Origin of the sequence: Leptothrix discophora, from assembly GCF_030705305.1 — a bacterium.
In the GTDB taxonomy this organism is placed as follows: Bacteria; Pseudomonadota; Gammaproteobacteria; order Burkholderiales; family Burkholderiaceae_C; genus Sphaerotilus; species Sphaerotilus discophorus.
The window spans coordinates 223,753-281,423 of the sequence record NZ_JAUZEE010000006.1; the positions used below are offsets into that span (position 1 = coordinate 223,753).

At 70.0% G+C, this 57,671-nt stretch carries 43 protein-coding genes and 1 tRNA gene (2 of these 44 only partly in view); 23 read left to right on the forward strand and 21 right to left on the reverse strand.

The genetic code is table 11. The features are described 5' to 3' along the window. Both Q8X39_RS13015 and Q8X39_RS13020 read right to left on the reverse strand, forming a co-directional pair. Positions 1 to 1,956 carry the 5' portion of a putative bifunctional diguanylate cyclase/phosphodiesterase gene (locus tag Q8X39_RS13015; protein WP_305750109.1) on the reverse strand. Its footprint begins 669 nt before the window's first position, so only the first 1,956 of its 2,625 coding nucleotides appear in the window; it begins with the start codon at positions 1,954 to 1,956; the stop codon falls past the left edge of the window. A 131-nt stretch (positions 1,957 to 2,087) separates the two neighbouring features. Continuing rightward, positions 2,088 to 3,023, reverse strand: a complete 936-nt coding sequence (locus Q8X39_RS13020; RefSeq protein ID WP_305750110.1) for a LysR substrate-binding domain-containing protein — start codon at positions 3,021 to 3,023, stop codon at positions 2,088 to 2,090. A 276-nt stretch (positions 3,024 to 3,299) separates the two neighbouring features. Here Q8X39_RS13020 and Q8X39_RS13025 point away from each other — a divergent pair, with 276 nt between their 5' ends. From Q8X39_RS13025 to Q8X39_RS13060, 8 genes are all read left to right on the forward strand, one after another. Beyond that, positions 3,300 to 3,980 carry a c-type cytochrome gene (locus Q8X39_RS13025; protein WP_305750111.1) on the forward strand — a complete coding sequence of 227 codons (681 nt, stop codon included), beginning with the start codon at positions 3,300 to 3,302 and terminating at the stop codon, positions 3,978 to 3,980. Positions 3,981 to 4,198: 218 nt separating this feature from the next. Continuing rightward, a complete protein-coding gene (locus tag Q8X39_RS13030) occupies positions 4,199 to 5,485 on the forward strand; it encodes an HD-GYP domain-containing protein (RefSeq protein ID WP_305750112.1) in 1,287 nt (428 codons plus the stop codon). A 121-nt stretch (positions 5,486 to 5,606) separates the two neighbouring features. Further along, positions 5,607 to 6,755 (forward strand): flagellar biosynthesis protein FlhB, encoded by a 1,149-nt coding sequence (flhB, locus tag Q8X39_RS13035; RefSeq protein ID WP_305750113.1) that lies wholly within the window; start codon positions 5,607 to 5,609, stop codon positions 6,753 to 6,755. A 77-nt stretch (positions 6,756 to 6,832) separates the two neighbouring features. Further along, positions 6,833 to 8,863 (forward strand): flagellar biosynthesis protein FlhA, encoded by a 2,031-nt coding sequence (gene flhA, locus Q8X39_RS13040; RefSeq protein WP_305750192.1) that lies wholly within the window; start codon positions 6,833 to 6,835, stop codon positions 8,861 to 8,863. Positions 8,864 to 8,939: 76 nt separating this feature from the next. Next, positions 8,940 to 10,673 (forward strand): flagellar biosynthesis GTPase FlhF, encoded by a 1,734-nt coding sequence (gene flhF, locus Q8X39_RS13045; RefSeq protein ID WP_305750114.1) that lies wholly within the window; start codon positions 8,940 to 8,942, stop codon positions 10,671 to 10,673. Positions 10,674 to 10,735: 62 nt separating this feature from the next. Then, positions 10,736 to 11,593: a flagellar biosynthesis protein gene (locus Q8X39_RS13050; RefSeq protein ID WP_305750115.1), complete on the forward strand. Its 858-nt coding sequence runs from the start codon at positions 10,736 to 10,738 to the stop codon at positions 11,591 to 11,593. Between the two features lie 14 nt (positions 11,594 to 11,607). Next, positions 11,608 to 12,321 (forward strand): RNA polymerase sigma factor FliA, encoded by a 714-nt coding sequence (locus tag Q8X39_RS13055; protein WP_305750116.1) that lies wholly within the window; start codon positions 11,608 to 11,610, stop codon positions 12,319 to 12,321. Between the two features lie 52 nt (positions 12,322 to 12,373). Continuing rightward, positions 12,374 to 13,747 carry a methyl-accepting chemotaxis protein gene (locus Q8X39_RS13060; protein ID WP_305750117.1) on the forward strand — a complete coding sequence of 458 codons (1,374 nt, stop codon included), beginning with the start codon at positions 12,374 to 12,376 and terminating at the stop codon, positions 13,745 to 13,747. Positions 13,748 to 13,775: 28 nt separating this feature from the next. On the opposite strand, the gene Q8X39_RS13065 is transcribed toward Q8X39_RS13060, so the two are convergent. The 5 genes from Q8X39_RS13065 to Q8X39_RS13085 form a co-directional block, all read right to left on the reverse strand. Next, the gene (locus tag Q8X39_RS13065) at positions 13,776 to 14,060 is read right to left on the reverse strand and encodes a hypothetical protein (protein ID WP_305750118.1); all 285 of its coding nucleotides are present in this window, start codon (positions 14,058 to 14,060) and stop codon (positions 13,776 to 13,778) included. Positions 14,061 to 14,203: 143 nt separating this feature from the next. Next, entirely contained in the window at positions 14,204 to 14,692 is a 489-nt protein-coding gene (locus Q8X39_RS13070) for a hemerythrin domain-containing protein (protein WP_305750119.1), read from the reverse strand. Positions 14,693 to 14,827: 135 nt separating this feature from the next. Then, positions 14,828 to 16,117 (reverse strand): Glu/Leu/Phe/Val family dehydrogenase, encoded by a 1,290-nt coding sequence (locus Q8X39_RS13075; protein ID WP_305750120.1) that lies wholly within the window; start codon positions 16,115 to 16,117, stop codon positions 14,828 to 14,830. Between the two features lie 138 nt (positions 16,118 to 16,255). Next, entirely contained in the window at positions 16,256 to 17,089 is an 834-nt protein-coding gene (gene proC, locus Q8X39_RS13080; protein WP_305750121.1) for a pyrroline-5-carboxylate reductase, read from the reverse strand. A gap of 41 nt (positions 17,090 to 17,130) precedes the next feature. Then, on the reverse strand, positions 17,131 to 20,295 hold the full coding sequence (locus Q8X39_RS13085; RefSeq protein ID WP_305750122.1) for an L-glutamate gamma-semialdehyde dehydrogenase: 3,165 nt from the start codon (positions 20,293 to 20,295) through the stop codon (positions 17,131 to 17,133). A 110-nt stretch (positions 20,296 to 20,405) separates the two neighbouring features. Between Q8X39_RS13085 and Q8X39_RS13090 the strand changes: the two genes are divergently transcribed. Further along, the gene (locus Q8X39_RS13090) at positions 20,406 to 20,876 is read left to right on the forward strand and encodes an Lrp/AsnC ligand binding domain-containing protein (protein ID WP_305750123.1); all 471 of its coding nucleotides are present in this window, start codon (positions 20,406 to 20,408) and stop codon (positions 20,874 to 20,876) included. A 22-nt stretch (positions 20,877 to 20,898) separates the two neighbouring features. Here Q8X39_RS13090 and Q8X39_RS13095 read toward each other — a convergent pair whose 3' ends face one another. After that, positions 20,899 to 21,591: a YggS family pyridoxal phosphate-dependent enzyme gene (locus Q8X39_RS13095; protein ID WP_305750124.1), complete on the reverse strand. Its 693-nt coding sequence runs from the start codon at positions 21,589 to 21,591 to the stop codon at positions 20,899 to 20,901. A gap of 66 nt (positions 21,592 to 21,657) precedes the next feature. Between Q8X39_RS13095 and Q8X39_RS13100 the strand changes: the two genes are divergently transcribed. The 4 genes from Q8X39_RS13100 (at position 21,658) to Q8X39_RS13115 (ending at position 27,087) form a co-directional block, all read left to right on the forward strand. After that, positions 21,658 to 22,701 (forward strand): type IV pilus twitching motility protein PilT, encoded by a 1,044-nt coding sequence (locus tag Q8X39_RS13100; RefSeq protein ID WP_305750125.1) that lies wholly within the window; start codon positions 21,658 to 21,660, stop codon positions 22,699 to 22,701. 12 nt (positions 22,702 to 22,713) lie between these two features. After that, entirely contained in the window at positions 22,714 to 23,850 is a 1,137-nt protein-coding gene (locus Q8X39_RS13105; protein ID WP_305750126.1) for a PilT/PilU family type 4a pilus ATPase, read from the forward strand. A gap of 43 nt (positions 23,851 to 23,893) precedes the next feature. Continuing rightward, positions 23,894 to 26,077 carry an NACHT domain-containing protein gene (locus Q8X39_RS13110; RefSeq protein WP_305750127.1) on the forward strand — a complete coding sequence of 728 codons (2,184 nt, stop codon included), beginning with the start codon at positions 23,894 to 23,896 and terminating at the stop codon, positions 26,075 to 26,077. A 116-nt stretch (positions 26,078 to 26,193) separates the two neighbouring features. Beyond that, entirely contained in the window at positions 26,194 to 27,087 is an 894-nt protein-coding gene (locus tag Q8X39_RS13115; RefSeq protein WP_305750128.1) for an NAD(P)-dependent oxidoreductase, read from the forward strand. 105 nt (positions 27,088 to 27,192) lie between these two features. Here Q8X39_RS13115 and Q8X39_RS13120 read toward each other — a convergent pair whose 3' ends face one another. The 3 genes from Q8X39_RS13120 to Q8X39_RS13130 all read right to left on the reverse strand — a co-directional run bounded on the left by Q8X39_RS13120 (position 27,193) and on the right by Q8X39_RS13130 (position 28,954). Next, positions 27,193 to 27,828: a BON domain-containing protein gene (locus Q8X39_RS13120; RefSeq protein WP_305750129.1), complete on the reverse strand. Its 636-nt coding sequence runs from the start codon at positions 27,826 to 27,828 to the stop codon at positions 27,193 to 27,195. Beyond that, a complete protein-coding gene (locus Q8X39_RS13125; protein ID WP_305750130.1) occupies positions 27,825 to 28,418 on the reverse strand; it encodes a phosphoheptose isomerase in 594 nt (197 codons plus the stop codon). The genes Q8X39_RS13120 and Q8X39_RS13125 overlap by 4 nt, the downstream gene beginning before the upstream one ends. An 86-nt stretch (positions 28,419 to 28,504) precedes the next feature. Continuing rightward, entirely contained in the window at positions 28,505 to 28,954 is a 450-nt protein-coding gene (locus Q8X39_RS13130; protein ID WP_407068008.1) for a YraN family protein, read from the reverse strand. Positions 28,955 to 28,991: 37 nt separating this feature from the next. On the opposite strand from Q8X39_RS13130, the gene rsmI reads away from it, so the two are divergent. The 3 genes from rsmI to Q8X39_RS13145 all read left to right on the forward strand — a co-directional run bounded on the left by rsmI (position 28,992) and on the right by Q8X39_RS13145 (position 33,402). Beyond that, entirely contained in the window at positions 28,992 to 29,966 is a 975-nt protein-coding gene (gene rsmI / locus Q8X39_RS13135; protein WP_305750194.1) for a 16S rRNA (cytidine(1402)-2'-O)-methyltransferase, read from the forward strand. A gap of 101 nt (positions 29,967 to 30,067) precedes the next feature. Then, positions 30,068 to 31,018, forward strand: a complete 951-nt coding sequence (locus Q8X39_RS13140; protein WP_305750131.1) for a transporter substrate-binding domain-containing protein — start codon at positions 30,068 to 30,070, stop codon at positions 31,016 to 31,018. Further along, positions 31,015 to 33,402, forward strand: a complete 2,388-nt coding sequence (locus tag Q8X39_RS13145) for a diguanylate cyclase domain-containing protein (protein WP_305750132.1) — start codon at positions 31,015 to 31,017, stop codon at positions 33,400 to 33,402. The genes Q8X39_RS13140 and Q8X39_RS13145 overlap by 4 nt, the downstream gene beginning before the upstream one ends. Before the next feature lie 21 nt (positions 33,403 to 33,423). Here Q8X39_RS13145 and Q8X39_RS13150 read toward each other — a convergent pair whose 3' ends face one another. Together Q8X39_RS13150 and exaC are read right to left on the reverse strand one after the other, a co-directional pair. Next, entirely contained in the window at positions 33,424 to 35,490 is a 2,067-nt protein-coding gene (locus Q8X39_RS13150; protein ID WP_305750195.1) for a M3 family metallopeptidase, read from the reverse strand. Between the two features lie 236 nt (positions 35,491 to 35,726). Further along, a complete protein-coding gene (gene exaC, locus Q8X39_RS13155; RefSeq protein ID WP_305750133.1) occupies positions 35,727 to 37,247 on the reverse strand; it encodes an acetaldehyde dehydrogenase ExaC in 1,521 nt (506 codons plus the stop codon). Positions 37,248 to 37,531: 284 nt separating this feature from the next. On the opposite strand from exaC, the gene Q8X39_RS13160 reads away from it, so the two are divergent. Beyond that, complete coding sequence (locus Q8X39_RS13160; RefSeq protein WP_305750134.1) at positions 37,532 to 39,523, forward strand: sigma-54-dependent Fis family transcriptional regulator; 1,992 nt, start codon at positions 37,532 to 37,534, stop codon at positions 39,521 to 39,523. Positions 39,524 to 39,529: 6 nt separating this feature from the next. Here Q8X39_RS13160 and folD read toward each other — a convergent pair whose 3' ends face one another. From folD to Q8X39_RS13175, 3 genes are all read right to left on the reverse strand, one after another. After that, positions 39,530 to 40,378, reverse strand: coding sequence for a bifunctional methylenetetrahydrofolate dehydrogenase/methenyltetrahydrofolate cyclohydrolase FolD (gene folD, locus Q8X39_RS13165; protein ID WP_305750135.1), 849 nt, complete (start codon positions 40,376 to 40,378; stop codon positions 39,530 to 39,532). A gap of 103 nt (positions 40,379 to 40,481) precedes the next feature. After that, a complete protein-coding gene (locus Q8X39_RS13170; RefSeq protein ID WP_130480508.1) occupies positions 40,482 to 41,105 on the reverse strand; it encodes a response regulator transcription factor in 624 nt (207 codons plus the stop codon). Further along, on the reverse strand, positions 41,102 to 43,609 hold the full coding sequence (locus Q8X39_RS13175; RefSeq protein WP_305750136.1) for a PAS domain S-box protein: 2,508 nt from the start codon (positions 43,607 to 43,609) through the stop codon (positions 41,102 to 41,104). Before Q8X39_RS13175 ends, Q8X39_RS13170 begins: the two co-directional genes overlap by 4 nt. A 257-nt stretch (positions 43,610 to 43,866) precedes the next feature. Here Q8X39_RS13175 and aceE point away from each other — a divergent pair, with 257 nt between their 5' ends. Genes aceE through lpdA form a run of 3 tightly spaced genes read left to right on the forward strand, consistent with a single transcriptional unit; the run spans position 43,867 to position 50,110 of the window. Then, entirely contained in the window at positions 43,867 to 46,575 is a 2,709-nt protein-coding gene (gene aceE / locus Q8X39_RS13180; RefSeq protein WP_305750137.1) for a pyruvate dehydrogenase (acetyl-transferring), homodimeric type, read from the forward strand. Between the two features lie 21 nt (positions 46,576 to 46,596). After that, positions 46,597 to 48,273 carry a dihydrolipoyllysine-residue acetyltransferase gene (gene aceF / locus Q8X39_RS13185; protein WP_305750138.1) on the forward strand — a complete coding sequence of 559 codons (1,677 nt, stop codon included), beginning with the start codon at positions 46,597 to 46,599 and terminating at the stop codon, positions 48,271 to 48,273. Positions 48,274 to 48,286: 13 nt separating this feature from the next. Beyond that, on the forward strand, positions 48,287 to 50,110 hold the full coding sequence (lpdA, locus tag Q8X39_RS13190; protein ID WP_305750139.1) for a dihydrolipoyl dehydrogenase: 1,824 nt from the start codon (positions 48,287 to 48,289) through the stop codon (positions 50,108 to 50,110). 75 nt (positions 50,111 to 50,185) lie between these two features. Here the strand turns inward: lpdA and Q8X39_RS13195 are convergent, their stop codons facing one another. Next, entirely contained in the window at positions 50,186 to 51,205 is a 1,020-nt protein-coding gene (locus tag Q8X39_RS13195) for an MBL fold metallo-hydrolase (RefSeq protein ID WP_305750140.1), read from the reverse strand. Between the two features lie 128 nt (positions 51,206 to 51,333). Here Q8X39_RS13195 and Q8X39_RS13200 point away from each other — a divergent pair, with 128 nt between their 5' ends. Then, the gene (locus Q8X39_RS13200) at positions 51,334 to 51,981 is read left to right on the forward strand and encodes a glutaredoxin family protein (protein WP_305750141.1); all 648 of its coding nucleotides are present in this window, start codon (positions 51,334 to 51,336) and stop codon (positions 51,979 to 51,981) included. Between the two features lie 99 nt (positions 51,982 to 52,080). Here the strand turns inward: Q8X39_RS13200 and Q8X39_RS13205 are convergent, their stop codons facing one another. Next, entirely contained in the window at positions 52,081 to 52,314 is a 234-nt protein-coding gene (locus tag Q8X39_RS13205) for a cold shock domain-containing protein (RefSeq protein WP_305750142.1), read from the reverse strand. Between the two features lie 194 nt (positions 52,315 to 52,508). On the opposite strand from Q8X39_RS13205, the gene clpS reads away from it, so the two are divergent. Both clpS and clpA read left to right on the forward strand, forming a co-directional pair. Continuing rightward, entirely contained in the window at positions 52,509 to 52,856 is a 348-nt protein-coding gene (gene clpS / locus Q8X39_RS13210; RefSeq protein WP_305750143.1) for an ATP-dependent Clp protease adapter ClpS, read from the forward strand. Next, positions 52,853 to 55,174, forward strand: coding sequence for an ATP-dependent Clp protease ATP-binding subunit ClpA (gene clpA, locus Q8X39_RS13215; RefSeq protein ID WP_305750144.1), 2,322 nt, complete (start codon positions 52,853 to 52,855; stop codon positions 55,172 to 55,174). Before clpS ends, clpA begins: the two co-directional genes overlap by 4 nt. A 54-nt stretch (positions 55,175 to 55,228) precedes the next feature. Here the strand turns inward: clpA and Q8X39_RS13220 are convergent. The 3 genes from Q8X39_RS13220 to Q8X39_RS13230 form a co-directional block, all read right to left on the reverse strand. Then, positions 55,229 to 55,324 (reverse strand) — tRNA-Sec (locus tag Q8X39_RS13220). A 29-nt stretch (positions 55,325 to 55,353) separates the two neighbouring features. After that, a complete protein-coding gene (gene selB / locus Q8X39_RS13225; protein WP_305750145.1) occupies positions 55,354 to 57,354 on the reverse strand; it encodes a selenocysteine-specific translation elongation factor in 2,001 nt (666 codons plus the stop codon). 55 nt (positions 57,355 to 57,409) lie between these two features. Beyond that, on the reverse strand, positions 57,410 to 57,671 hold the 3' portion of the coding sequence (locus tag Q8X39_RS13230; protein ID WP_305750146.1) for a transglutaminase-like domain-containing protein. It continues 869 nt past the right edge of the window; only the last 262 of its 1,131 coding nucleotides appear in the window; its start codon lies beyond the right edge, outside the window — the gene reads right to left on this strand; the stop codon is at positions 57,410 to 57,412.

Sequence of the window (57,671 nt, forward strand, 5' to 3'; positions counted from 1 at the left end):
CAGCGACAGCTCGGCCGGCCAGCGCGCGGCGCAGCGGCAAGCCTCCTGCAGCGCCCATTCGCCCAGCGTCGTGATCAGGCCGCAGTCCTCGGCGATCGGGATGAACTCGACCGGCGGGATGTTGCCGTGCACCGGATGACGCCAGCGCATCAGCGCCTCGAAGCCGGTGACGCGCCAGCCCTTGAGCTCGATCTTGGGCTGGAAGGCGAGCGAGAGCTGGCCCTGCTCGATCGCGTCACGCAGGTCGCGTTCCATGATCTGGCGCCGCCGCACCTGCTCGCCCAGGCGCTGGACGTAGAAGCGGGCGGTGCCCGGCGCATGCGACTTGGCGTCGTAGAGCGCCAGGTCGGCGTTCTGCAGCAGCTCATCGACCGCCAGGCCGTCGGCCGGGTAGCGCGAGATGCCGATGCTCATGCGCACCGGCAGCTGGGCGGCCTGCGCCGACACCGGCTCGGCCAGCGCGTCGAGCAGGCGCTGGGTCAGCTCGGCGATCGATGCGGTCTCGGTCAGGCCCTCGATCAGCACGGCGAACTCGTCGCCGCCGAGGCGCGCGACCACCGCCTCGCGCGGCAGGCAGTGGCGCAGGCGCTGGCCGACCTCGGCCAGCAGCGCGTCGCCGGCCGGGTGGCCGAAGGTGTCGTTGATGGTCTTGAAGTTGTCCAGGTCCATGCACAGGACGGCACCACCCTGTGTTCCCCGGCCGCCGGCGCTGCCGGGCCGCAGCCGCTGGATCGACGCCTCCAGCAGGACCCGGAAATGGGCCCGGTTGGTCAGCCCGGTGAGGGTATCGAAATGGGCCAGCCAGGACAGCCGGCGGTCGGCCAGGCGGGCCTGCGTGACGTCGCGGGCAACCCCTCGCCAGCCCATCGCGGTGCCGTCCTCGTCGGTCAGCGGCTTGGCGGTCAGCGACCACCAGCAGGCCTGGCCGCGGATCATCAGCGGCACCAGCAGGTCGCGGAACGGCCGGCCTTCGGTCAGGCAGCGTTGCAGCAGGCCGCGCGATTCGCGCTCGCCGTCGGGCAGGTCGCGCTGCAGCTGCTGGATCACCGCCAGCAGCGGCCGGCGGTTGAGTTCGCTCGTCGGCAGGCCGATCGCGCCGGCCAGGCGACGCGTGACGCGCTGCAGGCGGCCGGCGGCGTCGATCTCCCACAGCACATCGGCGCCCTGGTCCTCGAAGTCGCGCAGCAGCAGGCTGATCAGCTCGCCCTGCTGCTGTGACAGGTGCTCGGCGCGCACGCGGGCCGCCAGGCTCTGCGCGGTCCAGCGCACCGCGCTGGCCAGCACGGCGATGCAGCCGCCCCACAGCAGCAGGCCGATGCCGTCGAATGCGCCGGGATAGAGGCCCTGGGTCACCAGCAGCGCCGCGCTCAGGCCGCCCAGGAAGGCGTAGGCGGCATTCGGCACGCTGGCCAGCGTCACCGAACCGATGGCGCACAGGCCGATCAGCCCGGCCGTGACCAGGCTGCGGTCGCCGCCGGACTGCGCCAGCATCCAGCCCGGCATCAGTCCCCAGACCACGCCGAACAGGCCGGCGCCGGCGGTCAGGCGACGCAACAGCGGCGCGCCGACCTTGCGGCGTGGCTCGCGGCGTCCGTTCCACCAGAACTGCGCCAGCGCCAGCTCCATGGCCGTCACCAGCAGGGCCCAGAGCCAGACGCTCGGATCGATCGCCGCACGCGGCCCGAAGGCGGCCAGCAGCAGCGTGATCACCAGGCTGGCGCCGAGGGCGGCCGGCAGGTGGCGCTGCAGCGCGTCGGCCTGGCGCAGGCGCATCAGGTCGGCGCTGGCGCGCTGGTCGGCATCGGGACGCGGCGATCTCGGCGGTCGGTCGTCCGCCCGGCGGGTCTGGCGACGTCGCTCGGAGGCGGCCGGGCGCGACGCCGGTCCGGCGGCGCGGCTGGACGAGGGACGGGGCGGCGGGCGGGACGCGGGGGACGTGGGCGTGGGCTCTGGCATGCGGTCTCGACGCCGCCAGGGAGAGCGGTCGGTCGTGATCGCTGTTTCGGCCGCCCGATCCGGCACTTGAGGCCCGGTTCTGCCGACTCCGGCGCGGGCGTGATGCCTTGCCGGTTGGTGCGCTCAGGCCGTCAGTCGGTCAGCCGCTTCGCGCCGGCCAGCTCGCAGGCGTAGATCGCGTTGCGCAGCGCGGCGATGGCCTCGTAGCGGGTGAAGGTGCGGCGCCAGGCCAGCACGACCCGGCGGGTCGGCACCGGTTCGGTGAAGGGCACGTAGCGCACCAGCGGCGGGCTGTCGCTGTGGCCGCTGCGCGGCATCGACAGGCGCGGCACCACGGTGATGCCCATGCCCGAGGCGACCATGTGCTTGATGGTCTCCAGCGACGAGCCCTCGAAGCTCTTGCGGATGCCCTCGGCATCGCTGGCGAAGCGGGCGAACTCGGGGCAGACCTCCAGCACGTGGTCACGGAAGCAGTGGCCGGTGCCCAGCAGCAGCATGGTCTCCTGCTTCAGCTCGGTCGAGCTGATCGATTCGCGCGTGGCCAGCGGGTGCTTCTCGGGCATCGCGACGACGAAGGGCTCGTCGTACAGCGGCGCGATCGCCAGGCCGGTGTCGGGGAAGGGCTCGGCCAGGATGGCGCAGTCCAGTTCGCCGGTGCGCAGCATCTCCAGCAGGCGGACGGTGAAGTTTTCCTGCAGCATCAGCGGCATCTGCGGCACCCGCTCGATGGCCTTGCGCACCAGGTCGGGCAGCAGGTAGGGGCCGATGGTGTAGATCACGCCCAGCCGCAAGGGGCCGGCCAGCGGGTCCTTGCCGCGCCGGGCGATCTCCTTGATCGACGCGGCGTTCTCCAGCGTGGCCTGGGCCTGCCGGACGATCTCCTCGCCCAGCGGGGTCACGCTGACCTCGCTGCCGCCGCGCTCGAACAGCTTGACCTCGAGTTCCTCTTCCAGCTTCTTGATCGCCACCGACAGCGTCGGCTGCGAGACGAAACAGGCCTCGGCGGCGCGGCCGAAATGGCGCTCGCGGGCGACGGCGACGATGTAGCGCAGTTCGGTGAGGGTCATCTCGTTCGTGCCGGTCGTGGGGAGGTCCGAAGCCGGATGCATGGACGGACCGCACCCGATCGATGGCGACGATTGTGCTGAAAAACGGTGCCTGCCGAGGCGCCGTCGCGCGTCTTTCAGGCACCCGGATCTACCCGGGGAGCCGGTCCGGTCGACCGGTCCAGTGTGGTGCCATGGCATCGCCCGATGCCGGCCCGACGTGGGCCGGAGGTGACGGCCCGTAACGGCTTCCTATAATTGCGGGTTGGTATCAATGACCGGCATCAAGATAACCCCATGAAGAAATTGCACTCTGCGCACGCTGTCCTGCGGGCGGTGACCTTCGCGACGCTGACCCTGGTCGGCGGTGTCTCGACCGTTCAGGCCCAGGAAGTCAAGGGTGACGTGGCTGCCGGCAAGACCAAGGCGGCCATGTGCATCGGCTGCCACGGCATCCCTGGCTACCGCGCCAGCTTCCCCGAGGTCTACCAGGTGCCGATGATCTCGGGCCAGGGCGCCGGCTACATCGTGTCGTCCCTGACCGCCTACCAGAAGGGCGATCGCAAGCACCCGACGATGCGCGGCATCGCCGGTTCGCTGACCGATCAGGACAAGGCCGATCTGGCCGCCTACTACGCCTCGCACGGCGAGGGCGTGACGGCCGCCCCGGCGGCCCAGCCGACCGGCCCGGTGGCCGAGCTGCTGACCAAGGGCGCCTGCGCCGGCTGCCACGGCGACAGCTACAGCAAGCCGGCCGATCCGGCGTCGATCCCGAAGCTGGGTGGCCAGCCGGCCGACTACCTGTACGTCGCGCTGCGCGCCTACAAGATCGAGGGCAACCAGAACGTCGGCCGCGCCAACGCGATCATGGGCGGCCAGGTCAAGCAGTTCACCGACGCCGAGCTGAAGGCCATCGCCAAGTACATCGCCTCGCTGCCCAGCGAGCTGTCGATCAAGCAGAACGCCAAGTTCCGCTGACCCGACACCGTCTCGGGCGCTGCGGACCGGCATCCGGTTCGAACGGCAACTGAACAAGCCCGGCCCCGGCCGGGCTTTTTCACGCCCGCGTTCTGGCGATCCTTTGATTTCCGTGCAGTTCGGCGGGGCTGGCGCGCTCAGTTCGCAGGGCCATCGGCCGATACTGGGAAGACGGCGACCCGAGCCTGCAGTCGGCCGTCCGCAGCCCCTCACCTTCGATGCTCAAGCGTATTCCCGTCGACCAGCTCCGGCTGGGCATGTTCCTCCATGAGCTGTGTGGCTCCTGGATGGACCATCCCTTCTGGCGCAAGAAGTTCCTGCTCCAGGATCCCGATGACCTGCGGCGCGTGCGCGAGTGCGGCATCGCCGAGGTCTGGATCGACATCTCGCGTGGCCACGACGTCGAGGGCGGCCTGACCGAGCAGGAGGTCGCCGTGCAGGTCGAGCGCGAGCTGGAAGAGGTCGCCGACCAGTCCCTGTCGACCGCTACGCCCGCTACGCCCGCTACGCCCGCACCCCTGCGCCACGCGCCGGTCGCGCCCGGCAACTTCGCGGCCTGCCGCGCGGTCGATGAATATGGCCGCGCCGCGCGCATCGTCGACCTGGCCAAGCAGCAGGTCTCCAGCCTCTATGCCGATGCCCGCATGGGCCGCGTGCTGCAGGTCGACGGCTGCATGCCGCTGGTCGACGACATCATCGGATCGGTCACGCGCAACCAGGGCGCGCTGGCCAGCCTGGTGCGGCTCAAGACTCAGGACGAGTACACCTACCTGCACTCGGTCGCCGTCTGCACGCTGATGGTCGCGCTGTCGCGCACGCTCAAGCTGTCCGACGACGAGGTCCGCATCGCCGGCCTGTCCGGCCTGCTGCACGACATGGGCAAGGCCCGCATCCCGCTGGCCATCCTGAACAAGAACGGTCGCCTGACCGACGACGAGTTCCGCATCATGAAGATGCACCCGGTCTGGGGCCACGAGATGCTGGTCGCTGCCGGGGCACCGCCGTCGATGGTGCTCGACGTCTGCCTGCACCACCACGAGAAGGTCGACGGCGCGGGCTACCCGAAGGGGCTGAAGGCCGAACAGATCAGCATCCACGCCCGCATGGGCGCGGTCTGCGACGTCTACGACGCGGTCACCTCGGTGCGGCCCTACAAGGGTGCCTGGGACCCGGGCGAGGCGGTCCGCCAGATGGCGCAGTGGAAGGGCCATTTCGACCCGGCGATCTTCCAGGCGTTCGTCAAGACCGTGGGCATCTACCCGGTCGGCACGGTGGTGAAGCTGGAATCGGGCCGCATCGGCGTGGTGCTCGAACAGAGCGAGGGATCGCTGCTGACGCCGCGCGTCAAGGTCTTCTTCTCGAGCCGCTCGGAACTGCCGATCGCGCCCGAGACGGTCGACCTCGCGCGCGGGGCCGACCGCATCGTCGGCGTCGAGCCGGCCGAGCGCTGGAAGGCCGAACTGATCAACGACCTGTGGATCGACGGCGCGCTGCCGCGTCGCTGATGGGCCGCTGATCGGCCATTGACCGCCCCGAGGCGGTAAAGCGCGGTTTTCCCGGCGCTTATCGCGCTCAAGTTCCGGCGCGGGCTGCGAACAATCGGACGGTACCCGGAGTGGACCGTTCATGGCCGACAGCGCACAAGAGAAACAGTTGCCCCCCACCGAGCGGCGCCTCAAGCAGGCCCGCGAGGATGGCCAGGTCGCGCGTTCGCGTGACCTGGGGCACTTCGCCGTCATCGCCGGCGGCCTGGGCCTGGTGCTGATGGCCGCACCGTCGGTGACGCAATGGCTGCGCGACCTGATGGGCGCGGGCCTGCGCTTCGACGTCCACGCGGTCACCGAGCCGCGCCTGATGCAGGAACGCCTGGGCCAGCTGATCGCGCCGGCCCTGCTGATCGGGCTGGGCCTGGGCATCGTCACCGGGCTGGTGGCGCTGGCCGCGGCGGTGATCTCGGGCGGCTGGAACTTCACCCTCAAGCCGCTGGCGCCCAAGTTCTCCAAGCTCAACCCGCTGGCCGGCCTGGGCCGCATCGTCTCCAAGCAGCAGATCGTCGAGACGCTCAAGGCCTGCCTGCTGGCGCTGCTGCTGGGCGCCATTGGCGCGGCCTACCTGTGGAACCACCTCGGCGACTTCGCGCTGACCCAGTCGATGCCGCTGCCGGCGGCCTTCGCGGCGGCGGGCGATCGCATCGCCTCGGGCCTCTGGCTGCTGCTGATCGTGCTGGCGCTGTTCGCCGCGGTCGACGTGCCGCTGCAGCGCTTCATGCACACCTCGCAGCTCAAGATGAGCCTCCAGGAGATCAAGGAAGAGCACAAGCAGCAAGAAGGCAGCCCGGAGCTGAAGGGCCGCCTGCGCCAACGCATGCGCGAGGCCTCGCGCCGCCGCATGCTGGCGGCCGTGCCCAGCGCCGACCTGGTCGTGATGAACCCGACCCACTACGCCGTGGCGCTGAAGTACGAGGACGGCAAGCAGTCCGCGCCGCGCGTCGTCGCCAAGGGTGCCGACCTGCTGGCCATGAAGATCCGCGACGTCGCCCGCGAGGCCAAGGTGCCGGTGCTGCAGGCCCCGCCGCTGGCGCGGGCGCTGTACGCGCACGGCGAGATCGACCGCGAGATTCCGTACGCGCTCTACAGCGCCGTGGCCCAGGTGCTGGCCCACGTGTTCCAGCTGCGTGCCGCGCTGGCCGGGCGTGCGCCCTGGCCGGCCGACCTGCCGGCGATCCCGGTGCCGCCGGAACTCGATCCCCATAACGTCAAGACCGCCCAAGCGTGATGAAGCTCGACAACGCCCTGCCGTTCCTGGCCCCGCTGCAACGGGCCTTTGGCGCCAACACCGCCGCCATCAAGGGCATGGCCGCGCCGCTGCTGATCATCCTCGTGCTGGCGATGATGGTGCTGCCGCTGCCGGCCTTCGCGCTCGACCTGTTCTTCACCTTCAACATCGCCACCGCGCTGATGGTGATGCTGGTGGCGTCCTACATGATCAAGCCGCTGGACTTCGCGGCCTTCCCGACGGTGCTGCTGCTGACCACGCTGCTGCGGCTGTCGCTGAACGTGGCCTCCAGCCGCGTCGTGCTGATGGAAGGCCACACCGGCCCGGGCGCGGCCGGCGCGGTGATCGAGAGCTTCGGCCACTTCCTGATCGGCGGCAACTTCGCGGTCGGCCTGATCGTGTTCGCGATCCTGGTGGTCATCAACTTCGTCGTCATCACCAAGGGTGCCGAGCGCATCGCCGAGGTCGGCGCCCGCTTCACGCTGGACGCGATGCCCGGCAAGCAGATGGCGATCGACGCCGACCTGAACGCCGGCAACATCGACGAGAAGGAGGCCAAGCGCCGCCGCGTCGAGGTCCAGGAAGAGGCCGAGTTCTTCGGCTCCATGGACGGTGCCAGCAAGTTCGTGCGTGGCGATGCCATCGCCGGCATCCTGATCCTGTTCATCAACATCATCGGCGGCTTCATCATCGGCATGGCCCAGCACGGCCTGGGCGCCGGCGAGGCGGCCAGCAGCTACATCCTGCTGGCGGTCGGCGATGCGCTGGTCGCGCAGATCCCGGCGCTGCTGATCTCGGTCGCCTCGGCAATGGTCGTCTCCCGCGTGGGCAAGGACCAGGACGTCGGCACCCAGATCGTCGGCCAGATGTTCCGCTCGCCGCACTCAGTGGCGATCGTGGCCGGCGTGATCGGCCTGCTGGGCGTGATCCCGGGCATGCCGCACATCGTCTTCCTGCTGATCGCCGGGGGCCTGGGCGCGCTGGCGCGCTGGATGTTCAAGGAGGCCGAGCGCAAGAAGTCCGCGCCGCCGCCGGCCGAGGCCGCGCCGCCACCGGTCAATCCGAATGCCGAGGCCAGCTGGGACGACCTGCAGCCGGTCGACACGCTGGGCATGGAGGTCGGCTACCGCCTGATCGCGCTGGTCGACAAGGGCCGTGGCGGCGACCTGCTCAACCGCATCCGCGGCGTGCGCAAGAAGTTCGCCCAGGAGGTCGGCTTCCTGCCGCCGGCGGTCCACATCCGCGACAACCTCGAACTCAAGCCCAGCATGTACCGCATCACGCTGCGCGGCGCCGTGATCGGCGAGGGCGAGGCCTTCCCCGGCATGCACCTGGCGATCAATCCCGGCCACGCCACGCTGGCGCTCCAGGGCGCGACGACCACCGATCCGGCCTTCGGCCTGCCGGCCACCTGGATCGACGACCGGCAGCGCGAAAGCGCCCAAATGGCGGGGTACACGGTGGTTGATTCCTCGACCGTCGTGGCGACCCATCTCTCACACTTGATGCAAATGCACGCGGCCCGTCTGCTGGGCCGCATCGAGACCCAGGCCCTGGTCGAACATGTGACCAAGCTGGCACCCAAGCTGATCGAAGACGTGGTTCCCAAGATGATCGCCATCGCACCCCTGCAAAAAGTCCTCCAGCTGCTGCTGGAAGAGGGCGTGCACATCCGCGACATGCGCTCGATCATCGAGGCCCTCGCCGAGCACGCCGGCCAGCTGGCCGACCCGGCCGAGCTGGCCCGCCGCCTGCGCATCGCGCTGGCCCCGGCCATCGTCCAGCAGATCTACGGCAGCCAGCGCGAGCTGGACGTCATCGCGATCGAGCCCGAGCTGGAACGCCTGCTGTCGCAGGCCCTCAACTCGCCGCACGGCGCGGTGCTCGACCCCGGCGTGGCCGATCACCTCTCGCGTGGCGCGGCCGATGCCGCCCGCCGCCAGGAAGACCTCGGCCACCCGGCCTGCCTGCTGGTGCCGGACTCGATCCGCGCGCCGGTTGCCCGGCTGCTCAAGCGGGCCTCGCCCCGTCTGCGCGTGCTGGGCCACAGCGAGATCCCAGACACCCACTCGATCCGCATCGGCTCGATCATCGGAGCGAACGCATGACCCCCCACGCGCACATTTGTCGGCGTACCCCCCGGGTCGGCTTCGCCACCCCTGAGACGGCTCCGCAGGAGGCAGCATGAACGTCAAGCGTTTCGTCGGTCGCAACTCTCGCGAGGCGATGCAGAAGGTCCGTCAGGCCTTCGGTGACAACGCCGTGGTGCTGTCGACCAAGCCCTGCAGCGAAGGCGTCGAGGTGCTGGCCATGCCGCCCGAGAGCGTCGAGCAGATCGAGCGTTTCGGTGAAGGCGTCGCCGCCGGCGTGACCCGTCCGGCCCCGCTCGCCCCGCGCGGCGCGATGCCCGCGCCGTCGGCGTCCCAAGGCCGCAGCAACCTGCGCGACCGTGCCGCCGAGCAGGTCCCGCAGGCCCGTGCGGAACAGCCGGTGCAGGACGACGTCGGCCAGCTGGCGATGAGCACGCTGTCCTTCCAGGACTATGTGCGCGAGCGCATGCTCAAGAAGCGCCAGGCCGAGATGCGCGCCCAGGCCATGAAGCCGGTGCCCGCGTCGCCCGAGGCGATCGAGCAGCGCCTGGCCCAGCGCAGCGCGCCGGCCGAACACCTGCCGACCTATGCCGAACTGGTCTCGCCGCAGTCCGGCGGCCAGGGCCAGGGCGTGATGCATGAAGGCCTGCTGCAGGCCGAGCGCAAGGCCCGTGCGGCCGCGCCGGCCACCGCGCGCCGCAGCAGCTCGCACGCCAGCCGTCCGGCCGTGCCGCTGCAGGACACCGACCTCGGCAGCGGCCTGACCACGCCGGCCGAACTCGACGCGCTGCACGGCAGCGAGCGCCGTGGCCACGCCGGCAGCAGCCGCAGCGGCAGCGCCGACCAGGCCATGATGAGCGAGCTGCGCGCGATGAAGGGCCTGATCGAGGAACGCTTCGGCGCGCTGGCCTTCATGGAGCGCCTGCAGAAGAGCCCGAAGCAGGCCCAGCTGACCGCCAAGCTGATCGACTGCGGCTTCTCGCCGGCCCTGATCCGAAAGCTGGTCGACGGCATCGGCGACGAGGTCACCGACGAGACCGCCTGGGCCACCGACATCCTCGAACGCAACCTGGTCACCGGCGAGGCCGATCCGGCCATCGAGGACCAGGGCGGCGTGTTCGCGCTGGTCGGCTCGACCGGCGTGGGCAAGACCACCTCGACGGCCAAGCTGGCCGCCGCCTTCGCGACCCGCCACGGTGCGGCCAACCTGGGCCTGATCACGCTGGATGCCTATCGTCTCGGCGCCCACGAGCAGCTGCGCGCCTACGGCCGCATCCTCGGCGTGCCGGTCCACACCGCGCACGACCGCGTCGCGCTGGAAGACCTGCTGGACCTGCTGTCGTCCAAGAAGATGGTGCTGATCGACACCGCCGGCCTGGCCCAGCGCGACTCGCGCACCCGCGAGCTGATGGAGATGCTGTCGCACCGCTCGATCAAGCGCCTGCTGGTGGTCAACGCCGCCGCGCAGGGCGAGACCATCGAGGACGTGCTGATCGCCTACAAGGCCACCCAGGCCAAGGGCATCGTGCTGTCCAAGGTCGACGAGGCCGTCAAGCTCGGCCCGGCGCTGGACGCGCTGATCCGCCACCGCCTCAAGGTCGTCGCCGTGGCCAACGGCCAGCGCGTGCCTGAAGACTGGCACCGCCTGACCGCCCACGCGCTGATGCAGCGTGCGCTGCGCAACAGCGGCACGCAGGCCTGGCGGCTCGATGCCAACGACGTGAACCTGCTGTTCGCGACCCCGCCGGCACCGCCGTCGCCGCGCCGCAGCAGCCGCCCGGCCGCCGCCGCGCCGGCCAGCGGTCGCAGCGGCCGGGGCGAAGCCTGAACCCCGCCCGCCGCCACGCCACGTCGTCCAGCCTCGTCCGCCAAGCACGCACACCCACCACCATGGCCAGCAAGATCCAGCACGCCGCCAGCCCGTCGATCGACACGCTGCTCGGCCAGCCGAACTTCCGCCGCACCCAGCCGGCCGACCAGGCCGACGGCCTGCGCCGGCTGTTCTCGCAACGCTCGCTGCGCTTCATCCCGGTCGTCTCGAACCCCTTCATCGCCCACGGCGGCGTGCTGATCGAGCGCCTGTGCAGTGCGCTGGAGCTGATGGAACTGGACACGCTGCTGGTCGACGCGTCCGAGCGCGGCGGCCCGCCCGAGGAGCTGTCGAGCTTCGACCTGGCCGAAGGCATCGAGCCGCTGTCCTCGCGCGTGCACTACCTCGCCGCGCGCGGCCTGCCGGTGCGCTGGGTCGACAGCCGGGGCTCGACCCGCGGCTTCCTTGATGCGGTGGTCGACGCCGCGCCGCAGTCGCAGGTCGTGCTGGTGCATGCCAGCGCGATCGAGATCTCGCGCCTGTTCGGCCGGGGTGACGAAGGCCTCAGCCGTCCCCGTCCGATCGTGCTGTGCGATGACCAGCCCGATGCCATGACCCATGCCTATGCCGCGATGAAGGTGTTCGCCCAGCGCGCCGACTGGCTCAGCCACGACCTGCTGCTGTGCGCGCCACCCGGCTCGACGCGCGCCAAGGCCGTCGCCGACCGGCTGGCGCATTGCGCCGACATGTTCCTCGGTGGCGTGCAGCACAGCTGCGTGCGGGTCGACCCCGCCGAGCCGCCGACCGCCGCGCCTTCGCGCGCCCTGATGGGGCTGGTCGAGGCCTCGCTGACCGCCGCAGCCGTGCTCGGCGCCAGCGAACCCGAATACGCCGGACTGCGCAGCGCGCTGCCGGCCCCCCGTCTGTCCATGAGCTGATCGCGGAGACCCACATGTACACCGCCAAGGGACAACTCGACGTCAACGCGATGCTGAAGCAGTACAGCCCGCTGGTGCGTCGGCTGGCGCACCAGATGATCGCCAAGCTGCCCGCCAACGTCGAGATCGACGACCTGATCCAGGTCGGCATGATCGGCCTGACCGATGCACTGAGCCGCTTCGACAGCGGCCAGGGCGTGCAGTTCGAGACCTTCGCCACCCAGCGCATCCGCGGGGCCATGCTCGACGAGCTGCGTGGCGCCGACTGGATGAGCCGCGGCAACCGCAAGCACCAGCGCGACATCGAGGGTGCCGTGCACCGCCTCGAACAGCGCCTGGGCCGCACGCCGCAGGAAAGCGAGATCGCCAAGGAAATGGGCGTCACGCTGGCCGAGTACCAGGACCTGCTCAACAAGGTGCGCGGCACCCAGCTGATCTACCTGGAGGACATCGGCGGCGACGACGGCGACAACGACTACCTCGACCGCCACGTCGCCGACGAGAGCGGCGACCCGCTGTCCCAGCTCAACGACCACCGCATGCGCCAGGCGCTGGTGGAGGCCATCAAGAACCTGCCCGAACGCGAGCAGTACGTCATGAGCATGTACTACGAGCAGGACATGAACCTCAAGGAAATCGCCGCCGTGCTCGGCGTGACCGAGTCGCGCGTGTGCCAGCTGCACAGCCAGTCGATCGCCCGGCTGCGCGCCAAGCTGCGCGCCTGGTGACCGGCACAGGCCGACCCGGCCGATCGCCGCGGCGCCGCTGCAACGAGACCCCATGGGAGCCCAGTCGATGCTCGATTTCCTGCTCGGACGGCAACGTTCGACCCTGGCCGATGCGGCCGCCGTGATCCCCGTCGAGCCCGATGTCCCGCCACTGTCGGACAGCCTCATCGAGCGGCTGTCCGGCCAGGCCTCCGAGATCGGCCGCGATGCAGCGCAGGCGCGGGGCGCGATCGAGGACACCCAGAAGGTCGTCATCCGCCAGGTCGAGGCGCTCGGCGAGCTCAACCGCCAGCTCGAAGCCGTGCAGCAGTCGCAGGACGCCATCGGCGGCGCGACCCAGGCCAGCCTGGCCGCCGTGGCCCATGCCCGTGCCGTGGCGCGCCAGGTCGCCGACGAGGTCGCCGGCATCGTCACCGTGTTGCAGCAGGTCTCCTCGGCCGCCGGCGACATCGCCCAGATCGCCTTGCAGACCCGGCTGGTCGCCTTCAACGCCTCGGTCGAGGCCAAGCGCGCCGGCGAGGCGGGCCGCGGCTTCGGCGTCGTGGCCGACGCGGTCAAGGATCTGGCCGGGCGGGTCGAGGCCTCGTCCAAGACCATCATGGGCACCTTGAAGCAGCTCGACGAGCGCATCGAGACCTTCTCGCAGGACATCCGCGTCGAGGCCGATCGCCAGCCCACGCGCGGCATCCACCTCGCCTTCGCGCAGGTCGAGGCCGGCGTGGCCCGCATCGACGAAGCCGCCGCCCAGAGCCGCACGACCTGTTCGGCCGTGAGCGACAAGACCCATCTGCTCGGCGATGAAATGCAGGCCGCCATGAACAACCTCGACTCCGCCATGGGCTGCAGCGACCGCTTCCTGAAGTTGTCCGAAAGCCTCATCGACGACCTGGCCGGCAGCGGCGTGGAGACCGTCGACACGCCCTATATCCGCGCCGTGCAGGAAGCGGCCGGCCGCGTCTCGGCCGCCTTCGAGCAGGCGCTGGCGCAGGGCAGGATCTCCATGGCCGACCTGTTCGACGACCGCTACCAGCCGGTGGCCGGCACGGCTCCGGCGCAGCACCTCGCCCGCCACACGGCGCTGTCCGACGAGCTGCTGCCGGCGATCCAGGAGCCGATGCTGGGCTGGGACGAGAAGGTCGTCTTCTGCATCGCCACCGACCGCAACGGCTACGTCGCCACCCACAACCGCAAGTACTGCCACCCGCAGCGCGGCGACCTGGCCTGGGACACCGCCAACAGCCGCTACCGCCGCATCTTCAACGACCGCACGGGCCTGGCCTCCGGCCGCAACCAGCGGCCCTTCCTGCTGCAGACCTACCGCCGCGACATGGGCGGCGGCCAGTACGTGCTGATGAAGGAAGCCAGCGCACCGATCCAGGTCGGCGGACGGCACTGGGGCGGGCTGCGGCTGGCATTCCTGTTCTGAGGACCGGGCGCCGCTCGCCCGGCGCCGGTCACCCCGGCCGGGACCGTTGCTGGACCGTGTGCAGCCAGTCACAGCGCAGCAGGCCGCGTCGATGCAGGTGCTGGCGCAGGCGCCAGTAGCCCAGCGGCAGCAGGTGGGCCGCCAGCGACAGCGGCAGCCATGCCCAGTCCTGCAGCACCACCATCACCGGCAGGGCCATCCAGCCCATCACCCAGGCCGCGAGGACGGCATCGCAGGCGGCGGTCTCGACCGTGTGGCCGTGGGCATGGCCCAGGTGCCAGTGCTTGAAATCCTCGAGTTGCTGCAGCGACATCGCGGGTCTCCTCCGGAGGGGCCTCGCACGCTGTCGGCGCGGTCTTCAGGGACGGCGATGCGGCGAGTTCGGAGTCGACTCTAGTCCCACCGCCTGGGTTTGTCAGCCCGATGTCAGGCTGGAAACACGTGAGATGGCACGTTTCAGGCGTCGCTGCAGCTCAGGCTGCCGCAGCCGGCGATGGCGGCAGCCGGTTCGCAGCGCCGGCCTTCGGCGGCGGCCTGCGCACGGGCCTGTTCGGCCTCGGCGATGACCGCGGCCAGGCCGGCGTCGGCCGCCCGCGCATGGCCGTCGAACCACTGGACCAGGCCGGGCAGCAGCTCACCGAGCAACTGCACCTGACCTTGTTCGGCGATGCGCTGGCGGACCTCGTGCAGCACGGCCAGCACCTGGCTGTGCTGCAGGCTGTGGCAGTTCTCGGCCGCGAAGCCGTTGGCCTGCATCCACGCGTCCTCGCGGCCGAAGTGGTCGGTGGTGTGCGAGATCAGCGCGTCGAAGACCGGCAACAGCGTCGCCAGGTCGGCCTCGCGCACGGCCTCGACCCGGTCCAGCAGCGCGATGAACTCGCGGTGGGTCTGGTCCATCTCGGCGTGGCCAGTGGCCAGTTCGTCGGTCCAGGCGAGCAGGGTCATCGGGGGCTCCGGGGCAGCAGTCGAAGAAGTCGGCGCAGCCTAGCCGAAGCCGCCCCGGGATGCCTTGAGGCAGCACAAGTCCCGGGGCCTCGCGCGCGGACGTACGGCCGCGCCAGGTGCGCGGCCGCCGGTCGATCAGGGGTACAGGCCGCGCTCCTGGCGCGCCATCAGGATGCGCTCGCAGGCCACCGCGAAGGTGGCGGTGCGCAGCGTGATGCGGTGCCGGTCGGCGGTGTCCCAGATGCGCCGCAGCGCGTCGACCATGATCTTGTCCAGGCGCAGGTTGATCTCGTCCTCGCTCCAGAAGAAGCTGGAGAAGTCCTGCACCCACTCGAAGTAGCTGACCGTCACGCCGCCGGCGTTGCAGATCACGTCGGGCACGACCAGCACGCCGCGTTCGGCCAGCGCGTCATCGGCCTCCGGCAGGGTCGGGCCGTTGGCGCCTTCGAGCACCAGCCGGGCCTTCAGGCGGTCGACCCGCGCCGGGGTGATGACGCCTTCCAGCGCGGCCGGGATCAGCACGTCGCAGTCGACGTCCCAGAAGGCCTCGTCGTCGATGCGCTCGGCGCCGCTGGCATGGCCGGCGAAGCCCGCCACGCCGCCCTGGCGCTTGACCAGCGGCAGCAACTCCGACAGGTCCAGCCCGTTCGGGTTGACGATGGTGCCGGTGTGGTCCTGCACCGCGACGATCTTCGCGCCGGCCTGGCCGAACAGCTCGGCCGCCGCCGAGCCGACGTTGCCGAAGCCCTGCACCATGACCCTGGCGCCGTTCAGGTCCAGGCCGATGCGGCGGGCCGCCTCGCGGCCGGTGACGAACACGCCACGCCCGGTCGCCTTGACCCGTCCCAGCGAGCCGCCCAGGTGGATGGGCTTGCCGGTGACGACGCCGCTGGCCGAGCCGCCGATGTTCATCGAGTAGGTGTCCATCATCCAGGCCATGATCTGCGGGTTGGTGCCCACGTCCGGTGCCGGGATGTCCTGGGTCGGGCCGATGATGATGCCGATCTCGCTGGTGTAGCGCCGCGTCATGCGCTCCAGTTCCTTGACCGACAGGCTGCGCGGGTCGACCCGGATGCCGCCCTTGGCGCCACCGTAGGGCAGGTTCACCGCCGCGTTCTTGACCGTCATCCAGGCCGACAGCGCCATCACCTCTTCCAGCGTGACGTCCGGGTGGTAGCGCACGCCGCCCTTGCCGGGGCCGCGGCTCAGGTTGTGCTGGACGCGGTAGCCCTCGAAGTGGCGCACGCTGCCGTCGTCCATCTCGATGGGCACGTCGACGACCAGCGCACGCTTCGGGCGCTTGAGGGTCTCGCCCCAGCGTGCCAGGTCGCCCAGGTAGGGCAACACGCGATCGACCTGGGACAGGTAGGTGCTCCAGGGGCTGTGGGCGGTCGGGTGGATGTAGGACAGGGGCTGGTGGGACATGTCGTGTGGGCCCGTTCGTGGCGGGCTTGTCTGCCGTGGTGGAGCGGCCAATGTAGGAGCCGCCGCCCGCCCATGTCCGTCATCGTGATGCAAGGCCGGCATGCCGGCCGGGCGTCGGCTTCATCCGTGTGCGGCCGGTCAGCGGCCGAACTCGTCCCCCAGCTCGCGGGCGCGTGCCTGCGCGGCCTTCAGCGCGGTGATGAAGGCGGTGTTGACGCCGGCCTCGTTGAGCGCGGTGAGCGCGGCGTAGGTCGTTCCGCCCTTGGACGTGACCCGTTCGCGCAGCGTCGCCGGGGTCTCCGGGCTGCGCCGGGCCAGCTCGGTCGCGCCGGCGAAGGTGGCGATGGCGAGCTGCTTGCCGGCCTCCGCGCCCAGGCCCATCTGCTCGGCGGCGGCCATCATGGTCTCGATGAAATAGAACACGTAGGCCGGGCCGGAGCCGGACAGCGCCGTGACCGCGTCGAGGTCGCTTTCCTGCCGCACCCAGACCCGCTCGCCGGTGGCGGCCAGCAGGTGCTCGACCAGCGCGCGGTCGTCGGCCGTCACGGCCGGCCGGGCGTACAGGCCGGTGATGCCCATGCCGATCAGCGCCGGCGTGTTGGGCATGCTGCGCACGACCCGCTCGGTGCCGGCCGCCTGCGCGATCGCGTCGCTGCGGATGCCGGCCATGACCGACAGGTGCAGCGCCCCGCCGACCGGCGCGGCCAGCGGCCGGGCGGCGTCCTGGAAGCTCTGCGGCTTGACGGCCCAGACGACCGCATCGGCGCGCGCCAGCGCCGGCCCGGCCTCGGCCAGCGCCTCGATGCCGAAGTCGGCCCGCAGCTTGTCGCGTTGCGCCTCCCAGGGCTCGACCACGATCAGCCGATCCACCGGCGTGCCGCCGCGGATCAGCCCGCCCAGGATCGCGCTGGCCATGTTGCCGCCGCCGATGAAGGCGAGGGTGGGGGAGGAGGGGGTGGAGTTGGTGTTCATGGCGGGTGAGTTTAGGCAAGCCAATGGCTGCGCAAGCCGGGTCAGGCGCCCGGCGCGTGCTGCCCCGCCAGCAAGGTCGCATTCCCCCCCGCCGCTGCCGTGTTGACCGTCAGCGTCTGTTCGGCGCAGAAGCGGTAGAGGTAGTGCGGGCCGCCGGCCTTGGGGCCGGTGCCGGACTGGCCTTCGCCGCCGAAGGGTTGCACGCCGACCACCGCGCCGATCATGTTGCGGTTGACGTAGACGTTGCCGACGCGGGCCCGCTCGGCGATGCGCTGGGCACGGCCGTCGATGCGGCTGTGCACGCCCAGCGTCAGGCCGTAGCCCATCGCATTGATCCGGTCGACCAGCGCGTCGACCGCGCCGGTCCAGCGCACCACGTGCAGCACCGGGCCGAAGACCTCCTCGCGCAGGGCCTCGATGCCGTCGAGCTCGTAGGCCACCGGCGCGATGTGGGTGTTCGCCAGCCGGGCGGGCAGCGCGGTGCGGGCGATGCGGCGGGCGCCGGCTTCCAGGCGGGCGACGTGGGCCGACAGGCCGGCATGGGCCTCGGCGTCGATGACCGGGCCGACGTCGACCGCCCAGCTCGTGGCCGCCTCGCGCGGATCGCCCAGGCGCAGCTCGGCCATGGCGCCGGCCAGCATCGCCAGCAGCTTGTCGGCGACCTCCTCGTGCACGCACAGCAGGCGCAGCGCCGAGCAGCGCTGGCCGGCGCTGCGGAAGGCGCTCTGCACGACCGCGTCGACGACCTGCTCGGGCAGCGCGCTCGAATCGACCACCATCGCGTTGAGCCCGCCGGTCTCGGCGATCAGCGGCACGATCGCGCCGGGCCGGTCGGCCAGCGTCCGGTTGATGGCGCGTGCCACCGCCGTCGAGCCGGTGAAGCACACGCCGCCACAGGCCGGGTGGGCGACCAGCGCCGCGCCGACGCTCTCGCCGGGGCCCGGCAGCAAGGTGAGCGCCTGCTCCGGCAGGCCGGCTTCCTGCAGCAGCGTGACGAAGGCGGCGGCCACCGCCGGGGTCTGTTCGGCCGGCTTGGCCGCCACCGTGTTGCCGGCCACCAGCGCGGCCACGACCTGGCCGGCAAAGATCGCCAGCGGGAAGTTCCACGGGCTGATGCAGACGAACACGCCCCGGCCCTGCAGGCGCAGCGTGTTGCGCTCGCCGGTCGGGCCGGGCAGCTCCTGCGGCGCCAGCCGGTGCGCGGCCTGTTCGGCGTAGTAGCGGCAGAAGTCGATCGCCTCGCGCACCTCGGCCACCGCGTCGCCGATGGTCTTGCCACCTTCATGGACCAGCAGCGCGCAGAAGTCGTCCAGGCGCGCTTCGAGCCGGTCGGCGGCGCGCTGCAGCACGGCGCAGCGATGGTCCAGCGGCGTCGCGTTCCAGCTCGGCTGGAAGCGGGCCAGCGCCTGCATCGCGGCAGACGCGTCGGCGACGCTGGCGTCGGCCGGCCGGTCCAGGCCGCGCCGGCCGCGTGCCTCGACCGCCGCCAGCAGTGCCAGCCGGTGCGCGGCGATGTGCGGGTCGCGGCCCTCGCTGTTCGGGCGGGCGGCGCCGTAGAGCTGGCGCGGCAGGGGCAGGGTCGACCGGGCCGGCGGCAGCAGCGGCGAGGCCAGCAGCGTCGGCAGGTCGACCGTCGGATCGGCCAGCTGGTGGACGAAGGAGCTGTTGGCACCGTTCTCCAGCAGCCGGCGCACCAGGTAGGCCAGCAGGTCGCGGTGCTCGCCGACCGGCGCGTAGATGCGCAGCGGCGGCGCGTCCGGCAGGCCGGCCAGGCTGGCCTCGACCTCGCGGTGCACCGCCTCGCCCATGCCGTGCAGGCGCTGGAACTCGTAGCGCGGCACGCCGCTGCGGGCCGTGCCGACCGGCGGCTGCGCCATTTGCAGGATGGCGGCCAGCGTCGCCGCGTTGTGGGTCGCGAACTGGGCGTAGACGCAGTCCGGTGCGGCCAGCAGCGCCTGCGCGCAGGCCAGGTAGCTCAGGTCGGTGTGGCGCTTGTCGGTCCAGACCGGGTAGGCGGCCAGCCCCAGCTCCTGGGCCCGCTTGATCTCGCTGTCCCAGTAGGCGCCCTTGACCAGCCGCACCATCAGGCGGCGGCCGTGCGCACGGGCGATGGCGACGACCGCGGCCACCGTGTCCAGCGCGCGGGTCTGGTAGGCCTGCACCGCCAGGCCCAGGCCCTGCCACTGCGGATGGGTGCGCCGCGCGTGCGCCGCCAGCGCGTCCAGCACCCACAGCGACAGCTCCAGGCGCTCGCTCTCCTCGGCATCCAGCGTCAGGTTGATGTTGGCCTGCGCGGCCGCGTCGACCAGGCCGATCACGCGCGGCAGCAGCCGGGCGGCGACCGTGTCAGCGTGGGCGGCCTCGTAGCGGGCATCCAGCGCCGACAGCTTGATCGAGATGCCGTCGGCGCCCTCCGGCGAGGCGGCCCGGCCCTGCGCGCCGATCGCGGCGATGGCGCCGTGGTAGGCCGCCAGGTAGCGCTGCGCGTCCTCGTCGGTGCGGGCGCCTTCGCCGAGCATGTCGAAGCTGTGGACCCGGCCGTGGTGCTCGGCCCGCTCGGCGCGGGCAATCTTCAGGGCCTCGCCGATGGACTGGCCCAGCACGAACTGGCGGCCCAGCAACTGGATGGCGCGCACCGTCGCCGCCACCACCGTCTGCGCACCCAGGCGCTGCAGCAGGCCGGGCTGGCCGGCGCCGTCGGATTCGGGCAGCAGCTTGCGGGAGAAGTCCAGCGAGCGTGCCGCCAGCGCCGCGACCAGCGGATGCGCGCTCGTGCCGCTGCGCTGCTGTTCGGCGGCATGGGCGCTGAAGTCGGCCCGGCCGAGCTGGTCGGCGGTCAGCGCGATGGCGGTGGCGGTGTCGGGCACGCGCAGCAGCGCCTCGGCCAGCCGCATCAGCGCCAGGCCCTCGGCGCTGGAGATCGGGTATTCGTGCAGCAGCGATTCCAGCGCCCAGAACGGCGCGGGCTGGCGTCGCACCGCCTCGACCCAGGGCGCAGCGGTGGCCATCACCCGCGACCAGTCCAGCGGCAGGCTGGCGGCCGGCCCGGTCAGCACGCCCAGCAGGCGCTGAACTTGCTCGGCCTCGTCGCGCAGCGGCGAGGGCAGGCGGTCGGCGGCCAGCGGTGACGGCAGCGGAGACGGCAGCCCAGACGGCAGCGCGGTCGGCGGCAGCGACGGGCTCTGGGTGGTGGGGGTGTGGATCATCGCGAACCTCGGTGTCTCTGGTGAATGCCGCAACAGTACGCTTGCCTTGCATGAATCTTTCGCCAAAGATGATGGACTGCACCGCAAGAAATCCAATCCCGCAGGGAGCCATGAAGACCATCGCCGACCTCGACAAGACCGACCGCAAGATCCTGCGCCTGTTGCAGACCGACGGCCGCATCTCCAACCTGAAGCTGGCCGAGGCGGTGCACCTGTCGCCCACGGCGGTGCTCGAACGGGTGCGCCGCCTGACCCGCGACGGCTACGTGCTGGGCTACGAGGCACGCTTGAACCCGAAGCTGCTGGACGCCGGGCTGATGGTCTTCGTGGAAGTGCTGCTCGACCGCACCGTCCACGACGTGATGGACACCTTCAAGGCCGCCGTGCAGGTCCGCCCCGAGATCCTCGAGGCCCACCTCGTGGCCGGCGGCTTCGACTACCTGCTCAAGACCCGCGTGGCCGACATGGCTGCCTACCGCGAGTTCATCGGCAGCGTCATCTGGACCCTGCCCGGCGTGCGCGAGACGCGCACCTACGTGGTGATGGAAGAGGTCAAGAACACCGCGTCGATCGACATCTGAGGCGCCGCCCGGGCGGGGCCCGTCAGCCCCGCGCGCCGAAGATCGCCGTGCCGATCCGCACGATCGTCGCGCCCTCGAGCACCGCCGCTTCGAGGTCGGCGCTCATGCCCATCGACAGGGTGTCCAGGCCGTGCAGGCCGCCCTCGCGCAGCCGCTCGATCAGCTCGCGCAGGGCGCGGTGCGGGACGCGCTGGGCCGCGACGTCGTCGGCCGGCTCGGGGATGGCCATGAGCCCGCGCAGGCGCAGGCGGGGCAGGGCGGCGACCGCCCGGGCGACGTCGGCCACCTCGGCCGGCGCGAGGCCGCTCTTGCTGGCCTCGCCGCTGATGTTGACCTGCAGGCAGACCTGCAGCGGTGCCAGCGTGGCGGGGCGCTGCGCGTTCAGGCGCTCGGCGATCTTCAGGCGGTCGATGCCGTGGACCCAGTCGAAGGCCTCGGCGACGACGCGCGTCTTGTTGCCCTGCAAGGGCCCGATCAGGTGCCATTCGAGCTGGCTGCGCAGGTCGGCCAAGGCGGCGATCTTGTCGAGCGCTTCCTGCACGTAGTTCTCGCCGAAGGCCCGCTGTCCCGCCGCGTGCGCGGCCCGCACCGCCTCGGCCGGCTGGGTCTTGCTGACGGCCAGCAACTGCACGGCGTCGACGGGCCGGCCAGCCTCCCGGCAAGCCTGCTCAAGACGGGCCTGAACGCAGCCCAAGCGAGAGGTGATCGTCTGCATAATCGTCCGGATTAGACCAACTCCGGCCGACCTTGCCGCATCCCTGCGGCGCGGGCCACATCCCACATGGACATCACCCAGCTGCTTGCGTTCTCAGTGCGCAACAAGGCCTCGGACCTGCACCTCTCGTCCGGCCTGCCGCCGATGATCCGGGTGCATGGCGACGTGCGCCGGCTGAACGTCGATCCGCTGCCGCACAAGGCCGTGCATGACATGGTCTACGACGTCATGAACGACGCCCAGCGCAAGGTCTTCGAGGAGACGCTGGAGTGCGACTTCTCCTTCGAGATCCAGGGCCTGGCGCGCTTCCGGGTCAACGCCTTCAACCAGAACCGCGGTGCCGGCGCGGTGTTCCGGACCATCCCGAGCAAGGTGCTGACGCTGGAGGAGCTGGCCTGTCCCAAGGTCTTCGCCGACCTCTCGCTCAAGCCGCGCGGCCTGGTGCTGGTGACCGGCCCGACCGGTTCGGGCAAGAGCACGACGCTGGCGGCGATGGTCAACCACCGCAACGAGAACGAGTTCGGCCACATCCTGACGGTCGAGGACCCGATCGAGTTCGTGCACGACTCCAAGAAGTGCCTGGTCAACCAGCGCGAGGTCGGCGCGCAGACGCTGACCTTCTCCAACGCGCTGCGCTCGGCGCTGCGCGAGGACCCGGACGTCATCCTGGTCGGCGAGCTGCGGGACCTCGAGACCATCCGCCTGGCGCTGACCGCCGCCGAGACCGGCCACCTGGTCTTCGGCACGCTGCACACCTCCAGCGCGGCCAAGACCATCGACCGGATGGTCGACGTCTTCCCGGCCGGCGAGAAGGAGATGGTCCGCTCGATGCTGTCGGAGTCGCTGATCGCGGTGATCTCGCAGTCGCTGCTCAAGCGCCGCGACGGCAGCGGGCGCATCGCCGCGCACGAGATCATGCTGGGCAGCCCGGCGATCCGGAACCTGATCCGCGAGAACAAGGTCGCGCAGATGTACTCGATCATCCAGACCGGCCAGGCCCAGGGCATGCAGACGCTGGACCAGTGCCTCGCCGACCTGGTGCGGCGCGGCTACGTGTCGGCCGCCGACGCACGCATGATCGCCCGCACGCCCGAGAACTTCCCCGGCTGACCAGGAGCACACATGGAACGCGACCAGGCCTCGAAATTTATCAACGACCTGCTGCGCCTGCTGGTCTCGCGCGGCGGTTCGGACCTGTTCCTGACCTCCGAATTCCCGCCCGCGATCAAGGTCGACGGCAAGGTCACCAAGGTCTCGCCGCAGGCACTGTCGGGCCAGCACACGCTGGCGCTGGCGCGCTCGGTCATGAACGACAAGCAGGCCGCCGAGTTCGAGCGCACCAAGGAGTGCAACTTCGCGATCTCGCCGCAGGGCGTGGGCCGCTTCCGCGTCAACGCCTTCATGCAGCAGGGCCAGGTCGGCATGGTGTTCCGGACGATCCCGAAGGACCTGCCGAGCATCGACAAGCTGGGCCTGCCCAACATCCTCAAGGACATCGTGATGACCAAGCGCGGGCTGGTCATCATGGTGGGCGCCACCGGCTCGGGCAAGAGCACCTCGCTGGCGGCGATGGTCGACCACCGCAACACGGTCGCCTACGACCACATCATCACCATCGAGGACCCGGTCGAGTTCGTGCACCCGCACAAGAACTGCATCGTCACGCAGCGCGAGATCGGCATCGACACGCTGGGCTGGGAGGCGGCGCTGAAGAACACGCTGCGCCAGGCGCCCGACGTGATCCTGATGGGCGAGATCCGCGACCGCGAGACCATGGAGCACGCGGTCGCGTTCTCGGAGACCGGCCACCTGTGCCTGGCCACGCTGCATGCCAACAGCGCCAACCAGGCGCTCGACCGCATCGTCAACTTCTTCCCCGAGGAACGCCGCAGCCAGCTGCTGATGGACCTGTCGCTGAACCTCAAGGCCATGGTCAGCCAGCGCCTGCTGGCCCGCGAGGAAGGCAACGGCCGGATCGCGGCGGTCGAGATCCTGCTGAACACGCCGCTGATCGCCGACCTGATCTTCAAGGGCGAGGTGGCCGAGATCAAGGAGATCATGAAGAAGAGCCGCGAGCTGGGCATGCAGACCTTCGACCAGGCGCTGTTCGACCTCTACGAAGGCCACTACATCAGCTACGAGGACGCGCTGCGCAACGCCGATTCGGTCAACGACCTGCGCCTGCAGATCAAGCTCAAGAGCCACCGGGCGCGCAACACCGACTTCGGCTCGGGCACCGAGCACCTGTCGATCGTTTGAGCGCGTCGACACACGTGGCGGGCGTGCCACACGGGGGGGAGCTTTGGAAATCGTCGATTTCGTGGTCAGGCTGAGTGAGTCGCCTGACTACCTGCCCTTGCGGACGCTGGTGTCCGCCCTGGGCTTCATCGGCCCTGCCGTGCTCGCTGCGGGCAGGGTCGGTCTCTACCTGACGCGCCGTCGTGAGATCAGACGCATCGAGATCGCGGATTCAGCCCGAACCTTTGCCCAGCACGAGATCGATGGGGCCATCGACAACTATGTCGAGCCGGCCTTCTCCTTGTCTCCGCCGAAGGACGATGATCTTTTCCAGCGTGATGACAGTCAGCCCGCTTTCAAGGTCCTGAAGGAGTTTGTGCGAAATTCTTCCGGTCCCCGGCATCTCTTGATCATTGCCGACGCAGGTGTCGGCAAGACGACCTTGCTGCTGAACCTGGTTGCGCGACCAGAGCGACTGGGCAACGACGTGAAGGTCGTCCTGCTGCCCTTGAAGTCCAATGACCTCGCTCAGCAAATCGGTCGCATTCCCCTTCCAAGTCAGACGGTTCTTTTGCTCGATGCATTTGATGAGCAATATGACCGAGAGCTTGGATCGGTAAAAATTGGGGGATTGCAGCCTGTCCTGGAACGGGCCGCTGGATTTCGTCGGGTGATCGTGACCTGTCGTTCGACACTTTTTGCTTCGGACACTGAAGTACCCACCGATACCGGTCTGACTGGGTCGGGGCCGCGCCCTGCAGGTGATTCAGGCACGCTCAAGTTCCTTCGCTGGTACTTGATGCCGTTTGACGATGCGAGGGTGAAGAAGTATCTCCAGCTCCGTATTCCATTCTGGTGCCTTGGCCGCCGTCGCCGCGTCATGCAGCATGTCCAGCGCCTCAGCCCATTGATGCGTCGGCCGATGCTGCTGAAACTCGTGCATGAATTGCGTGATGACTGGCAGGGTGGCAATGAGATATATCCGCTTTTTGAACATGTGGTGAATGGCTGGTTCGTTCGTGAGAGCGCCTGGTTCAAGAATCAGTTTCTCGAGCGTGCATCTCGAATCATGGCCGTCCACATCTATTCTCAAAGAGACCGCCGTCGCAAGGATTCCATCTCTGCCGGGGAGATCGATGACTTGATCGAGTCGAGTGGATTGCTCGATGCCGGCAGCAGCGACCTTTCCCAAGGGGCTCGCCGAGCGGAGCAGTGGAAGTTCAAGACGCGGTCATTGATGGTGCGTGCGAGAGGCGCCACAGGCTATGTCGATGCCGAATACAAGTTCTCGCACCAGGCTATTCTTGAGTTCTTCGTCGTCCAGGCATTGATTGCAGGGGATGCCAGGGTGCAACTCTGCAGCTTCACGCCTCTGATGAAGGAATTCTTCGTCAGCTGGTTGCGTACGGCGGAGGCCGACGCCCAGGAAGCGTCCTTGCGCGCCATCAGGGAATTGGATCTGGCCAAGACCGGGCTGTTTCCCTTCGCGACCGTCCAGCGCTCAGATGTTGATCAGGCGTCCGAAGGTGAACTGGTGTTCGTGGGAACAAACGACAAGGTCGGCTCACAACTGGATGCGTCATTCATGCAGCGAACGGACGTCAAGATCTTGTTGCATGACGTGGAACAAGGCCGTCTGTTCAAGGTGCACGACTTGATGAGTGACATGGTCATCATCGTGCCGATGATCGAGAGTGATTCGGACCTGGGCCAGATCCTCGACCTGCGCTGCACGCGAGAGGCCCTTTCGGCCGGCTTCCCGAGCGGACTGCAGGTTCCCGACGCCTTCACCTTGCGGCGTGCTTTGCGCGTGATCGATTCGACGATCGGCCTGTCACGCGCATTCGGCCGGCGCAACATGTACTGGTGCCGTCACCGGACCATGGGCTACGCGATTTTCCGGGTCAGCTCCGCTCAGTCGGTTCCACCTGCGTTGGCGGACGATCTCGATCGGCTCGGCAGTTTCACGTTCCGGGGCCGCAGCGGAAACCATGTGGTTGAAACGTTCAAGGTCTGGAACATTTACCAGGCAGCTTGGGTGATCAACACCCAGGAACGGGGCCTCGGCTTGCACGCCCCGCTGGACCGGACAGCAACCGACTGGGCCAGCGGGCATGTCGGTGCGCTCACCGGTCGGTCCGAAGACGAGTTGAGCGTCTGCGGGATCAGCTTCGAATCGACCCTTGGACCGAGCTTGACGACGAGGTCCCGCCTGTTGGATGAGGGCTCCCGCCGTTCGGTGGTTTGAGTGCTCCGGTGGGACCGGCGACGGTCCCCGCAGGTCAACCTGTTCTGGTCGGTCGGACCGGCGACACCCGAGTCGCCATGCCGCGAGAATGCGCCGGTTTCAACCAGGAGCTGGCCATGAGCAACAAGACCTACGAATCCACCCCGTCGCGACGCGTCGCCTTCCTCGGCCTGGGCGTGATGGGCGGCCCGATGGCCGGCCACCTCGCCCGAGCCGGGCATCAGGTGACGGTCTACAACCGCACCGCCAGCAAGGCCGCCGACTGGGCTGCCCAGCATGGCGGGGCCCATGCCGCGACACCGCGCGAGGCGGTCGCCGGGGCGGACTTCGTGTTCGCCTGCGTCGGCAACGACGATGACCTGCGCTCGGTCGTGCTGGGCGAGCACGGCGCGCTGGCCGGCATGGCCGCCGGAGCGGGCTTCATCGACCACACCACCGCCTCGGCCGAGGTCGCGCGCGAGCTGTCGGCCGTGGCGGCGACGCAGGGCGTGGCCTTCATCGACGCACCGGTGTCGGGCGGCCAGGCCGGCGCGGTCAACGGCGTGCTGACCGTGATGTGCGGCGGCGACGCGGCCGCCTTCGAGGCCATGAAGCCGGTCGCGATGGCGTTCTCGAAGGCGGTCACGCTGCTGGGCGAGAGCGGTGCCGGCCAGCTCGCCAAGATGGTCAACCAGATCTGCATCGCCGGCCTCGTGCAGGGCCTGTCCGAGGCCATCGCCTTCGGCCAGAAGGCCGGCCTGGACATGCACCAGGTGCTCGACGTGATCGGCAAGGGCGCGGCCCAGAGCTGGCAGATGGACAACCGCGGCAAGACCATGGTCGACGACCAGTTCAGCTTCGGCTTCGCGGTCGACTGGATGCGCAAGGACCTCGGCCTGGTGCTGGCCGAGGCCCGCCGCAACGGCGCGCGCCTGCCGGCCACCGCGCTGGTCGACCAGTTCTATGCCGACGTGCAGCAGATGGGCGGTGGCCGCTGGGACACGTCCAGCCTGATCAAGCGCCTGCGCTGAACGGCACCGGCGGCGCGGGAACGCCGCCGGGAACGACGCTTGAAATGACGACGGCGGCCCGAGGGCCGCCGTCGTTCCTTGGCGATGCCGGCTTCGAGGCCCGGATCAGCGCGGCTTGCGCTCGGCCAGCTGCTCCGGCGTGATGATGTCGAGCAGGCGCACGACCTTCTTGACGCCGGAGATGGTGCGGATCAGGTCGATCGCGCGGGTCGCCTCGGCCTCGGTCACCTTGCCCATCAGGTAGACCGTCTCGCGTTCGGTCAGCACGGTGAAGGCGTTGGCCGACAGGTCCTTGGCATCGACCAGCGTGGCCCGGACCTTGGTCGACAGCAGCAGGTCGCGCGAACGGTCCGAGGCCGAGCTGGGCCAGCCCACCACCAGGTCGTTGACGACGTTGCGCACGTTCTCGACCTTGGCCACCGCGGCCTCGATCGCGGCCTTGTCGGCCTCGCTGAAGACCTCGCCGGTCAGCAGCACCTGGCGGTCGTAGCTGGTGACGGTGACGTGGGACTTGTCGCCCACCACGTCGCGGATGCGGTTCTGCGACTTCAGCTCGATGCCCTGGTCCTCCAGCTGGGTGCCCGAGGTACGGCGGTCGGTGGCGACCATCGCGCCGCCGAGCGCGGCACCGCCGATCAGCAGCGGGGCGCAGCCCGACAGCGCGGCCAGCAGGCCGGCACCGGCGAGCATCGCGCACAGGCTGCGCGAGGGGGTGTACTTCATGGAGCGGGTCACGTTCATGCGTCGGTTTCTCCGAGGAGTTGCAGGTCGATCACGTCACACAGCGTGTGGATGACCAGCAGGTGGACTTCGAGGATGCGGGCGGTGCGCTGGTGGGGCACGCAGATGTGCACGTCGGTCTCGGCCAGCGCGTCCGTCATCGCGCCGCCGCCCTGGCCGGTCAGCGCGACCACGGTCATCTCCTTCTCGTGGGCCGCCTCGACGGCGGCCAGCACGTTCGCGGCGTTGCCGCTGGTGCTCAAGGCGACCAGCACGTCGCCCGGATGACCGAGCGCGAGCACCTGCCGCGCGAAGATCTGTTCGAGGCCCTGATCGCGTCCGACCCCGGTCAACACGGAGGTGTCGCTCGACAGGCTGACCGCGGCCAGGCCCGGACGGTCCTGCTCGAAGCGACCCACCAGCAAGGCCGCGAGGCGCTGCGCATCGGCCGCCGAGCTGCCGTTGCCGCAGGCCAGGACCTTGCCGCCGCCCGTGATGCAACCCAGCACGGCATGCACGGCATCGCCGATCGGTCGCGTGAGGGCTTCGGCAGCGGCGTACTTGAGGTCGGCGCTGTCGAAGAACTGCTGCTGGATGCGCTGTTCGGACATGCGGGAATGATATGCGAGCCCTTTTGGCCGCCTCGTGACGAGGCGTGCCAGACGCGCGTGTGAGACGCCCGTGCGCACGGGCCGTGTCAGCCGGCGTCGAAGGCCGCCTGCATCCAGTTGAGATCCTGTCCGTCGATCGCCACGAGGTCGAAGCGGCAGGGCGGCGGATCGGGCAGGCGCAACAGGTAGTGGCGGGCCGCATGGATGATCTTCGCGCGCTTGCTCGCGCCGACGCTGGCCGCCGCGCCGCCGTGCGCGCTGTTGGCCCGGCGCGAGCGGACCTCGATGAACACGAGGGTCGCGCCATCGGCCATGACCAGGTCGATTTCGCCGCCGGGCCGGCCGGGGCCGCGTGCGACTCGATAATTGCGCTCGATCAGGCGCAGGCCCTGAGCCTGCAGATGCGCCAGCGCACGGTCCTCGGCGGCCATGCCGGGACGCTGCACCGGCCTGACGATGCCGGCCTCGACCGCCACCGTCGCAGGCTTCTCCGATGTCCCACCGAGTCCCAGCCGCTTGAACCACGACACCGCCATCACGCCCCCCGAGTCCTCGCCGTCGACCGTGTCGCTGCTGCGCCAGGCCGCCGCAGCGGCCACCGGCGGGCAGCAGCTGCCCGCCGGCGCACTGTATGTGGTCGCCACGCCGATCGGCAACCTGGCCGACATCACGCTGCGGGCGGTCCATGTGCTGGGTCTCGTCGACGCGCTGGCCTGCGAGGACACGCGCGTCAGCGGCGGCCTGATGCAGCGACTGGGCCTGCACAAGCCGCTGCTGTCGCTGCACGAGCACAACGAGGAACGTGTCGCCGCCCAGGTGGTCGCGCGCTTGCAGGCCGGCGAACGCATCGCCTACGTCAGCGATGCGGGCACGCCGGCGGTGTCCGACCCCGGCGCGCGGCTGGTCGCGGCGGTGCGGGCGGCCGGGCTGCGCGTGCTGCCGCTGCCGGGCGCGAGCAGCGTCGTGACCGCCCTGAGCGCGGCCGGCGATGTCGCCGCCGAAGGCTTCCGCTTCCTCGGCTTCCTGCCGGCCAAGGCGCAGGCGCGCCGGCAGGCCCTGCTGGCGCTGCGCGACGATGCGACCGCGCGGCTGCACAGCCAGGTGCTGTTCGAGGCGCCACACCGCATCGAGGCGCTGGCCGAAGCGCTGGCCGAGGTCCTGCCCGAACGCTGCCTGACCGTCTGCCGCGAGCTGACCAAGCAGTTCGAGAGCCTGCACACGCTCGCCGCCGCCGACCTGCCCGCCTGGCTGGCGGCCGATGCCGACCGCCGGCGCGGCGAGTTCGTGCTGGTGCTGCACGCCCTGGGCCAGCCGGCCCGCCGCGCCACGGCGGACGACGAGCCCGCCGAGGTCGACCCGGCACTGGCCGCGATCGAGCCGTGGCTGCGCGCCTTGCTGCCGATGCTGCCGCTCAAGCAGCTGGCCGCGCTGGCCTCGGGCATCAGCGGCCTGCCGCGCAACGCGCTCTACACCCGCTTGCTGGCGCTCAAGGCCGAGCTGGAGGCAGACGAGGACGACGAGGGCGAGGACTCCGGCTTCGGCGACTGAACGTTGCCGTCGGGTTCTTCGTGATCGCCATGGTTGGCGATCGGGTTGGAACGTATCCCAAGGGGCTGTTGCCGACGGGCCGGTCCCCCCACAATCGACGCATGTTGTCGCGTCGGGTGGTGGGGGTCATCTGGATCGGTCTGGCCGTGATGGTGCTGCTCGTGCCGTCGATCCGGCAGGCTGCATGGGCTGCCGGGGCTGCCGGAACCTCGCCGCCGGTCGCGCGGGTGGTGCCCAACGAGCCGGTGCTGCCGGTGGTGCGCTTCGCGCCCGAGGCCGACTATGGGCCCTTCGTCTACCGCGACAACGAAGGTCGCGTGCGGGGCCTGTCGGTCGACCTGCTCAACCGGGTCGTGCGGCATGCCGGCATCTCGATGCAGACGCTGCCGGCCCGGCCCTTGGCCGAGATCCTCGAAGGCGCCCGGCGCGGTGAGGTCGACCTGATCACCTCCCTGCGCCCGACGCCCGAGCGGGCCGAGTTCCTCGGCTTCACCCGCCCCTACGTGCAGGTCGATGCCATCGTGGTCGGCCGCAGCGGCACGCAACCGCCGGACCTGCGCGATCTGGCCGGGCGCAAGGTCGCGGTGGGCGCGGGCTATGCCGTCGAAGGCCATGTGCGCAAGGGCCATCCCGGCGTGCGCTGGCAGCCGGTGGCCGATGACCGCGCCGCGCTGGCGCTGCTGCGTGCCGGTGACGTCGACGCGGTCGTGGCCGACGTCGCCAGCGTTCACTTCATCGTCGGCCAGGAGGGTTGGCCGCCGCTGTCGCTGGGCCGGCCGGTGGGCTTTAGCTATCCGCTGTCCTTCGCCTGGCGCAAGGACCTGCCGGCGCTCGGTGCGGCGCTGGAGGCCGGACTCGGCGCGCTGACCCAGGACGAGCGCGCCGAGGTGCTGCGGCGCTGGATGCCGGCCGAGGCGCTCGATCCGGCTGATGACCGTCGCCTGCCGCTGATGCTGGCCGGTGCGGCCGCGCTGGTGTTCGGTGCGGGCGCGGTGCTGCTGGGCCGCTGGCGCCGCCGTGGCAGGGCGCGGGCTGGCGGAGAACAGCCTTGATCCGGCGTCGCGGGCCGGAAGGCGAGCCCGGCGAGCGACCGGATGACGACCGGGGCGACGACCCGGGCAGCGACCCCGGCAACGACCCGGGCAACGAATGGATGCCCTTCGACCCCGGTCGCCGGCCGACCTGGCCGGCTGCGCTGGCGCAGGCTGGCGTCGACCTGCCCGGTCCCGGTCCGGTCGAGGAGCCGGTGCGGATCGAGGAACAGCTGCGGCTGTGGGCCCTGCAGCAGCCCTGGCTCACGCTGCTGGTGGCCTTGCTGGGCGCGTGGTTCTGGTCCTCGGCGGCGATGTGGCTGTCGCGCTTCCCAGGGCAGGTGGCGGCCATCTGGTACACGAACGTGTGGGGCCTGGCGCTGCTGCTGGTGCTGCCGCGACGGGCCTGGCCTGCGGCCCTGCTGGCCGCCGGGCTGGGCATCCTGGGCGCCAACCTGGCCTACGGTGACGATGTCGGCCTGGCCGCGCTGCTGGTGCTGCCCAACCTGCTGGAGATGGTCGTGGCGGCCTGGCTGCTGCGGCGCGGTGGCGACCACCGCCGTCTGCTGCACGATCCGGCGGTGATGTTGCAGGTGATGCTCAAGGGCTCGCTGCTGCCCGCCGTGCTGGGCACGGCGGCGGCCAGTGCGCTGATGGCGCTGGCCGGCCTCAACCAGACCGTGCAGGTGGCCTGGGGCTGGCTGGACAGTTCGGCGGTCGGATCGGCCACGCTGCTGCCGATCACGCTGGCGGTGCTCGCCAGCGACGCTCGGACCCTGCGCGATCACCTGTTTGACGGCCGTACCGCCGCGCTGGCGCTGATCAGCGTCGGCGTGGCGCTGCTGGCCATCCTGATGCTGCCGTTTCCCTACGTCTACATGGTGCTGCCGCTGGTGCTGGGCGCCGTGCGGCTGCGCTTCGTGTCGGTGGCCGCCGCCGTCGCGCTGGTGTCGGTGACGGTGGGCACCTTGATCGCGCAGGGCCTGTTCCCGGCGCCGCCGCAGACCGCCCATTGGCAGCAGCTGCTGCTCTACACGCCACTGCTGGCCGCGCTGATGCCGCCGCTGCTGCTGGCCGCGTCGGCCGAGCAGGTGCGACGCCAGACGCTCGAGCTGGAACGCAGCCGCGAGCGCTACCGCTCGCTGTACGAGCGCACGCCGGCCATGATGGTGTCGGTCGACCGCACCGGCCGGCTGATCGGCGTGAGCCGCCTGTGGCTGGAGCGCATGGGTCTGGCGCGCGCCGAGGTGATCGGTCGCCGGCTGGACGATTTCATGACCGAGCCAGCCCGCCTGCTGGCCAGCCTGCAGGTCTGGCCGGCGCTGCTCAATGCCGGCAGCTGCCGCGACGTCGAGCTGGAGCTGGCGCGCAGCGACGGCCTGGCCATCGACGTGCTCGTGTCGGCCACCACCGACCGCGCCAGCGACGGCCAGGTGCTGCGTGCCCACCTGGTGCTGGAGGACATCACCCGCAAGCGCTTGGCCGAGCAGCTGGCGGCCGAGCACGTGCGCAGCAAGGTGACGCTGGAGAGCATCGCCGACGCCGTCATCACCAGCGATGCGCGCGGGCGCATCACCTACGCCAACCCGGTCGCGCTGACATTGCTGGGCCAGACCGAGGCGGCGCTGCAGGGTCGCCCGTATGGCGAGGCGCTGGTCCGGCGCGACGTCGACAACGGTGCCGAGGTGCCCGACCCGGTCGCCCTGTGCCTGCAGCAGCGTCGCCGCCAGGTCGCGCCGCAGCGGGTCCGGCTGGCCCATGCCGGCGGTGGCGAGCATGTGGTGCAGGAATCGGTCTCGCCGATGGTGGCCGACGGCCGGGTGATCGGCGCGGTCGCCGTGCTGCACGACATCACCGAGGCCCACGCCATGGCCTTGCAGCTGGCCCATCGGGCCCAGCACGACGCGTTGACCGGCCTGCCCAACCGCCTGTTGCTGCACGACCGCCTGGTCCAGGGCCTGCAGCTGGCGCGCCGGCAGCGCCGCGTGCTGGCGCTGATGTTCATCGACCTGGACGGGTTCAAGGCCATCAACGACCGCTTCGGCCATGCCAGCGGCGACGCGCTGCTGTGCCAGGTCGCCGAGCGGCTGCTGGAACAGTTGCGCGCCAGCGACACCGCCTGCCGGCTGGGTGGCGACGAATTCGTCGTGCTGCTGCCGCAGGTCGAGTCGGTGATCGATGCCGGCCGGGTCGCGCACAACCTGCTGGAGGCGATCTCGCGGCCCTATGCGCTGGCGGGCACGCTGGTGCAGGTCAGCGCCAGCATCGGCGTGGCCTGCCACCCGGAAGGCGGGCTGGACGAGGTCAGCCTGATGCGCAATGCCGACCGCGCGATGTACGAGGCCAAGCAGCGCGGCCGCAACCAGGTGCACTTCTTCGCGCCGCCGGCGGCACGCACGGCCTGAGCGGCTCAGGCCGGCGGTCGTTCAGGCCGGCTGGGTGGTCATGTCCTGCGGAGCCTCGCTCATGCCCTGGTGGCGCAGCAGCGCGTCGATGCGGGGTTCGCGGCCGCGGAAGGCCTTGAAGTTGTCGATCGCGTCGCGGGCGCTGCCGGCCTCCAGGATCTCGGTGCGGTAGCGCCGGCCGGTCGCCGGGTTGAGGATGCCTTCTTCCTCGAAGGCGCTCCAGGCGTCCGCGCTCAGCACCTCGGCCCACTTGTAGCTGTAGTAGCCGGCCGCGTAGCCGCCCGCAAAGATGTGCGAGAAGGTGTGCTGGTAGCGGTTGAACGCCGGCGGCACCAGCACCGCGACCTCCTGGCGGACCTCGTCGAGCGTGCGCTGGACCGCCTCGGCGCTGGCCGAGCCCGTCTCGGCATGGATGCGCATGTCGAACAGCGCGAACTCGACCTGGCGCAGCGTCATCATGCCGCTCTGGAAGTTCTTGGCCGCCGTCATCTTGTCGAACAGCGCGCGCGGCAGCGGCTCGCCGGAGTCGACGTGGGCGGTCAGTTGCTGCAGCACCTCCCACTCCCAGCAGAAGTTCTCCATGAACTGGCTGGGCAGTTCGACGGCATCCCACTCGACCCCGCTGATGCCCGAGACGCCGAGGTCGTCGACCTGGGTCAGCATGTGGTGCAGGCCGTGGCCGAATTCATGGAACAGGGTCTGGACCTCGTCGTGCGTCAGCAGCGCGGGCTTGCCGTCGATCGGCGCGGTGAAGTTGCACACCAGGTGCGCCACCGGCGTCTGCAGCGAGCCGGTGTCCGGGCGCAGCCAGCGCGAGCGCACGTCGTCCATCCAGGCACCGGGCCGCTTGCCCGGGCGGGCGTAGGGGTCGAGGTAGAACTGGCCGACGATCTGGCCGGCCCGCTCGATGCGGTAGAAGCGCACCGACTCGTGCCAGACCGGCGCGCTGTCGGGCGTGATCGTCACCTCGAACAGGGTCTCGATGATGCGGAACAGGCCGGCCAGCACCTTGGGCTCGGTGAAGTACTGCTTGACCTCCTGGTCACTGAAGGCGTAGCGGGCCTCCTTGAGCTTCTCGCTCGCATAGGCGCTGTCCCAGGACTGCAGCTCGGTGATGCCCAGCTCGGCGGCGGCAAAGGCCTGCAGCTCGGCCAGGTCGCGCAGGCCGTGCGGCTTGGCGCGGCGGGCCAGGTCGCGCAGGAAATCGAGCACCTGCTGCGGCGTCTCGGCCATCTTCGGGACCAGCGACAGGTGGGCATAGCTGGGCAGGCCCAGCAGCGCGGCTTCCTCATGGCGCAGACGCAGGATCTCGGCCATCACCGGGCCGTTGTCGCGCTCGGCCGGGCCGGTCTCGCAGGCCCGGGTGACGTAGGCGGTGTAGAGCTCGCGGCGCAGCTCGCGGTCGTCGGCGTACTGCATCACCGGCAGGTAGACCGGCATGTGCAGCGTCAGCTTGTGGCCGTCCTGGCCGTCCTTCTCGGCCGCCGCGCGGGTGGCGCTGCGCACGTCCTCGGGCACGCCGGCCAGGCGCTCGGCCGGCACGACCCGCGCGTAGCCGTCGGTCGCGTCGAGCACATGCTCGGAGAACTTCTGCGAGGCCAGCGCCTGGGCCTCCTGGATCTGCGCGTAGCGGGCCTTGGCCTCGCCCTGCAGCTCGGCGCCGCCGAGCACGAAGTCGCGCAGGCTGTGGGCCAGTTCCTGCTGGCGGGCCCGGTTCAGCGTCGCGGCGGCCGGGCTGGCCGCGATGGCCTTGTACTTGGCGTAGAGCCGCTCGTCGGCGCCCAGGCGCGTGTAGAACTCGGTGATGGCGGGCAGCTTCTCGTTGTAGGCCGCGCGCAGCTCGGGCGTATCGGCCACGCCCTTGAGGTGGCTGATGGCGCCCCAGGCGCGGCCCAGCCGCTCGGTGGCCACCGACAGCACGCGCGACAGCGCCTCGTAGTCGGCCGGCGTGGCGTCGCTGACGGCGCTTTCCAGGGCGGTCTCGGCCTGGGCCAGCAGCACGTCGATGGCCGGTCCGACATGCTCCGGACGGATGGCGGCGAACTGGGGCAGCGGGGCGGCGTCGAGCAGGGGGTTGTCGGTGTGCATCGTGGGCATGGTTCTCGTGCGGGGGATGGCGGATTCTCTGCCAGCCAGTGCCGGCCCCATCCCATTTGGGCCTATCGGCGCGATGCACAAGTCCATTCGTCACGCGGCCCCATGAACAAAGCCGCACGGACCTCGCGGTCGCGTGCGGCTTCCAGCCACGAAGTCTTCCTGTTCCGGTCCGGACACGTCGGCCGGGCGGGCCCCTCTCCAGCGCCCGTCCGACGTGCCGGCGCGGATCAGAAGAAGCCCAGCGCGTTCGGCGAGTAGCTCACCAGCAGGTTCTTGGTCTGCTGGTAGTGGTCCAGCATGGCCTTGTGGGTCTCGCGGCCGATGCCCGATTCCTTGTAGCCGCCGAAGGCCGCATGGGCCGGGTAGGCGTGGTAGCAGTTGGTCCAGACGCGACCGGCCTGGATCGCGCGGCCCATGCGGTAGGCGCGGCTGCCGTCACGGGTCCACACGCCGGCACCCAGGCCGTAGACGGTGTCGTTGGCGATGCGCAGGGCCTCGGCCTCGTCCTTGAAGGTGGTCACGGCGAGCACCGGGCCGAAGATCTCCTCGCGGAAGATGCGCATGTCGTTGTGGCCCTGGAACAGCGTCGGCTGGATGTAGTAGCCGCCGGCCAGCTCGCCGCCCATCAGCGCGCGGTCACCGCCGCACAGCACCTTGGCGCCTTCCTGCTTGCCCAGTTCGAGGTAGGACATGATCTTGTCCATCTGCATGGCCGAGGCCTGCGCGCCCATCATCGTGTCGGTGTCGAGCGGGCTGCCCTGCCGGATCGCGGCGACGCGCTGGAGGGCGCGCTCGATGAAGCGGTCGTAGATCGATTCCTGGATCAGCGCGCGGCTCGGGCAGGTGCAGACCTCGCCCTGGTTGAAGGCGAACAGCACCAGGCCCTCGATGGCCTTGTCGAGGAAGGCATCGTCCTCGGCCATCACGTCGTCGAAGAACACGTTCGGGCTCTTGCCGCCGAGTTCCAGCGTGGCCGGGATCAGGTTGGCGGCGGCGGCCTGGGCGATCACCTTGCCGGTCGCGGTCGAGCCGGTGAAGGCGATCTTGGCGATGCGCTTGCTGGTGGCCAGCGGCGTGCCGGCTTCGCGGCCATAGCCGTTGATGATGTTGAGCACGCCCGGGGGCAGCAGGTCGGCGATCAGCTCGGTCAGCACGAGGATGCTGATGGGCGTCGACTCGGCCGGCTTGAGCACCACGCAGTTGCCCGCGCCGAGCGCCGGGGCCAGCTTCCAGGCCGCCATCAGGATGGGGAAGTTCCACGGAATGATCTGGCCGACCACGCCCAGCGGTTCCTGGAAGTGGTAGGCGATGGTGTGGCCGTCGATCTCGGAGAGCGCGCCTTCCTGGGCCCGCACGCAGCCGGCGAAGTAGCGGAAGTGGTCGACCGCCAGCGGGATGTCGGCGTTCAGCGTCTCGCGGATGGGCTTGCCGTTGTCGACCGTCTCGGCATAGGCCAGCAGCTCCAGGTTCTGCTCGATGCGGTCGGCGATCTTCAGCAGGATGTTGGCGCGCTCGGCCGGCGCGGTGGCGGCCCACTTCGGCGCGGCGGCGTGGGCGGCGTCCAGCGCCCGTTCCACGTCGGCGGCGCCCGAACGCGCGGCCTGGGTGTAGACCTGGCCGCTGATCGGCGTGATGACGTCGAAGTAGCGGCCTTCGACCGGGGCGACGAACTTGCCGCCGATGAAGTTGTCGTAGCGGGGCTTGTAGGCGATCTTGGCGCCGGCGGCGCCGGGGGCTGCGTAGAGCATGTGTGTCTCCTCTGGGGGGTGGAAGAACCGACGGGGTCCGCCGGCTACTTCGCATCGGCCGTGCCAGGGCGGATTCGCCAGGGAAAGGCCGCTTCGGCGCACGAACCGGCCGGCTGCGCGCGGTCCGGCGGCTGGCCTGTTCATGGCCGATGGCACACCTGTCACGAAGCGGGACACCTGCCTGCGGGAATCTGCGCGATGGCTCCTGCCGCCCGATGCCGCGACAGTGCCGATGCGGTCCCGCGTGGCCGCCGGCCCTGCCGGGCCGAGCCGGAGAACCGCCCATGCCGACGATGTCCCTCACGCCGCGTTCCAGCGCGGACCGCCTGCGCACCGCCCGCCGCCAGTGGCTCGACTCGGGCGTGCTGTCCGACGACCTGCTCGCGCCCGGCCTGCAGGCCAGCTGGCAGCGCAGCCGCCAGCACGGCCTCTTGCCCGACGGCCGCGCGCCCGGCACGCCGCACGCGTCGGCGGCGCAGCTGGCGCGGGCGCTGGCGCACCGCCGCACGCTGGTCTCGCATGCCAAGCCGGTGATGGCCTTCCTCAACGAGCAGATCCGCGACAGCGACAGCATCGTCGTGCTGGCCGACCCGCAGGGCATGCTGCTGCATGCGCTGGGCGACCTCGGCTTCGCCGACCGCGCCGCCCGGGTCGCGCTGCGGCCGGGCGCGATCTGGAGCGAGCAATGGCGCGGCACCAACGCGATCGGCACGGCCCTGGCCGACGGCGCGACGGTGGTCGTGCACGGCGCCGAGCACTACCTGGAACGCAACGCCTTCCTGACCTGCGCGGCCGCGCCGATCGTCGATCCGGCCGGCCAGTTGCTGGGCGTGCTCGACATCTCCGGCGACCGCCGCGCCCACCACCGCCACACGCTGGGCCTGGTGCGGTCGGGCGCCCGCATGATCGAGCACCAGCTGTTCGAGAGCCGCCATGCCGCCGGCCTGCAGCTGCGGCTGCATGCCCAGGTCGAGGGCCTGGGCACCGTCACCGAGGGCCTGCTCGCCTTGTCCGAGGACGGCTGGATCACCGGCGCGAACACGGCCGCGCTGGAGCTGCTGGGCCTGCCGCGCAGCGCCATCGGCACGCTGAGGCTCGAACGTGTGCTGGACCTGGACATGGCCGCGCTGCTGGCGGCCGCGCGGCCCGGCCTGAACGGCGCGCCACGCGAGCTGCGCCGGCTGGACGGATCGGCGCTGTGGGGTCGGCTGGACGTCGGCCGCACCGTGCGCGCCGGCCCGAGCGCGCTGGCCGCCCCGCGTGCGGTGGACATCGCGGCCACGCCGGTGCCGCCGCGCCGGGGCGCGCCCGTGTCCTCGCCGATGGACGCGCTGGCCGCGCTGGACCGCGGCGACGGCGCGATGCAGGCCGCCATCGAGCGCGCCCGGCGCGTGCTGGACAAGCCGATCGCGCTGCTGCTGCAAGGCGAGTCCGGCGTCGGCAAGGAGGTCTTCGCGCGGGCGACGCACCGCAGCGGACCGCGTGCCGATCGGCCCTTCGTCGCGGTGAACTGCGCGGCGCTGCCCGAGACGCTGATCGAGGCCGAGCTGTTCGGCTACCGCGCCGGCGCCTACACCGGCGCCAGCCGCGACGGTGCACCTGGGCGCATCCGCGAGGCCCACGGCGGCACGCTGTTCCTCGACGAGATCGGCGACATGCCGCTGCCCATGCAGGCCCGGCTGCTGCGCGTGCTGCAGGAGCGGCAGGTGGTGCCGCTGGGCGGCGGCAAGCCGGTCGACGTGGACTTCCGCCTGGTCTGCGCGACCCACCGCAAGCTGCGCGCCGAGGTCGAGGCCGGCCGCTTCCGCGAGGACCTGTACTACCGCGTCAACGGCCTGGCGCTGACGCTGCCCAGCTTGCGCGAGCGGGGCGACCTGGATGCGCTGGTCGAGGCCATGCTGCGCGAGCTCGAACCGGGGCGCGAGCTGGCGCTGTCGGCCGATGTCGCGGCCGCCTTCGCCACCTACCGCTGGCCGGGCAACATCCGCCAGCTCGTCAACGTGCTGCGCACCGCCTGTGCACTGCTGGGCGAGCATGAGCACCGCATCGAACGCAGCCACCTGCCCGAGGACCTGATCGACGAGCTGGTCTCGTCGACGGGCACGTCGCTTCCGGCCCTGGCGGTCGAGGGCGGCGGCTCCGACCTGCGCCAGCAGGCCGAACGCTGCATCACCGAGGCCTTGCGCAGCAGCGCCGGCAACCTGTCCGAGGCGGCGCGGCGACTGGGCATCAGCCGCAACACGCTCTACCGCAAGCTGCGCGAGCGCGGCGGCTGAGCTGGCTCAAAGCCGCTCCGCCGCCTCGATCGTGTTGACCAGCAGCATCGTGATCGTCATCGGCCCGACGCCGCCGGGCACCGGGGTGATCCAGCCGGCGACGTCCTTGACGCCGTCGAAGTCGACGTCGCCGCAAAGCTTGCCCTCGTCGTTGCGGTTCATGCCGACGTCGATCACGACGGCGCCGGGCTTGACCATGTCGGCCGTCAGCACGTCGCGCTTGCCGACCGCCGCGACGACGATGTCGGCCTGGCGGGTGTGGTGGGCCAGGTCGGCGGTGCCGCTGTGGCAGACCGTCACGGTGGCGTTGGCGGCCAGCAGCATCATGGCCATGGGCTTGCCGACGATGTTGCTGCGGCCGATCACGACCGCGTGCTGGCCGCGCAGGTCCCGAAGGCCGATGGATTCGAGCATCTTCATGCAGCCGTAGGGCGTGCAGGCCTTGAAGCCCGGTTCACCGACCAGCAGCGCGCCGGCGCTGGCGACGTGGAAGCCGTCGACGTCCTTGAGCGGCGAGATCGCCTCGATCACCGCATGGTCGTCGATGTGCTTCGGCAAGGGCAGCTGGACCAGGATGCCGTGGATGGCCGGGTCGGCGTTGAGCGCCTCGATGCGCGCGAGCAGCTCGGCCTGGGTCATCGAGGCGTCGTGCTTTTCCAGCACCGAATGCAGGCCGCTGTCGGCACAGGCCTTGACCTTGTTGCGCACGTAGACGGCGCTGGCCGGGTTGTCGCCCACGAGGATCACGGCCAGGCCGGGCCGGATGCCGCGCGCGGCCAGCGCGGCGGCACGTTGCGCGATGTCGGCGCGGAGCTGGCGGGAAAGGGCGTTGCCGTCGATCAGTTGGGCGCTCATGGACACACTCGTCTGCGGGGTAGGGGCGAAGGAACGGGCGAAGGAACGGGCGATGAAAACACGAGAGGCCGCACGCGGCGGCCTCTCGTTGGCTCAAAGATGGTCAGACCTTGGCGGCCGCGCCGAGCGCGATCTTCAGCAGGTCCGCCACAGTGTTGGCGTTGAGCTTTTCCATGATGTTGGCGCGGTGCGCCTCGACCGTCTTGATGCTGATGCCGAGGTCGTCGGCGATCTGCTTGTTCAGGCGGCCGGCGACGATGCGTTCGAGCACCTGCGCCTCGCGGGTCGTCAGGCGCGCCAGCAGCGCATCGCGGCTGGCCTGTTCCTGGTGGTGCGAGAAGGAGGAGCGGGCCCGGTCCAGCATGCGCTCGACCAGCGTGACCAGCTCGTCCTCCTTGAAGGGCTTCTCGATGAAGTCCTCGGCACCCTTCTTCATCGTCGTGACCGCCATCGGCACGTCGCCGTGGCCGGTGATGAAGACGATGGGCAGGGGGCTCTTGCGCTCGAGCAGGCGGTCCTGCAGTTCCAGCCCGGTCATGCCGTCCATGCGGATGTCGGCGATCAGGCAGGCGACTTCACGCGGGTCGAAGCGGGACAGGAAGGCTTCGGCGGAGTCGAAGCACTTGACGCGGTAGTCCTTGCCTTCGAGCAGCCATTGAAGGGAGTCGCGAACGGCCTCGTCGTCGTCGACAACGTAGACCGTACCTTTCTTGGGGATCAGGCTCATGAGGACTCGGTGGACGTGTGGGAGGAATCGACGGTGGCCTGCGGGGCGGTCAGCGGCGCCGGAACCGGGGTCGCGCTGGCGGCTGTGAGTGCAGCCGAGATCGACGCCTGGACGGGCAGCAGGACCGTGAAACGGCACCCCGTCACGAGGCCGGAATTGTAGAGGTTCTCCGCCTTGATCCGGCCCTGGTGCGACTCGATGATCGAGCGGCACAGCGACAGGCCGATGCCCAGGCCTTCGGTCTTGGTCGAGAAGAAGGCCTCGTACAGGCGGTTGATCACTTCCTCTTTCAGACCGGGGCCGTTGTCGCTGACGCTGAACTCGATCACGCCCCCCAGTTCAGGGGTGTGGCGCGGCACGACGCGCAGTTCGATGTATCGGCGCTTGGGCGGCAGGGCCGCGCCGTCGATCGCCTCGGCGGCGTTCTTGATGAGGTTGAGCAGCACCTGCTCGATCAGGATCGGATCGACCTGCAGCACCGGCAGGCGCTGCGCGACATAGGTGTGCAGCGTGATGTTGCGACGGCGCAGCTCGATGCCGGCCAGCTCGACCGCGTCCTCGACGATGTCGGTCGCGCGGGCCTCCTGGCGCTGCGGCTCGCTGCGTTTCACGAAGGCGCGGATGCGGTGGATGATCTGGCCGGCGCGGTGCGCCTGGCGGCTGGTCTTCTCCAGCGCGGACAGCAGGTCCTCGTCGCTGAGCTTGCCGGCCTTGTGGCGCGAGATGATGCCGTTGCAGTAGTTGCTGATCGCCGCCAGCGGCTGGTTCAGCTCGTGAGCCACCGAGGACGCCATCTCGCCCATCGTCACCAGCCGGCTGGTCACCTGGGCCCGCTCGGCCTGCTGCGCGGCCAGCTCCTCGATGCGGCGGCGCGCGGTGATGTCCGTGGCGATCAGCATCTGCGCCAGCCGGCCGTCGGTCCACTGCAGGTAGCGGGCGCGCACGTCGAACCACTTCTCCAGCGTGTCGACATAGACCTCGCGGGTGTCGGCGCTGGCATCGGTCAGCTCGGCGGTGGGCAGGCCGCCCAGGCCGTCGACGTCGTCGGCACCTTCGCCCTCGGAGGCCCCGTCGGCCGCATGCATGCCCGCCAGCAGCGCGTGCCAATGGGCGTCACCACCGAACCAGAGCCGGTAGGAGCGGTTGGCGAACAGCAGCTCGCTGTTCTGGACCGCCAGCACCGACACGGCCGCGTCCAGCCCTTCGAGCACGGTGGTGAAGCGCTCGTGCGAGGCGGTCAGCTGGTCGCGGATGCGCTTGGCCTCGGTGATGTTGGTCATCGAGGTCATCCAGCCGGTCTGCTGGCCGCGCGAGTCGATCAGCGGCGAGACATACATGCGCGCGTCGAACTGCGTGCCGTCCTTGCGCAGCACGCGGACCTCGATGCCGCCGGCCGGGCTGCGGCCGGCCAGTTCCTGGACCAGCAGCCGGCTGTTTTCCTCGACCCGGTCGGGCGGCCAGGTCGGGTAGGGCGGCATGCGGCCGATCAGCTCGGCCTCGCTGAAGCCGGTCATCGCGCAGAAGGCCGGGTTGACGTAGGTGATGCGGCCATCCTGGTCCATCGCCCGCATGCCCGTCAGCATGGAGTTCTCCATCGCGCGGCGGAAGTTGGTCTCCTGCACCAGCGCGCCCTGGATCTGCAGCCGGCGGCGCATGTGGCGCCAGGTGCCGAGCAGCATCCAGACCGTCAGCACCGACAGCGCCAGCACCATCCAGAACAGCGTGTTGCCGATCAGGCCGAAGGACGTGCGGTAGCCCTCGCCGCGCAGCGTCAGGCCCTGGCCGACGGTGCCGAAGCTGACGTCGTAGATCAGCTTGCCGCGGGTCCGTCCGGGCTGGCTGGCCATCGTGCTGGCGAGCACCGTGTCGGATGCGTCGAGCAGGCTGATGACGTGGCGTTGCTGGACGTCGACCGGCACGAAGTAGCGCAGCAGCGCCTCGATCGAGTATTCGACCATCAGCGTGCCGACGAAGGCGCCGTGGTCGATCAGCGGTACGTGCAGCTGGACCACGCCGATGCGCTCGTCGTGCGTGAACGGGCGCGAGTAGGTCGGCAGGCGCAGGTCGCGGGCCTCGTGGAAGGCGCGGCGGGCCGGCTCGGGCAGGGGCTGGTTCGGGCCGGCCAGCGCCAGGTGCGGCAGCGCGCCGGCGAGGTCGGGCGAGATCATCCGGGCCTCGGTGCGCTGCGAGGCATCGAGCCAGCTGATGCCGATGATCTCGGGCCGGGTGCGCAGCAGCGCCTCGGCCTGGGTGTCGAAGTGCGAGTGGTCGCCGCTGCGCTGCATGACCTCGCGGGCGACGCGCACGAACTGCTCCTGGTTCTCGATCAGGCGCAGGCGGATCTGCTGCTGCACCAGCTCGGCGTCGCGCCGCACCGACTCGATCTCCCGCTCGACTTCCTCATTGCGCAGGTACCAGAACGCGGCCACGATCGCCGCCAGGAAGAGCAGCACCGACAGCAGCGGTGCCAGGGTCGCGACGCGGTCCTGGCGGGCCGGGGACATGCCCCGCCACCAGGCCCAGAACATGCGCCGGGGGCGGACACGGGCCTTGCCCGTCGGGTCGTGTGGAAGTCGACGATCGCTCATCCGTGAATTATCCGTGGCGCCCCACGGACGAACGATCGTTCGTGCCTGCGTTTCATATCATGGAAGTGTGCGGCACGATTTGAAATTCGCATCCTCTTGTGCAACACTGCGCGCCGGCCTCGCGTGGTGCGGGGTCCCGAGACGCCCCCCGAGACGCCCCCAGAGGAGACTGCATGTCCGCCCAGCCACAGAGCCAGCCGAATCAGGCCGATGCCGACGCCCTGAACCAGGAAACCCGAGAGTGGCTCGACGCCCTCAGTGCCGTGATCCAGGCCGAGGGTGGCGAACGCGCCCACCAGCTGCTCGAGGACCTGCTCGAGCACGCGCGCCAGAACAGCATCGACATGCCGTTCTCGGCCAACACCGGCTACGTCAACACGATCGAGCCGAACCAGGAAGCGCGTTGCCCCGGCAACATCGAGATCGAGGAGCGCCTGCGCGCCTACATGCGCTGGAACGCGATGGCGATGGTGGTCAAGGCCAACCGCCACAACCCCGAGGACGGCGGTGACCTGGGCGGCCACATCGGCTCCTTCGCGTCGCTGGCCCACATGTTCGGCGCCGGCTTCAACCACTTCTGGCATGCCGAGAGCGAGAACCACGGCGGCGACTGCCTCTACATCCAGGGCCACGTCTCGCCGGGCGTCTACGCCCGCGCCTACCTGGAAGGTCGCCTGACCGAGGAACAGCTGCTGCACTTCCGCCAGGAAGTCGACGGCAAGGGCCTGTCGAGCTACCCGCACCCGAAGCTGATGCCCGAGTTCTGGCAGTTCCCGACCGTCTCGATGGGCCTGGGCCCGCTGATGGCGATCTACCAGGCTCGCTTCCTGAAATACCTGCATGCCCGCGGCATCGCCAACACCGAGAACCGCAAGGTCTGGGTCTTCTGCGGCGACGGCGAGATGGACGAGGTCGAGTCGCTCGGCGCGATCGGCCTGGCCGCGCGCGAGAACCTCGACAACCTGATCTTCGTCATCAACTGCAACCTGCAGCGCCTGGACGGCCCGGTGCGCGGCAACGGCAAGATCATCCAGGAGCTCGAAAGCGAGTTCCGCGGTGCCGGCTGGAACGTCATCAAGCTGCTGTGGGGCAGCAACTGGGACCCGCTGCTGGCGCGCGACAAGGACGGCGCGCTGCGCAAGCTGATGATGGAGACGCTGGACGGCGACTACCAGGCCTTCAAGGCCAACGACGGTGCCTATGTCCGCAAGCACTTCTTCGGCCGTGACCCGCGCACGCTGGAGATGGTCGCCCACATGAGCGACGACGACATCTGGAACCTGCGCCGTGGCGGCCACGACCCGCAGAAGGTCTACGCGGCCTACCACCAGGCGGTCCACACCAAGGGCCAGCCGACGGTGCTGCTGATCAAGACCGTCAAGGGCTTCGGCATGGGCAAGGTCGGCGAGGGCAAGAACACCGTCCACCAGACCAAGAAGCTGACCGACGAGGACATCAAGATCTTCCGCGACCGCTTCAACATCCCGGTGCCCGACAGCGAGCTCGCCAAGATCCCGTTCTACAAGCCGGCCGACGACACGCCCGAGATGCAGTACCTGCACGAGCGCCGCAAGGCCCTCGGCGGCTACCTGCCGCATCGCCGCACCAAGGCCGACGAGAGCTTCACGGTGCCGGCGCTGGAGACCTTCAAGGCCGTGCTCGACCCGACCGCCGAAGGCCGCGAGATCTCGACCACCCAGGCCTACGTGCGCTTCCTGACGCAGCTGCTGCGTGACCAGGCGCTCGGCCCGCGCGTCGTGCCCATCCTGGTCGACGAGGCCCGCACCTTCGGCATGGAAGGCCTGTTCCGCCAGGTCGGCATCTACAACCCCGCAGGTCAGCAGTACACCCCGGTCGACAAGGACCAGGTCATGTACTACCGCGAGGACAAGGCCGGCCAGATCCTGCAGGAAGGCATCAACGAGGCCGGCGGCATGTCCAGCTGGATCGCGGCGGCGACGTCCTACAGCACAAGCAACCGCATCATGGTGCCGTTCTACGTCTACTACTCGATGTTCGGCTTCCAGCGCATCGGCGACCTGGCCTGGGCGGCCGGCGACATGCAGGCCCGCGGCTTCCTGCTGGGCGGCACGTCCGGCCGGACCACGCTGAACGGCGAAGGCCTGCAGCACGAGGACGGCCACAGCCACATCCTGGCCGGCACGATCCCGAACTGCATCAGCTACGACCCGACCTTCGCCCACGAGGTCGCGGTGATCATGCAGCACGGCCTCAAGCGCATGGTCGAGAAGCAGGAGAACGTCTTCTACTACCTGACGCTGCTCAACGAGAACTACCCGATGCCGGGCCTGAAGGCGGGCACCGAGGAACAGATCATCAAGGGCATGTACCTGCTCGAATCCGGCGCCGCCGGCTCGAAGCTGAGCGTCAACCTGCTGGGCTCTGGCACGATCCTGCGCGAGTCAATGGCCGCGCGCACGCTGCTGGCCGCCGACTGGGGCGTGTCGGCCAACGTGTGGAGCTGCCCGAGCTTCAACGAGCTGGGCCGCGACGGCCAGGCCGCCGAGCGCTGGAACCTGCTGCACCCGACCGAGAAGGCCCGCGTGCCCTTCGTGGCCGAGCAACTGGCGCCGCATGACGGCCCGGTGATCGCCTCGACCGACTACATGAAGAGCTATGCGGAGCAGATCCGCGCCTTCGTGCCCAAGGGCCGCAGCTACACCGTGCTGGGCACCGACGGCTTCGGCCGCAGCGACTTCCGCGGCAAGCTGCGCGAGCACTTCGAGATCAACCGCCACTACATCGTCGTCGCCGCGCTGCGTGCGCTGGCCGACGAGGGCAAGCTGCCGGTGGCCAAGGTCGCCGAAGCGATCAAGAAGTACGGCATCAACGTCGACAAGATCAACCCGCTGTACGCCTGACGCAGCAACGGAGACGACAACATGGCACTGGTTGAAGTGAAGGTCCCTGACATCGGGGACTTCAAGGAAGTGGCGATCATCGAACTGCTGGTCAAGCCCGGCGACACGATCAAGGCGGAACAGAGCCTGATCACGGTCGAGTCGGACAAGGCGTCGATGGAGATCCCCTCGTCGCATGCCGGCGTGGTCAAGGAACTCAAGGTCGCGATGGGCGACAAGGTCAGCGAAGGCACGCTGCTGCTGCTGCTGGAGGTCGCGGGGGCGGGCGCTGCTGCTGCGCCGGCAGCGGCCCCGGCCGCTGCGGCACCGGCCACTGCGGCACCGGTCTCTGCACCGGTGGCCGCCGTCGCTGCGCCGGCAGCCGCCGCGAGCGGCCCGATCGACATCTTCGTGCCCGACATCGGCGACTTCGCCGAGGTCGCGGTGATCGAGCTGCTCGTCAAGCCCGGCGACACGGTCAAGGCCGAGCAGAGCCTGATCACGGTCGAGTCGGACAAGGCCTCGATGGAGATCCCGTCGAGCCATGCCGGCGTGCTCAAGGAGCTGAAGATCAAGATCGGCGACAAGGTGAGCAAGGGCTCGCTGATCGCTGTGATCGAGGGCGCCGGCGGTGGCGCTGCGCCGGCAGCCCCGGCTGCGGCAGCCCCTGCCGCCCCTGCTGCGGCACCCGCAGCTGTGGCGGTGGCTGCTGCACCGGCCGCACCGGTGGCTGCGGTCGCCGGCGCGCCCGCGCACGACCCGACCGCGCAGAAGCTCAACCTGCCGCATGCCTCGCCGTCGATCCGCAAGTTCGCCCGCGAGCTGGGCGTGCCGCTGGACGAGGTCAAGGGCACCGGCCACAAGGGCCGCATCACCCAGGACGACATCCAGGGCTTCGTCAAGGGCGTGATGGGCGGCGCGGTGCAGACCGCGGCCCAGAAGGCCAAGGCACCCGCTGCCGCGCCCGCTGCGGCCGGGGGCGCCTTCCCGGGCCTGCTGCCCTGGCCGCAGGTCGACTTCGCGAAGTTCGGCCCGGTCGAGCGCAAGGATCTGTCGCGCATCAAGAAGATCAGCGGCGCCAACCTGCACCGCAACTGGGTGGTGATCCCGCACGTCACCAACCACGACGAGGCCGACATCACCGAGCTGGAAGCCTTCCGCGTCCAGACCAACAAGGAGAACGAGAAGTCCGGCATCAAGGTCACGATGCTGGCCTTCATGATCAAGGCCGCCGTGGCCGCGCTCAGGAAGTTCCCCGAGTTCAACGCCTCGCTGGACGGTGACACGCTGGTTCTGAAGAACTACTTCCACATCGGCTTCGCGGCGGACACGCCCAACGGCCTGGTGGTCCCGGTGATCAAGGATGCCGACAAGAAGGGCATCTTCCAGATCAGCCAGGAGATGGGCGATCTCGCCAAGAAGGCCCGCGACGGCAAGCTCGGACCGGCCGACATGACCGGCGGGTGCTTCAGCATCTCGTCGCTGGGCGGCATCGGCGGCAAGTACTTCACGCCGATCATCAACGCGCCCGAGGTCGCGATCATGGGCGTGTGCAAGAGCACCATCGAGCCCAAGTGGGACGGCAAGGCCTTCCAGCCACGCCTGATCCTGCCGCTGTCGCTGTCGTGGGACCACCGCGTCATCGACGGCGCCGCCGCCGCACGCTTCAACGTGTACTTCGCATCGCTGCTGGCGGACTTCCGCCGCATCGTCCTCTGATCGGGAGCACGACATGGCATTGATCGAAGTGCAAGTGCCCGACATCGGCGACTTCAAGGACGTCGGCGTCATCGAGATCCTGGTCAAGCCGGGTGACACGGTGAAGGCCGAGCAGAGCCTGATCACGGTCGAGTCGGACAAGGCGTCGATGGAGATCCCGTCCTCGCATGCCGGCGTGGTGCAGGCCGTCAAGGTCGCGATCGGCGACAAGATGAACCAGGGCAGCGTGATCCTGACGCTGGAGGCGTCGGGCGCGGCATCCGCGCCGGCCCCGGCGGCTGCGCCTGCTCCGGCGGCTGCGGCTCCCGTGGCCGCGCCGGTCGCGGCAGCGGTGGCCGGTCCTGCCGGCAGCCATGCCGGCGCGGCCGACGTCGAGTGCGACGTGCTCGTGCTGGGCGCCGGTCCCGGCGGTTATTCAGCCGCCTTCCGCGCCGCCGACCTGGGCCTGAAGGTCGTCATCGTCGAGCGTTACGCGACGCTCGGCGGCGTCTGCCTGAACGTGGGTTGCATCCCGTCCAAGGCGCTGCTGCACGTGGCCGCCGTGATGGACGAGGTCAGCCACATGGCCGACCTGGGCGTGTCCTTCGGTGCGCCCAGCGTCGACGTCGACAAGCTGCGCGGCCACAAGGAAAAGGTCATCGGCAAGCTGACCGGCGGCCTCGCGGCGATGGCCAAGATGCGCAAGGTCACGACCGTGCGCGGCATCGGCACCTTCCTCGACCCTTACCACGTGCAGGTCAGCGAGACCACCGGCACCGGCACCGAGGCCAGCGGCGGCAAGAAGGTCGTGAAGTTCAAGCACGCCATCATCGCGGCGGGCTCGCAGTCGGTGAAGCTGCCGTTCTTCCCGCAGGACGATCGCATCGTCGACTCGACCGGCGCGCTGGCGCTGACGTCGGTGCCGAAGAAGATGCTGATCGTCGGCGGCGGCATCATCGGCCTGGAGATGGGCACGGTCTACAGCACGCTGGGCGCCCGCCTGGACGTGGTCGAGATGCTCGATGGCCTGATGCAGGGCGCCGACCGCGACCTCGTCAAGGTCTGGGAGAAGATGAACAAGGGCCGCTTCGACAAGATCATGTTGAAGACCAAGACCGTCGGTGCCGAGGCCACGCCCGAAGGCATCAAGGTGCAGTTCGAGGGCCTCGACGGCACGAAGAGCGAAGGCGTCTACGACCTCGTGCTGCAGGCGGTCGGCCGCAGCCCGAACGGGAAAAAGATCGGCGCGGACCAGGCCGGCGTCGTGGTGACCGACCGGGGCTTCATCCCGGTGGACATCCAGATGCGGACCAACGTGCCGCACATCTTCGCCATCGGCGACATCGTCGGCCAGCCCATGCTCGCCCACAAGGCGGTGCACGAGGCGCACGTGGCCGCCGAGGTCATCGCCGGCACGCTGCAGGGCAACAAGGAACTCGCGGCGGCGGCCTTCAACGCCCGGGTGATCCCGAGCGTGGCCTACACCGATCCGGAAGTGGCCTGGGTCGGCCTGACCGAGGACCAGGCCAAGGCACAGGGCATCAAGGTCAAGAAGGGCCTGTTCCCGTGGACGGCTTCGGGCCGCGCCATCGCCAATGGCCGCGACGAAGGTTTCACCAAGCTGCTGTTCGATGACTCGCCCGAGGCCCATGGCCACGGCAAGATCCTCGGCGGTGGCATGGTCGGCACGCATGCCGGCGACATGATCGGCGAGATCGCGCTGGCCATCGAGATGGGCGCGGACGCGGTGGACATTGGCAAGACCATCCACCCGCACCCGACCCTGGGCGAGAGCATCGGCATGGCCGCCGAGGTCGCGCACGGCTCCTGCACGGACCTGCCGCCCAGCAAGCGCTGAAGCACGTGCCAAAGGGCCTGCCCGGCCCGCTGCACCAGCCGCCCCGGCTCCGGCCGAGGGCGGCTTTTTTCATGCTCAGGCGGCCTGCTTGGCCAGCCAGATCGCCAGACCCTGGCCGTTCAGGCGGATGTCGATGTCCAGGCGCTCCGCGGTCGCCTCGTCGCTCAGTGGCGAGCCGGCGCGGCGGGCGGCGTCGAGCAGGATGTGGCGCATCAGCGCGACCATCCCGACCTCGCGCGTGGCTGCGTCCGCGCCGGGGTGGGCGCGGGCCCAGGCCAGCGCGCCGTGCTCGAAGGCATCGACCTGTTCGAGGACCTGCGCGGCCAGCGCCGGGACGTTGCCGAGGCGGCCGTAGTGGGTCGGGTAGATCCAGTCCGGCTGCGCGGCCAGCATGCGCGCGATGGAGGCCCGCATCGCGTCGGGCTCGAACTGCACCGGCGTGCTGCTGGGCATGATGTAGACGCGTGGCGCGCCACCGGGCTGCAGCGGCGCGCCGTCCAGGTCGCGGTAGCTGATGCCGAAGGTGTCGCCGGTGAACCAGCCGCGGCTGGCCTCGTCCCAGATCGCGTGGTGATGGCGGGCATGGCCGGGGCTGTCGATCAGCCGCAGCGCGCGGCTGCCCAGATTCACGCGCATCTCGTCGTGGCTCTCGACCACGCGCCCGGCGTCGATCGGCAGGACATGGCCGTAGGTCCGCAGCACCTCGTCCGGTCCGTAGACCGCCCGTGCGCCCTCGACCAGCGCCAGCGGGTTGATCAGGTGACGTGCGCCACGCGGGTGGATCAGCGCGCGGGCGTTCGGCAGGTTGGCCATCAACAGGCCGGCGCCGCCGGCATGGTCGAGGTGGACGTGGGTCGGGATGACCCAGTCGACCGCGTCGCGGTGCAGCCCGGCATGCACCAGCGCGGCCAGCAGGCGCGGCACGGCGGCGTTGTGGCCGGTGTCGATGAAGGCGGCGCGGCCCTCGGGGCTGACGACCAGGTAGGCGGCATCGAAGTCGGCCCGGTGGAAGCCGGTGTCGACCACGGTGATGGCATGGTCCAGCGGCTGCAGGAAGGTGTCCGGTGACTCGGTCGAGGCGGGGATCAGGCTCATGGTCGTCGCGTCGCGCGGCAGGGCGCGAGAGTCGGTGCGGGCGCGATGATGCCAGCGGCCACATCGGCGGACCTGACCCGCTGATACGATCCTTCGACGATGAAGCCTGCCGCCGCGTGGAGAACCGCATGAACCCTGTTGCCGACCTGTGCCGGCTTGCCCTGGGCGTCGTGGCGCTCGCCCTGCCTGTGCTCGTGCAGGCGCAGTTCAAGGTCGTGGCGCCGGACGGCACGGTGACCTACACCGATCGACAGCCGGTTGACCGCGGCCTGAAGGTCCAGCCGCTGCGGCGCGACGGCTCGGCCGCCGGCGGCAGCGGCGCCGCAGCGGCGGTGGAACTGCCCTTCGCGCTGCGCAGCGTCGTGGCGCGTTATCCGGTCACGCTCTACACCGCGCCGAACTGTGCCGCCTGCGACAGCGCCCGCGCGGCGCTGCGGGCCCGGGGCGTGCCGCACACCGAGCGGGTCGCCTCCGACGACGACGGTGTGCGCGAACTGCGTCGGCTTGAGCAGACCACCGAGGTGCCCGTGCTGCGCCTCGGTCGCCAGCAGCTGGTCGGCTATGCGGCCGACGAGTGGCAATCGACGCTGGACGCAGCGGGCTACCCGCGCAGCTCGGTGCTGCCCACCGGCTGGCGCCAGCCGGCACCCGAGCCGCTGGCCGTGGCGCGGCAGGAAGATGCCGCTGCGGCGGCCGCACCGGCGGTCGTCGCCCGCCCGACGCCCCCTTCGCCGGTGGCGCCCGCCAACCCCGGCGCCGGCGGCATACGGTTCTGAATCGCAAGCATCCGGCCCGCCGTCGCGTTCTGGAGCGGACATGAAAAAGCCCGCTGGAAGCGGGCTGTCGAATCTGGCGTCCTCTGGCTCGGGTCGGCTTCAGCCGGGTGCCACCGACCGCAGCGCGCCTTCGGCGGCGCGGATGTTCTGGGCCAGCTTCCCCTTCGGACCATCGACCAGGTCGAAATCGACCGTCGAGCCTTGCTTGAGTGTCCGGAAGCCGTCCATCTGGATGGCCGAGAAATGCGCGAAGACATCGTCGCCGCCGCCTTCCGGTTCAATGAATCCGAAACCCTTCACGTCATTGAACCATTTGACGATGCCGCGTGCCATCTTGTGTCTCCTCGATCTGAGTTTTGTATCAAGATTTTCCGTAACCCTTTTCGACCTTGTCAACGCAGGAAAGACCCTGCCCGTGAACGATTGCGAGCACGCATTTTGGCTGCATCCGAGAGTTCCGCCCGCTGTCGTCAAGGCGTCATTTCCGCGCTTGGGCGTACCCAGGAAGCCGTCTATAGAATGGGCTCATGACCGAGCGCAAGCCTGACCTACCGCGTGTGCCGCCGTCGCCCGACGACGGCCAGGGCGCGGTCATTGCCGAGAAGCAGCACCAGCGCACGGAACCCCCGCGCGTCTATCAAGTCCTGATGCTGAACGACGACTTCACACCCATGGAGTTCGTCGTGATGGTGTTGCAACAGTTCTTTCGTCACGACCTCGAGACCGCCACGCACATCATGCTGAAGATCCATCATGAGGGCCGGGCGGTCTGTGGTGTCTATACCCAGGATGTCGCCGCCACGAAAGTGGAGATGGTGATGGCAGCCGCACGAAGGGCGGGTCATCCGCTGCAGTGCACCATGGAGGTCGCATGATCGCGCAAGAGTTGGAAGTCAGTCTGCACATGGCGTTCGTCGAGGCGCGCCAGCAGCGGCACGAGTTCATCACCGTCGAGCACCTGCTGCTCGCGCTGCTGGACAACCCGTCGGCGTCCGAGGTCCTGAAGGCCTGCGCCGCGAACATCGATGACCTGCGCAAGAGCCTGTCGCAGTTCATCAAGGAGAACACGCCCACGGTCGGCGGCACCGACGAGGTCGACACCCAGCCGACGCTCGGCTTCCAGCGCGTGATCCAGCGGGCGATCATGCATGTGCAGTCGACCGGCAACGGCAAGAAGGAAGTCACCGGCGCGAACGTGCTGGTGGCGATCTTCGGCGAGAAGGATTCGCACGCCGTCTACTACCTGCACCAGCAGGGCGTGACGCGCCTGGACGTCGTGAACTTCATCGCCCACGGCATCAAGAAGAGCGAGCCGCCGGAGCCCACCAAGGGTGGCGGCAGCGAGCCGACCGGCAACGCGTCGAACAGCGATGCCGACAAGGACGAGGGCGAAGGCAAGGGCTCGCCGCTGGACCAGTACACGCAGAACCTCAACCAGGCGGCGCGTGATGGCCGCATCGATCCGCTGATCGGTCGCGAGCACGAGGTCGAGCGCGTGATCCAGGTGCTGTGCCGCCGCCGCAAGAACAACCCGCTGCTGGTCGGCGAGGCCGGCGTGGGCAAGACCGCCATCGCCGAGGGCCTGGCCTGGCGCATCACCCAGTCCGACGTGCCCGACGTGCTGGCCGAGTCGACCGTCTACTCGCTCGACATGGGCGCGCTGCTGGCCGGCACCAAGTACCGCGGTGACTTCGAGCAGCGCCTCAAGGGCGTTCTCAAGCAGCTCAAGGAACATCCGCACGCGATCCTGTTCATCGACGAGATCCACACGCTGATCGGCGCCGGCGCGGCCTCGGGCGGCACGCTCGATGCCAGCAACCTGCTCAAGCCCGCGCTCAGCTCGGGCCAGATCAAGTGCATCGGCGCGACCACCTTCACCGAGTACCGCGGCATCTTCGAGAAGGACGCGGCGCTGTCGCGGCGCTTCCAGAAGGTCGACGTGGTCGAGCCCTCGGTCGAGCAGACCATCGAGATCCTCAAGGGCCTGAAGTCGCGCTTCGAGGAGCATCACAGCGTCAAGTACGACCTCGGCGCGCTGCAGGCCGCGGCCGAGCTGTCGGCCAAGTTCATCAACGACCGCCACCTGCCCGACAAGGCGATCGACGTGATCGACGAGGCCGGTGCGGCCCAGCGTGTGCTGCCCAAGAGCAAGCAGAAGAAGAAGAAGATCACCCGCAACGAGGTCGAGGACATCGTCGCCAAGATCGCCCGCATCCCGCCGGCCAGCGTCTCCAGCGACGACCGCTCCAAGCTCAAGAGCCTGGACCGCGACCTCAAGAGCGTGGTGTTCGGCCAGGACCCGTCGATCGACGCGCTGGCCGGTGCGATCAAGATGGCGCGCTCCGGCCTGGGCAAGCCCGAGAAGCCGATCGGCGCCTTCCTGTTCAGTGGCCCGACGGGCGTGGGCAAGACCGAGGTCGCCAAGCAGCTCGCCTACATCCTGGGCATCGACCTGATCCGCTTCGACATGTCCGAGTACATGGAGCGCCACGCGGTCAGCCGCCTGATCGGCGCGCCTCCGGGCTATGTCGGCTTCGACCAGGGTGGCCTGCTGACCGAGGCGGTCACCAAGAAGCCGCACTGCGTGCTGCTGCTCGACGAGATCGAGAAGGCCCATCCGGACGTCTTCAACGTGCTGCTGCAGGTCATGGACCACGGCACGCTGACCGACAACAACGGGCGCAAGGCCGACTTCCGCAACGTCATCGTGATCATGACGACCAACGCGGGCGCCGAGACCATGCAGAAGGCGACCATCGGCTTCACGACGGCACGCGAGAGCGGCGACGAGATGGGCGACATCAAGCGCATGTTCACGCCCGAGTTCCGCAACCGCCTCGACGCGATCGTGAGCTTCCGCGCGCTGGACGAGGAGATCATCCTGCGGGTGGTCGACAAGTTCCTGCTGCAGCTCGAGAGCCAGCTCGGCGAGAAGAAGGTCGAGGTGACCTTCACCGACGCGCTGCGCAAGCACCTGGCCAAGAAGGGCTTCGATCCGCTGATGGGCGCCCGCCCGATGCAGCGCCTGATCCAGGACACCATCCGGCGCGCGCTGGCCGACGAACTCCTGTTCGGTCGCCTGACCGACGGTGGCCGCCTGACCGTCGACCTCGACGACAAGGGCGAGGTCACGCTGGACATCGAGCCGCGCAACAAGAGCGACAAGCCGAAGTCGGAGCCGGCGACGGCCTGAAGCGGAGACTTGCGCCAACCCGGAAAGTCCCGCTTCTGCGGGACTTTTTTTGTTTGGCGGAAGGGAATGGGAGTCGAACCCACCCGGCGACGCATGGCGCCACCCACCGGGTTTGAAGCCCGGCCGACCCACCAGGATCGTTTCCCCTCCAGGGATGTCTGGCCGCTGTCGCGCCCGTCTCAGGACGCAGCAGCGGGCGTGATCGTCGTCGTGTCCTCCGGCCGAGGGGAAGCCGCCCCGTCGCGGAACAACTGGCTGTCGGCACGCAGGCGATGGACGTCACCGATGCGTCGCAACAGGCCGATGCGATCGAGGTATTCGAGGATCTGGATCGCCCGCTTGCGGCCCAGCGACGTGGCGTCGCGGAACCGGGCGGCCGTGACCTCGCCGTCGTGGGCGTGGGCGACCTCGCGGGCGATGCTGCAGAGTCTCGCCATCGTGGCCGGTGGGTAGTAGAGGTCTTTCACCACTTGCATCAGTTCGCCGCGCTGCGCGAGCCGGGCCAGCGTGACGCGCATCAGCGGCTCGGATTCCTGCGTGTCGCGCGCCAGGTCGCGCACCCAGGCGCCCTCGAAACCGGCGGCGGCCAGGCCCGGGCTCACCTTCTGAGCCAGTCGCTCTTCGGTCGCCGACAGCTTGATGCCATGTTCGGGCAGGTGCACGAAGGCGCCGCGCACGTGCAGGCGCGCATCGGTCTGAAGACGCGCCAGCAGCGCGCGGAAGAGCGGCTCCGGCAGGCGAGGCAGGGCCAGGCGACGCAGCCGCGCGGCATCCGGGCCCAGTTCTTCCGGGTGACCGGCATGGAAGCGCGCCAGCGCCGCCAGCAGGGCCTCACCGGCCAGGGCGGTCTGGACCGCGCCGAGTGCCCAGCCGTCGGGCGTGCGCAGCGTGACGGCCTCGTCGAGGCCGCTCAGCAGGCTCGCCAGCGACTGGCCCTGCGCGGCCGCCAGCCGGGCCAGGTCGACGCCGTGCGGGGCGACGTCGACCAGCGCCGCGACCCGCTCGGGCAGCGTCGGCAAGGCCAGCGCGGACAGCTCGGCCAGGCGCTGCGGCGTGCGGCGGTAGCGCACGGGGGCATGCGGGTCGAGCACCATGCCGCCGGCCAGCGTTCGGCTGGCCGATGCGTCGCGCAGCACCACGCGGTCACCGTGCCAGGCGCCGACGGGGCTGCGCAGCACCAGCTGGACGCGGGCGCTCGCGCCGGGCATCAGGCGGTCGCCTTCCTCGTGCCCATCGAGGATCGCGACGGTGCCGGGCATGTCGATCGCGCCGATGTGCACATGCACCGGCGTGCCGCTGCGCAGCGGCTTGGCCTCGTCGTGCCAGAGCGTCAGGCTCGCGTCGAGGCGATCGGTGCTCAGCATGGCGGCCGGCGCGACCAGCCACTGGCCGCGCGCGATCTCGTCCTTGGCCAGGCCAACCAGGCCGATCGCGCAGCGCTGGCCGGTCTCGGCCTGCTCGACCACGCGGTTCTGTGCATGCAGGCTGCGCACCCGCACGCGCTGACCGCCCGGCACGCGCACCAGCTCGTCGCCGATCTCCACCCGTCCGGCATGGACCGTGCCGGTGACGACCGTGCCGACGCCGCCGAGCGTGAAGGCCCGGTCGATCGCCAGCCGGAAGGCCCCGTCGCCACGGGCATCGCGGCCGGCATGGCTTCTGGCCGCTGTCCACAGGCGCTCGCGCAGCTCGGCCAGGCCGGCACCGGTGTGGGCCGAGACCGTCAGCACCGGTGCGCCGGCCAGCGAGCTGCCTTGCACCAGCGCGGCGGCCTCGGCCTGCACGGCGGCCAGCCGGGCTGCGTCGACCCGGTCGGCCTTGGTGACGACCACCGCGCCCTCGCGCAGGCCCAGCAGCGACAGCACGGCCAGGTGCTCGCGCGTCTGCGGCATCACGCCGTCGTCGGCGGCGACCAGCAACAGCGCATGGTCGATGCCGGTGGCGCCGGCCAGCATGGTGTGGACCAGCCGCTCATGGCCGGGCACGTCGATGAAGCCGATCGATGCGGCCGCTTCGGCCTTGGCCGGGTCCGCGCCGGGCAGGTCCAGGAAGGCGTAGCCCAGCTCGATGCTGATGCCGCGCTTCTTCTCCTCGGGCAGTCGGTCGGTGTCGACGCCGGTCAGCGCTTTCACCAGCGTGGTCTTGCCGTGGTCGATGTGGCCGGCGGTGCCGACGATCATGGGTGTCTCCGCAGCGGGTTCGGCATGGGCTCAGGCCATGAGCCTGCGCAGTGGCTCAGGTCGTGAGCTCGCGGGCGCTGATGACGTACTTGAAGGTGTCGGGCGCCAGCTCGTCGAAGCGACCGCTGGCGTTCTCGCCGTTCGGGTACATCAGGAAGGACTTGGTGCCGGTGTCGGCGCTGCCGGGCAGGACCAGGTCGTTGACGGTGTTCCAGCCCACCCAGTTGCCTTCCCAGCCGCCGAACAGGCCCTTCATGACCGGCGCGACGACCGGGTGCGCCGGGTCCTTGATCCAGTCGGGCGTCTCCTGGCGCATC

Bases quoted from the DNA above. Each gene is read 5' to 3' on its own strand.
- Q8X39_RS13020 (WP_305750110.1), bottom strand. From the start codon at position 3,023: ATGACCCTCACCGAACTGCGCTACATCGTCGCCGTCGCCCGCGAGCGC.
- Q8X39_RS13025 (WP_305750111.1), top strand. From the start codon at position 3,300: ATGAAGAAATTGCACTCTGCGCACGCTGTCCTGCGGGCGGTGACCTTC.
- Q8X39_RS13030 (WP_305750112.1), top strand. From the start codon at position 4,199: ATGCTCAAGCGTATTCCCGTCGACCAGCTCCGGCTGGGCATGTTCCTC.
- flhB (WP_305750113.1), top strand. From the start codon at position 5,607: ATGGCCGACAGCGCACAAGAGAAACAGTTGCCCCCCACCGAGCGGCGC.
- flhA (WP_305750192.1), top strand. From the start codon at position 6,833: ATGGCCGCGCCGCTGCTGATCATCCTCGTGCTGGCGATGATGGTGCTG.
- flhF (WP_305750114.1), top strand. From the start codon at position 8,940: ATGAACGTCAAGCGTTTCGTCGGTCGCAACTCTCGCGAGGCGATGCAG.
- Q8X39_RS13050 (WP_305750115.1), top strand. From the start codon at position 10,736: ATGGCCAGCAAGATCCAGCACGCCGCCAGCCCGTCGATCGACACGCTG.
- Q8X39_RS13055 (WP_305750116.1), top strand. From the start codon at position 11,608: ATGTACACCGCCAAGGGACAACTCGACGTCAACGCGATGCTGAAGCAG.
- Q8X39_RS13060 (WP_305750117.1), top strand. From the start codon at position 12,374: ATGGGAGCCCAGTCGATGCTCGATTTCCTGCTCGGACGGCAACGTTCG.
- Q8X39_RS13065 (WP_305750118.1), bottom strand. From the start codon at position 14,060: ATGTCGCTGCAGCAACTCGAGGATTTCAAGCACTGGCACCTGGGCCAT.
- Q8X39_RS13070 (WP_305750119.1), bottom strand. From the start codon at position 14,692: ATGACCCTGCTCGCCTGGACCGACGAACTGGCCACTGGCCACGCCGAG.
- Q8X39_RS13075 (WP_305750120.1), bottom strand. From the start codon at position 16,117: ATGTCCCACCAGCCCCTGTCCTACATCCACCCGACCGCCCACAGCCCC.
- proC (WP_305750121.1), bottom strand. From the start codon at position 17,089: ATGAACACCAACTCCACCCCCTCCTCCCCCACCCTCGCCTTCATCGGC.
- Q8X39_RS13085 (WP_305750122.1), bottom strand. From the start codon at position 20,295: ATGATCCACACCCCCACCACCCAGAGCCCGTCGCTGCCGCCGACCGCG.
- Q8X39_RS13090 (WP_305750123.1), top strand. From the start codon at position 20,406: ATGAAGACCATCGCCGACCTCGACAAGACCGACCGCAAGATCCTGCGC.
- Q8X39_RS13095 (WP_305750124.1), bottom strand. From the start codon at position 21,591: ATGCAGACGATCACCTCTCGCTTGGGCTGCGTTCAGGCCCGTCTTGAG.
- Q8X39_RS13100 (WP_305750125.1), top strand. From the start codon at position 21,658: ATGGACATCACCCAGCTGCTTGCGTTCTCAGTGCGCAACAAGGCCTCG.
- Q8X39_RS13105 (WP_305750126.1), top strand. From the start codon at position 22,714: ATGGAACGCGACCAGGCCTCGAAATTTATCAACGACCTGCTGCGCCTG.
- Q8X39_RS13115 (WP_305750128.1), top strand. From the start codon at position 26,194: ATGAGCAACAAGACCTACGAATCCACCCCGTCGCGACGCGTCGCCTTC.
- Q8X39_RS13120 (WP_305750129.1), bottom strand. From the start codon at position 27,828: ATGAACGTGACCCGCTCCATGAAGTACACCCCCTCGCGCAGCCTGTGC.
- Q8X39_RS13125 (WP_305750130.1), bottom strand. From the start codon at position 28,418: ATGTCCGAACAGCGCATCCAGCAGCAGTTCTTCGACAGCGCCGACCTC.
- Q8X39_RS13130 (WP_407068008.1), bottom strand. From the start codon at position 28,954: ATGGCGGTGTCGTGGTTCAAGCGGCTGGGACTCGGTGGGACATCGGAG.
- Q8X39_RS13140 (WP_305750131.1), top strand. From the start codon at position 30,068: ATGTTGTCGCGTCGGGTGGTGGGGGTCATCTGGATCGGTCTGGCCGTG.
- Q8X39_RS13150 (WP_305750195.1), bottom strand. From the start codon at position 35,490: ATGCACACCGACAACCCCCTGCTCGACGCCGCCCCGCTGCCCCAGTTC.
- exaC (WP_305750133.1), bottom strand. From the start codon at position 37,247: ATGCTCTACGCAGCCCCCGGCGCCGCCGGCGCCAAGATCGCCTACAAG.
- Q8X39_RS13160 (WP_305750134.1), top strand. From the start codon at position 37,532: ATGCCGACGATGTCCCTCACGCCGCGTTCCAGCGCGGACCGCCTGCGC.
- folD (WP_305750135.1), bottom strand. From the start codon at position 40,378: ATGAGCGCCCAACTGATCGACGGCAACGCCCTTTCCCGCCAGCTCCGC.
- Q8X39_RS13170 (WP_130480508.1), bottom strand. From the start codon at position 41,105: ATGAGCCTGATCCCCAAGAAAGGTACGGTCTACGTTGTCGACGACGAC.
- Q8X39_RS13175 (WP_305750136.1), bottom strand. From the start codon at position 43,609: ATGTCCCCGGCCCGCCAGGACCGCGTCGCGACCCTGGCACCGCTGCTG.
- aceE (WP_305750137.1), top strand. From the start codon at position 43,867: ATGTCCGCCCAGCCACAGAGCCAGCCGAATCAGGCCGATGCCGACGCC.
- aceF (WP_305750138.1), top strand. From the start codon at position 46,597: ATGGCACTGGTTGAAGTGAAGGTCCCTGACATCGGGGACTTCAAGGAA.
- lpdA (WP_305750139.1), top strand. From the start codon at position 48,287: ATGGCATTGATCGAAGTGCAAGTGCCCGACATCGGCGACTTCAAGGAC.
- Q8X39_RS13195 (WP_305750140.1), bottom strand. From the start codon at position 51,205: ATGAGCCTGATCCCCGCCTCGACCGAGTCACCGGACACCTTCCTGCAG.
- Q8X39_RS13200 (WP_305750141.1), top strand. From the start codon at position 51,334: ATGAACCCTGTTGCCGACCTGTGCCGGCTTGCCCTGGGCGTCGTGGCG.
- Q8X39_RS13205 (WP_305750142.1), bottom strand. From the start codon at position 52,314: ATGGCACGCGGCATCGTCAAATGGTTCAATGACGTGAAGGGTTTCGGA.
- clpS (WP_305750143.1), top strand. From the start codon at position 52,509: ATGACCGAGCGCAAGCCTGACCTACCGCGTGTGCCGCCGTCGCCCGAC.
- clpA (WP_305750144.1), top strand. From the start codon at position 52,853: ATGATCGCGCAAGAGTTGGAAGTCAGTCTGCACATGGCGTTCGTCGAG.
- selB (WP_305750145.1), bottom strand. From the start codon at position 57,354: ATGATCGTCGGCACCGCCGGCCACATCGACCACGGCAAGACCACGCTG.